The sequence below is a fragment of the Microbacterium sp. genome, assembly GCF_011620715.1.
GTDB lineage: Bacteria > Actinomycetota > Actinomycetes > Actinomycetales > Microbacteriaceae > Microbacterium.
On the sequence record NZ_WOYP01000071.1, the window covers coordinates 1 to 40,555 of the forward strand.

Sequence of the window (40,555 nt, forward strand, 5' to 3'; positions counted from 1 at the left end):
ACCGCGATCCGTCCCTAGGTGTGCGTCAGCGAGCCGGGGGTCTGGGGCGGAGCCCAGAGCAGATCGCCCCGGTCACGCAGACCCCGCCGGATAGACTGATCCGGATATGTCCCCTGTATTCGACTGCAGTGACGAGGCGCAGCTGCTTGCCGGAATGCGCCAGGCGCGTCAGGCGATCGGGCGCGGCGAACTCGTCGTGCTGCCGACCGACACCGTCTACGGCATCGCGGCCGATGCGTTCAGCGCACGCGCCGTCCAGGGGCTGCTCGACGCCAAGGGCCGCGGGCGCCAGTCGCCGCCGCCCGTGCTCGTGGCCGGCAACGCGACACTCCGCGCACTCGTGGCCGAGGTGCCCGAAGCCGTGGAGCGGCTCGTCGCGGCGTTCTGGCCGGGCGGTCTGACGATCGTGCTCCCTTCGCAGCCGTCCCTCTCCTGGGACCTCGGCGACACGCACGGCACCGTCGCGGTGCGGATGCCGGCCAACAACATGGCGCTGGAACTGCTGGAGGAGACCGGTCCGCTCGCGGTCTCGAGCGCGAACCTGACCGGCCAGTCCGCTGCCATCACCGCGTTCGATGCAAAGCACATGCTCGGCGACAAGGTGGCGGTCTACCTCGACGGCGGTCCCTCTGCGACCGGGATCGCCTCCACGATCATCGATGCGACCAGCCTGGTCACCGGCTCGGTGCCGCTGGTCCGCGTCCTGCGCGAGGGCGCGGTGGACCGGGCTGCGCTGCGCGAGGTGCTCGGCGACCTCCTCGAGCCCGATCCGATGCGCGACGGCGATTCGGGCGGCGCGTGAAGCAGTACGTCTTCACGATCCTGTTGACCGCCGCCATCACCCTGTCGCTGTCGTGGGCGGTCTGGAGGGTGAGCCTCAAGTACAAGCTCTACCCCGGCATCCGCGAGCGAGACGTCCACAAGACGCCCACCCCGCGACTGGGTGGCGTGGCGATGTTCCTGGGCGTCTTGGCCGCGTTCGCGGTGTCGTCGCAGCATCCGTACTTCGCGATCTTCTGGAAGGACCCGGCGCCGGTGTACGCGATCCTCGCCGCGACGCTCCTGATCGTCGTGGTGGGAGTGGCCGATGACCTGTGGGACCTCGACTGGATGATCAAGCTCGGCGCCCAGTTCCTGGCGGCGGGGATCATCGCGTGGTTCGGGCAGCTGCAGATCTTCTCGCTGCCGATCGGCGGCCTGATCATCGGATCGAGCTGGTTGAGCTTCACGCTCACGGTGTTCTCGATCGTGGTGGTGATGAACGCGGTCAACTTCATCGACGGACTGGATGGCCTGGTCGCGGGCGTGTGCCTCATCGCGAACGCAGTCTTCTTCGCGTACTCGTACATCCTGGTGCGCGACACCGGCTCCAGCACGTACTTCAACCTCGCCTCGTTCATCGCCGCCGTGCTGATCGGCGTGTGCATCGGGTTCCTGCCCCTCAACTGGAGTCCCGCGAAGCTGTTCATGGGCGACTCCGGCGCGCTCATGCTCGGGCTGCTGATGGCGACCTCGGCCATCGCGATCACCGGTCAGCTGGAACCGACGGTCCTCGACCCCGAGGGCTTCGGCCGCTCGCAGCTGCTCGGCGCATTCATCCCGATCCTGCTGCCGGTCGTGGTCGTGCTGCTGCCGCTGCTGGACTTCGGTCTCGCGGTGGTGCGGCGCATGAGCGCGGGCATGTCGCCATTCTCACCCGACCGAAAGCACCTTCATCACCGGATGCTGGACATGGGCCACACGGACCGCGACGCGGTTCTGATCTTCTACGCGTGGACGGCCGTGTTCAGCCTCGCCGTCCTGCTCATGTACATCGGCACGCGCGAGAACTGGCCCGGCCAGTACTGGATCGGCGTCGTCTTCGGCGTCTTCGGCGCCGGCGCGTGCCTCGTCGTCACCCTGCTGCCCTCGTGGCGGCGCAAGCCCGCCGTCGTCGCTGCCGCGCACGACGAGCCCCCCACCTTGGAGGCCACCCGATGAGTGCTCAGCCCGTTCCACGCAGTTTCAGCGTGCTGTCCAGCCTGAAATGGCCGGCGATCGCGATCGGGATCCTCGCCATCGGGGGAGCGGTGGTCGGATTCCTCGTCGCGGGCCTTTCCGGACTTGTGAGCGGACTGCTCGGAGCGGCGATGTGGCTCGTCTTCCTCGCGCTCACCTCGATCAGCATCCATCTCGCCATCCGCGCCACGAAGGACGACCCGGGTTCGCCCATCTTCTTCGGGATCGTGCTGGGCTCGTGGCTCCTGAAGCTCGTGCTGTTCGTGGTGCTCTCGATCTGGCTGCGGGCGCAGCCCTGGCTCGATCCCACGATCTTCTTCGTCACGGTGATCATCGCGGTCGTCGGCTCGCTCGTGTTCGACGTCATCGCCTTCCAGCGCGCGCGGGTGCCGTATGTCGGCGATGTGCCGCTGCCGCAGAGCTTCGACGATGACGCGCCGGACGGGGTCCGCTGAACACACCCGCAACGCCTCGCGGACCACGACGCTGAGGCCTCGAGCGTGTCCTGTGAGGCCCAAGAGTTTTGCTAGGCTGAACGCACACGCTCCCCCTGATCACCCACCGTCTCGGACGCCCGACGCCGGAGAATCTTCTGATTACCGCAATGCTCATCCCCGCACTGTCGCTCGTCATGGCCGACGAATCAGATGGTGGATTCGTCGGACCCTCGATCGGCGAATTCGTTCCGCCCGGGCTCCTGTTCGTCGGAACCCCCTTCGAGCTCAACCGGGTCATGCTGATCCGCCTGCTGGTGGTGTTCGCGCTCGTGCTGTGGCTCTGGCTCGGCACACGGCGGATGCAGCTCATCCCGTCCCGCGGTCAGGCCGCACTCGAGTACATGCTCGACTTCGTGCGCACCTCTATCGTGTTCGACACGCTCGGCGAGAAGGACGGCAAGCGGTTCCTGCCGGTGCTGATGACGTTCTTCTTCCTGATCATCGGCATGAACCTCACCGGCATCATCCCCGGCCTGCAGATCGCCGGTACCTCCGTCATCGGCCTGCCGCTGATCCTCGCCGTCATCGCCTACGTGATGTTCGTCTATGCCGGGTTCCGCAAGCACGGTCTCGGCTACCTCAAGAACTCGCTCATCATCCCCGGCGTGCCGTGGCCGCTGCACGTCCTGCTGATCCCGCTCGAGTTCCTCTCGACCTTCATCCTGCGGCCGATCACGCTGGCCCTCCGACTTCTGATGAACATGGTCGCCGGGCACATGCTGCTGGTGCTCTGCTTCACCGCGACGCACTTCTTCTTCTTCACCGTGCTCGCCTCGGGCAACCCGCTGGGCCTGCTCGGAGTCGGCACCTTCGCCTTCGGCATCGCATTCACCCTTCTGGAGCTGTTCGTCGCGGTGCTCCAGGCATACGTCTTCACCATCCTCACCGCCATCTACATCCAGATGGCGCTGGCCGACGGACACTGACCCGTCCCCGGCTGCTAGACCAACAACCCCTTCGAAAGGAAATCCCTGTGAACGTCGTCGGACAGCTCGCACCCCTCGCCTTCGGACTCGCCGCTATCGGCTCCGGTATCGGCGTCGGCGTCATCGTCGGCAAGACCATCGAATCGGTGGCGCGCCAGCCCGAGTTGCAGGGTCGCCTCAGCGGCCTCATGTTCCTCGGTATCGCCCTGACCGAGGCGCTCGCGTTCATCGCGATCGCGGTCGCCTTCATCCCGTTCCCCGCGCCGTAACCACTCGTTGCCGACCGAAGGAGTCCGAATGCTAGACGCATTCGCCGAAGGCCACGCGGGGGAGATCAATCCACTTCTCCCCACGCTCCCGGACCTCGTCTGGGGCACGCTGGCATTCGTCGTCATCCTCGCGCTGTTCATCTGGAAGATCCTGCCGAGCCTGAACGCCATGCTCGACGCCCGCAGCGCGGCGATCGAGGGCAGCATCAATTCCGCCGAGGTGGCACAGGCAGAGGCTCAGGCCGCGCTGGAGAAATACACGGCTCAGCTCGCCGAAGCCCGCGCCGAAGCGGGACGCATCCGCGAGCAGGCACGCGCCGACGGGTCGGCGATCATCGCCGAACTTCGCGACCAGGCCTCATCCGAGGCGGCGCGCATCACCTCGAACGCGCAGGCGCAGATCGAAATGGAACGCCTCGCGGCGCTCGCGTCGCTCAAGTCGGACGTGGGCAACCTCGCGCTCGATCTGGCCGGCGGCGTGATCGGCGAGACACTGTCCGAGGACGCCAAGGCTCAGGCCGTGGTGGATCGCTTCCTGGCCGAGCTCGAAGCGTCCGAGAAGGCGACGAGCTAGTGGGCAGCGCAACCACTCAGGCCCTTGCGGCGGCGACGGCGGCGTTGAACGCCGCGTCGTCGGTCGACCTCGACACCGCCAGCGAGCTCTTCGCCGCGGCGCGGATCGTGGGCGGCTCGCCGCAGCTGAGCGGTGCGCTGGCCGACCCCGCAGCCTCGCGCGCCGCCCGTTCGCGCGTCGTGACCGACGTGTTCGGTGCGGCCTTCGGCAAGACGACGCTCTCCCTCCTGACGATGGCCGTCGAGCAGCGCTGGTCGAGTGCGTCCCAGCTCGTCGACGGCATCGAAGAGCTGGCCGTGCGCGCCGCCGCCATCTCCGCGCCCAGCGTGGACGTGGACGGAGAACTGTTCAGCGCGTCGCGCCTGGTCGCGGACAACCCCGAGATCGAGCTCGCCCTCGGCAGCAGACTCGGCGACGACACCGCGAAGGGCGCGCTGATCGAGGCACTGCTTCGCGGACGCGCGAGCGATGCGACGATCCTCATCGTCTCGTCGCTGGTGCAGGAGCCGCGCGAGCGCCGTGTGCGTCAGCTGCTCGCGCACGCGATGGACCTCGTCGCCGACCAGCGCGGCAGCATCGTCGCCACGGTCGTCACGGCGACGCCGCTCGATACGGCGCAGTCGCAGCGGCTGAGTGCGGTGCTGACACAGCGCTACGGCAAGAAGGTCGGACTCAACGCGGTGATCGACCCTTCCATCCTGGGCGGTCTGCGCGTGCAGATCGCCGACGACGTCATCGACGCGAGCGTCGCAGCTCGGCTCACCGATCTGCGCCAGCGGCTTGCCGGCTAGACACGAGATTTCCCGCACGGGCGGAAGCTTTGGGGCCATGGCCCCTCGAAACGAAGGAACACAATGGCAGAACTAACGATCAGCCCCGATGTCATCCGTGACGCGCTGAAGGACTTCGCCGCCGCGTACGAGCCCGCGGGCGCCGCAGCGACCGAGGTCGGCACCGTCGTCGACGCGGGTGACGGCATCGCTCACCTCGAGGGCCTCCCGGGCGTCATGGCCAACGAGCTCGTGACCTTCGCCGACGGCACCTCAGGCCTCGCGCTGAACCTCGACGAGCACGAAGTCGGTGTCGTCGTCCTCGGCGAGTTCTCGGGCATCGAGGCGGGCCAGGAGGTCCGCCGCACGGGCGAGGTCCTCTCGGTCGCCGTCGGCGACGGCTACCTCGGGCGCGTCGTCGACCCGCTCGGCAATCCGATCGACGGCCTCGGGCCGGTCGCCACCGACGGTCGCCGCGCCCTCGAGCTCCAGGCACCCGGCGTCATGCAGCGAAAGAGCGTGCACGAGCCCATGCAGACGGGTATCAAGGCGATCGACGCCATGATCCCGGTCGGTCGCGGCCAGCGACAGCTGATCATCGGCGACCGCCAGACCGGCAAGACCGCGATCGCGATCGACACGATCATCAACCAGAAGAGCAACTGGGAGTCCGGCGACGTCGACAAGCAGGTGCGCTGCATCTACGTCGCCATCGGCCAGAAGGGCTCCACGATCGCCTCCGTCAGAGGTGCGCTCGAGGATGCCGGTGCGATGGAGTACACGACGATCGTCGCAGCTCCGGCCTCCGACCCGGCCGGCTTCAAATACCTGGCTCCGTACACAGGCTCGGCCATCGGCCAGCACTGGATGTATGACGGCAAGCACGTCCTGATCATCTTCGATGATCTCACCAAGCAGGCCGAGGCCTACCGTGCCGTCTCACTCCTCCTGCGCCGCCCACCGGGCCGGGAAGCCTACCCCGGCGACGTCTTCTACCTGCACTCCCGTCTGCTCGAGCGCTGCGCGAAGCTCTCGGACGAGCTGGGCGCGGGCTCGATGACCGGTCTGCCGATCATCGAGACGAAGGCGAACGACGTGTCGGCCTACATCCCGACCAACGTGATCTCGATCACCGACGGCCAGATCTTCCTGCAGTCCGACCTGTTCAACGCCAACCAGCGTCCCGCGGTCGACGTGGGCATCTCGGTGTCGCGCGTCGGTGGCGACGCGCAGGTCAAGTCGATCAAGAAGGTGTCCGGAACGCTCAAGCTCGAGCTGGCTCAGTACCGCTCGCTCGAGGCGTTCGCGATGTTCGCGAGCGACCTGGATGCCGCATCCCGTCGTCAGCTTTCGCGCGGTGCCCGCCTGACCGAGCTGCTGAAGCAGCCGCAGTACTCGCCGTACCCGGTCGAGGAGCAGGTCGTCTCGATCTGGACGGGCACCAACGGCAAGCTGGACACCATCGAGGTCGAGGACGTGCTGCGGTTCGAGCGGGACCTTCTCGACCACGTTCGACGCCACACGACGATCCTCGATCGCCTGCGCGAGACGAACGTGCTCGATGACGACACCGTCACTGAGCTCGACAAGGTCGTTGACGAGTTCATCCTCGAGTTCCAGGGCGGCGGCGGTCAGCACATCGACGAGCCGGGCCACGAGGAGTTCAAGGCGGCCGATGTCGAGGACGTCAACCAGGAGCAGATCGTCAAGGGCCGCCGCAAGTAGCGCGGCGGCGGACACGGACTATGGGCGCACAACTGAGGGTCTACAAGCAGAAGATCAGCACTGCTCAGACGACCAAGAAGATCACCAAGGCGATGGAGCTCATCGCGGCTTCGCGCATTCAGAAGGCGATGTCGCGCGTGCGCGCGTCCGCGCCGTTCGCGCGTGCGGTCACCCGCGCCGTGTCGGCTGTGGCGACGCATTCCAACATCGATCACCCGCTCACCTCCGCGCGGGACGTCAAGACCTCCGCGATCGTGATCTTCGCGTCCGACCGCGGTCTTGCCGGCGCGTTCAACTCGCAGATCATGCGCGAAGGGCTCGAGCTGGCGACCCTGCTGGAATCGCAGGGCAAGGAAGTCACGTACTACCTGGTCGGACGCAAGGCTGTGGCCTTCTTCCAGTTCCGTCGCATCAAGAGCGCCGCGGAGTGGACGGGTGACACTGAAACTCCGGAGTTCCGCTTCGCGGAGCAGATCTCCGACACGCTGCTCGAGGCTTTCGAGCGCGGCAGCGAGCAGGGCGGCGTCGACGAGATCCACCTCGTGTACAACCGCTTCGTCAGCATGATGACCCAGACCCCCGAGACGGTGCGGCTCCTTCCTCTCGAGGTCGTCGAGGCCACCGAGGCGCAGGCCGAGACGCACACGTTCCCGCTGTATGAGTTCGAACCGGATCCCGCCACCGTGCTGGACGCGCTCCTGCCGGTCTACATCCAGAGCCGCATCTTCAATGCCCTCCTGCAGTCCTCGGCGGCAAAGCACGCCGCGACGCAGAAGGCGATGAAGTCGGCCAGTGACAACGCCGACAAGCTCATCACCAATTACACGCGGCTGCGCAACAACGCGCGTCAGGCCGAGATCACCCAGCAGATCGCCGAGATCGTCGGCGGGGCCGACGCCCTGTCCTCGGCGAAGTAGACAACCACTCCGAAAGAGAAGAAGACAATGACCCCCACCGCCACCGCCGTACAGACCTCGGTCGTCGGACGCGTCGCGCGCGTCACCGGTCCGGTCGTCGACATCGAGTTCCCGCACGACTCGCTTCCCGACATCTACAACGCGCTCAAGACCACCATCGTGATCGGCGACGAGTCGAACGAGATCACCCTCGAGGTCGCGCAGCACCTCGGTGATGACCTCGTGCGTGCGATCGCCCTCAAGCCCACCGACGGCATCGTCCGCGGTCAGGAAGTGCGCGACACGGGCGGCCCGATCACGGTGCCGGTCGGCGACGTGACCAAGGGCAGGGTCTTCAACGTGATCGGCGAGGTGCTCAACGCCGCGCCGGGCGAGCAGATCGAGATCACCGAGCGCTGGGGCATCCACCGCAAGGCTCCGAGCTTCGACCAGCTCGAGTCCAAGACCCAGATGTTCGAGACCGGCATCAAGGTCATCGACCTTCTGACCCCGTATGTGCTCGGGGGCAAGATCGGCCTGTTCGGCGGCGCCGGTGTCGGCAAGACCGTGCTCATCCAGGAGATGATCCAGCGCGTCGCGCAGAACCACGGTGGCGTGTCGGTGTTCGCCGGTGTCGGCGAGCGCACCCGTGAGGGCAACGACCTGATCCACGAGATGGAGGAGGCCGGCGTCTTCGACAAGACGGCCCTGGTCTTCGGCCAGATGGACGAGCCGCCCGGAACGCGTCTGCGCGTCGCGCTGTCGGCACTGACCATGGCGGAGTACTTCCGCGATGTGCAGGGCCAGGACGTGCTCCTGTTCATCGACAACATCTTCCGCTTCACGCAGGCGGGCTCCGAGGTCTCCACGCTTCTTGGTCGCATGCCTTCTGCGGTGGGTTACCAGCCCAACCTCGCCGACGAGATGGGTGTGCTCCAGGAGCGCATCACCTCCACGCGTGGTCACTCGATCACCTCGCTGCAGGCCATCTACGTCCCGGCCGACGACTACACCGACCCGGCGCCGGCCACGACGTTCGCGCACCTCGACGCGACCACCGAGCTTTCGCGTGAGATCGCGTCCAAGGGCCTTTACCCGGCCGTGGATCCGCTGACCTCAACGAGCCGCATCCTCGACCCGCGCTACATCGGCGCCGACCACTACCGTGTCGCAACGGCCGTGAAGCAGATCCTCCAGAAGAACAAGGAACTGCAGGAGATCATCGCGATCCTCGGTGTCGACGAGCTCTCTGAAGAGGACAAGGTGGTCGTGTCGCGAGCACGCCGCATCCAGCAGTTCCTCTCGCAGAACACATACATGGCCAAGAAGTTCACCGGCGTCGATGGCTCCACGGTCCCGATCGCCGAGACGATCGAGTCCTTCGACGCGATCGTGAAGGGTGACTTCGACCACGTCGCCGAGCAGGCGTTCTTCAACGTCGGCGGCATCTCCGACGTCGAAGCGAACTGGGCGCGGATCCAGAAGGAGAACGGCTGATCATGGCGCTCACGGTGAACCTCGTCGCGGCCGACCACGAAGTCTGGTCGGGTGAGGCGAGCCTCGTCGTCGCGAAGACGGTCATCGGCGAGATCGGCATCATGTCCGGTCACGAGCCCGTCCTCGGAGTGCTCGCGGCGGGCGAAGTGCGCATCACGCTCGAGGACGGCACCAAGATCTTGGCGAACGCCCAGGACGGCTTCCTGTCGGTCGAGGGTGACGTCGTCACGATCGTCGCAGGCAATGCTGCCCTGATCAGCTAGCTTGCTGGTCCTGCTTCCCCCCTCCGAGACCAAGCGGTCCGGAGGGGGTCGGCCTGCGCTCGATCTGGACTCGCTCGCGCTCCCGCAGCTGCGTTCTCAGCGCGAGTACGTTCTCGGCTCGCTCGAGGCGCTGTCGACGGATGCCGCGACGGCGGTGCGGGTGCTCGGGCTCAGCGCCGCCCAGCTCGACGAGGTCGGGGTGAATGCGCGGGTGCGAGCGGCGCCGACGATGGCGGCGATCGATCGGTACACCGGCGTGCTGTACGACTCGCTGGACGCGGCATCCCTCGACGGGCCTGCCCGGCGCTGGCTCGGCGCCAACGTCCTGATCCACACCGCGCCGCTCGGGCCCGTCGGTGCGCTCGACAGGATTCCCGCCTACCGGCTGGCGGCGGGTGTAGCGCTTCCCGGCTCGGCGACATTGCGGCGGGTATGGGCCGCGGCGGTGACCGATGCCCTCGCGGATCTCGCGCCGCGGTTCGTGCTCGACCTCCGCTCGGAGGCCTATGCGGCGCTCGGTCCGGTGCCGGCATCGGTCGCATCGGTGTACGTCCGGGTGGTGAGCGAGGCACCCGACGGCGCGGTGCGGGCGCTGAACCATTTCAACAAGCACGCCAAGGGCGCGCTCATGCGCAAGCTGGCTCAGCAGCGGCCGCGTTTCGGCTCGCTGCGCGGACTGCACGCCTGGGCGGCCACGCAGGATGTGCGGCTGCGCGACGGTGCACCCGGCGAAGTCGAACTGTTCGCCTGAGCGGACTCTGCGGGTTCCGGGGCCTGCGCTGATGTTCTCTGCGGTGCGCTCGGCGTACTCGGTGCGTTCGGTGTACTCGGTGCGTTCGGTGTGTCCGGTGTGGATTCGATCCCTGTTCTGACGGGCGTTCCGAACGGTCAGCGACAGGCGACACGTATGGCGAGTATCGATGAATTGCCTGTCGAACGGCACGGCGCATCGCTAGCATGTGAATCGCAGGGCGGATGCCGTGCCGACGTGACCCTGCGTCGTGGTTCGTTCTCCGGGGAGGACTCCCATGTACGACTATCCTGACGGGACCGCAATCGCACTGTACGCGGGACTCGCCATCTTCTGGTTCATCTTCGCAATCGCCGCTTACGTTCTGACCTCCGTCTTCATGATGAAGATCTTCGAAAAGGCCGGCGTGCAGGGCAAGTGGCGCGCGTGGGTGCCGATCTACAATTTCATGGTCTTCAGCAAGCTCGGCGACCTGAGCCCCTGGCTGATCCTGATCGCGATCGGCGCATCGATCCTGCTCGGCTGGATCCCCGTCCTCGGCTCGATCATCGGCATCGCGGCCTTCGTCGTGACGCTGCTGGCGGCGTGGCGGGTCGGTCTCAAGCTGCAGAAGGAACCCGTCTGGCTGATCCTGTACTTCTTCCTCAGCATCGTGTGGCTCGGCATCCTGGGCTTCGACAAGTCGCGCTGGAACACCGCGATCCCCGCAGCTCCATGGGCGAACAACGGGTTCCTCTCCGACCGCACCGTCTGGGCGGGCATCCCCAGCCAGGCACCTGCGGGAGGATACCCGGCCAACCCGGTGACGCAGCCGGCTCCGGGCGCCTACCCGCCCCCGGCCGGCTACGAGCCGCCCGCGGGTTACACCCCGCCGCCGGCTCCGTCGGCAGCGCCGCCCGCTGCGGCACCGCAGCCCCCGGTGACACCGCCCGCCGCGCCCGAACCGCCGACCGCGCCGCCCGCACCTCCGGCCCCGTAGCGCACGAGTACCGTCGACGAGCCCCCGCCGCAGTGGTGGGGGCTCGTCGCTTTCGTTCGAGCTCTCGCGCCGCTGCACTCGGGCGCGCCGCGCGCCGCGCCCGAGGGCGTTAGCGTGGGGCAATGACTTCGCCCGAAAGAACCGTCCCGCTGCGCCGTGTCGGCACGTCTGGCCTCCTCGTCTCGGCTGTCGGCCTCGGCTGCAACAACTTCGGCCGACCGGGCACGAACACCGAGACGCTCGCCGGAACCGTCGAGGTGCTCGACGCCGCGATCGACGCGGGTGTGACGTTCCTCGACACCGCCGAGATGTATGGCGGCGAGCCCGGGCTCAGCGAGACCCTGATGGGCCAGGCCCTGCGCGGTCGGCGGGATCAGGTCGTCTTGGCGACGAAGTTCGGTCACCCGGGTCGTGACATGGGGTATGCGGTGGCCGCTGCGAAGACATCGCGGTCGTATGTGCGTGTTGCGATCGAGGCGTCGCTGCGGCGTCTGAGCACCGACTGGATCGACCTTTACCAGCTTCACGTTCCGGATGCCGCAACCCCGATCGACGAGACGATCTCGGTGCTGGACGACCTGGTGAGCGAGGGCAAGATCCGCTACTACGGGCACTCCAACCTCGCGGGCTGGCAGATCGCCGAAGCGGACTTCGTCGCTCCGCACCGCGGCAGTCGCTTCATCTCCGCGCAGAACCACTACAGCCTGCTCGCCCGAGCCGCGGAGCGCGAGGTCCTGCCCGCCGTCGAGCGCTTCGGCCTCGGCTTCTTCCCGTTCTTCCCCCTGCACAACGGACTCCTGACGGGCAAGTTCTCGCGCGCCGGCGGTCCCGAGCGCAGCCGCATCATGATGCAGCGCCGGCATGTGTGGCAGAACGCCCCGTGGGACGCGCTCGAGCACTTCCAGGAGTTCTGCGACGAGCGGGGCATCACGATGCTCGAGGCCACGTTCGGATGGCTGCTCTCGCGGCCCGCGCTCTCGAGTGTCATCGCCGGAGCCACCAGCGCCGATCAGGTTCGCGCCAATGCGGCCGCAGCGGGAGCGTGGGCGCCGTCAGATGCAGACCTCGCCCTCATCGACGTGCTGTTCCCGCTCGTCGAAGATCCTGCGGCACGCGTGTGAATCGCGGTGTCGATCTCGTTCGCTCGGAGCGAACCGGCCTGAGGTCGGTGGTGCGCTCGTCGGCCCTGCGACCCGGGCGGCCTTCGAGGAGTCCAGTAGTATGTCAGCACGTCGACAGGACCACACCGGTCGCGTCGCCGCTGTTGTCGGCTTACCGGGGAGGATAGGGCGTGCCCGAAGAATCCACCCACTCCCGATCGGTGACGGTGGCGGACGGGACGATCGAACTGTCCTGGGCCGGGGTCACGCATACGGGCCGCCGCCGCGAGATCAATCAGGACGCGCTTCTGACGAGCTACCCGCTCTTCATCGTCGCCGACGGCATGGGCGGCCATATCGGCGGCGAGATCGCCAGCGCCAGCACGGTCGACCGGCTCGGCGGTGTGGTCGAGGCAGGCCCGGTCACACCGAAGACCATCGAGAAGGCGCTCTCCCGCGCCGTCAAGGACATCGCGTCGCACTCCGAGACGACCGATGACGGCACCGGGACGACCGTCACCGGCGTCTATCTGGACCTCAGCGACGGCCCCCCGCAGTGGGTCACCCTCAACATCGGCGATTCCCGCGTCTACCTCATGCGCGATGGGCTGATCGAGCAGATCACCACCGATCATTCGGTCGTGCAGGAGCTCATCGCCGCCGGTCGGCTCAGCCCCGAAGAAGCCGAGAACCACCCGTACGGCAATGTCATCACGCGCGCGGTCGGGCCGAGCGAGAGCGTCGCGCCCGACTACGTGCGTCTGGACGTCGTCGACGGCGATCGCTTCGTGATCTGCTCGGATGGTCTGACGAAGGAGCTCACCGACTACGGCATCCAGCATTTTCTCATCGCGAACGCCGATCCTGCCGACGCGATCGCCGCGATGATGGATGCCGCACTCGAGAATGGCGGCCGCGACAACATCACGATCATCGTGCTCGACGTGTCGGTGCGCTCGTCCGCGGATCCCGCGCACGAGGCCGTCGTGGTCAGCGACTCCTCCCCAGCCTGAGCGCGCCGCACCGCCTTCCACCGGTGACATCCGCCGCCTCCGCGGCGCCGCGCGCGCTGCTTACCTGGGCGAGTGCACACCTTCGCCCCCACTCCGCGCCCGAGCGCCGGCCCGCTCCGCCCGGCGGCCGCTGCGCACACCGAGCCGCTCGAGCTCCCGCCACCCTGGAATCCGCCTTCGCGGCCGGCGGTCCCGCTGCTCGCGTCGGTCGTCCCGGTACTCGGCGCCGTGGCCCTATGGCTCGTCACGGGTTCGGTGCTCTCGCTCTGGCTCGCCGCGCTCGGTCCTCTGATCGCCGGTGCGACTCTCGCCGACGGTGCGCGCGGGGCGCGGCGCGATCGACGCCGTGCGCAGGAGAAGGCGCGCGCCGCGCGTGAGCACGTGGATCGGCAGATCGGGCAGCGCCACGCCGATGAGCGGGCGCGGCGGTGGGCGCGGCATCCGGATGTCGCCGTGTTCGCCGCGAACGACGGTGAGATCTGGCGTCCCGTCGCGGGAAGGGGGGAGATGCTCGTCCTCGGCTCCGGCGCGGATTCGAGTGATCTGCGCGTCACCGGAGGCGGCGCCGATGCCGCGTCGGTGGCGATCCGCGCGCGGGCAGCGACGCTCCACGACGCGCCGATCCTCGTGCCACCGGCATCCGGCATCGCCGTCATCGGCACCCCGGTCGTCGCCGGCGCCGTCGTGCGCGCGCTCGTCCTGCAGCTGGCGATGGCGCTGCCCCCGGGCGAGCTGCGAATCGTGGGCCCGCTGCGAGGCGAGAGCGCCTGGGCCGAGCGTCTGCCGCATCGGCGGTCCGGCTCCGGTCTGCAGCTGGCGCTGGGGGCGCCGGGTGAGCCGATCACAGGTGCGCCCGACTTCGCGATCGTGCGCGTCGACCCTTCCGCGCCTCGGCCACCCGGCTGCGGAGTGGTCCTCACGGTGCGCTCGCCAGGCCGGGCGCAGCTGGATGCCGGCGGCGAGGTGCGCGAGATCGCGGTGGAGGCGCTGGGGAGCGCCCAGGCGCTCGCCCTCACCGACGGGCTGATCGCCCGGGCCGCGCAGCTGCAGGGTTCCGCGGGTGCGTCCGGACCGGTCGCGCTGGGGTCGCTGCTGAGCGATGCGCCGCCCGCGACGCGCGGCACCCTGCCGGCCGTCATCGGCGTCGAGGGCGGCGAGCCGTGCGTGATCGATCTGGTCGCCGACGGCCCGCACGCCGTGGTGGCCGGGGTCACCGGCTCGGGCAAGTCCGAACTTCTCGTGACGTGGATCCTGGCACTGTGCGCGGCGCACTCCACACAGGAGGTGAGCTTCCTCCTCGCCGACTTCAAAGGCGGCACGGCATTCGACGCGCTCGCGGGCGTTCCTCATGTGACGGGCGTCATCACCGATCTCGACGGCACGGGAGCGCGACGGGCGATCGAGAGCCTGCGGGCTGAAGTGCGCTGGCGCGAGGGGGAGCTCGCTCGCGTCGGAGCGCGGGATGTGCAGGATCCGCGCGTGGAGGTGCCGCGGCTCGTGATCGTCGTGGACGAATTCGCCGCCCTCCTGGGCGAGCATCCCGAACTGCACGCGGTGTTCACCGATGTCGCCGCCCGCGGACGCGCGCTCGGCATGCACCTCGTGCTGGGCACTCAGCGGCCGGCCGGAGTCGTGCGGGAGAGTCTGCTCGCCAACTGCCCCCTCCGCATCAGCCTCCGGGTGACCGACCCGACCGACAGCCGGGCAGTGATCGGCACCGACGAGGCGGCGATGCTGCCCGGCGGACCGGACGCGCGCGGCCTCGCCCTGGTGCGGACGGCGGCCGACCATTCGCCCAGGCAGGTGCGCATCGCGCTCTCGTCACCGACCGACCGCGAGGCGATCACTGCGTCCGCGGCCGGCCCGCGCCCGCGGCGACCGTGGCTTCCCGAGCTCCCCACCCGCATCGACCTCGAGGATCTCGCCGCCCTCGCGGACGAAGCGGGTGACACGCTGCTGCTTGGTCTCGTCGATGAGCCGGACCTTCAGCGCCAGCGCCCGGTCGGCCTGCGCAGGCAGGAGCGCGGGATGCTGGTCATCGGGTCGGGCGGCAGCGGCAAGTCCACCGTGCTGCACACGCTCGCGGTTCAGGCGCACGGTCCGGTCGTGCGGGTCGCCGGCAGCGGAGAGGACGTCTGGGATGCCGTCGACCGCCTGTCGGAGCGCGCATCCGAACCGGGCTCGCTGCTCCTGATCGATGACCTCGATGCGCTCGCATCGACACTGCCACCCGACTATGCGAGAGAACTCCTGGAACGGCTGGAACGACTCGTACGCGGTGCGGGCGAGGCCGAGCTCCTCGTGGTCGCCGCGGCGCAGCGTCTGAACGGCGGCGCGGCCCGGATCGCCGACCTTCTGCCGCGGCGTCTGGTCCTGGCGGCATCCTCGCGCGCAGAGCACATCGCGGCAGGCGGCGATCCGTCGCACTACGCACCCGGCGGTCCGCCCGGGCGCGGACGCCTCGACGGCCGCTCGGTGCAGGTCGCGATGACACAGCCCCCGGCAGCGCTGCGAAGCGATCCGCCGCAGCTTTGGCATCCGAGCGGTGCGCTGACCGGCTTCGTCCTGCGGCGATCGCCGGCCGCCCGGGAGGCACTCGCGGAGTGGGAGCGCGCCGGGGTGCGTCTGCTCTCCCTCGACGAGTACTCCGGAGCGGGGGAGTGGGCGACGGACGCGCCCGTCATGGTCGCCGGTGACGCCGAGGAGTGGCAGAGGCACTGGCGGGCTTTGAGCGCGGTGCGTTCCGACCACGACCTCGTCGTGGATGCGACCTGCGGGCCCGAGTACCGCACGCTCACCGGACAGCGTGGCCTGCCGCCCTACTGCGAGCCCGGTCGCGCGCGAGCGTGGCTGCTGAGCGCCGGTGGTGCCGCCACCCGCATCGCCCTGCCCTCGCGCACGTGACCGAGGGCGTCAGGCGAGCGCGGCCTCGAGCGGGGCGAGTTCGACGCCGTGCGCGTTCGCGACGCCGGCGTTGACGATCGTGCCGCCGGCGGTGTTGAGGCCGGCCGCGAGGGCCGCATCCGCGCGCAGCGCGTCCTTCCAGCCGCGACGCGCGATCTGCCGGATATAGGGCAGGGTCGCGTTCGTGAGCGCTGAGGTGGACGTGTTCGGCACAGCGCCTGGCATGTTCGCGACGCAGTAGAACATGCTGCCGTGCACCGGGAACGTCGGGTCGGCGTGCGTGGTCGGATGCGTGTCCTCGAAGCAACCGCCCTGGTCGACCGCGATGTCCACCAGCACGGAGCCGGGGCGCATGCGCGAGACCATGTCGTTCGTGACGAGCCTGGGGGCCTTCGCGCCGGGGACGAGCACGGACCCGATCACGAGGTCGGAGTCCACGACGGCGCGATCGAGGTCGAGCGGGTTGGACGCCGCCGTCTTGACGCGTCCCTGGAAGTGATCGTCGAGGTAGCGCAGCCGCTGGACATTGGTGTCGAACACCGTGACGTCCGCACCGAGACCGACCGCGATGACCGCGGCGTTCGCCCCGGCGACTCCGCCGCCGATCACCGTGACGCGGGCGGGCCGGGTGCCCGGCACGCCGGACATGAGCAGGCCGAGGCCGCCCGCGGAGCGCAGGAGTGTGGCCGCACCGACGGTCGGGGCAAGTCGCCCTGCCACCTCGCTCATCGGGGCCAGCAGGGGCAGCCCGCCACTGCGTCCATCAACAGAGCCCAGCTGAACTGTCTCGTACGCGATGGCCGTGACGCCGTCGGCGACGAGACTCTCGGTGAGCGGCCGGTCGGCGGCGAGGTGCAGGTAGGTGAACAGCACGAAATCGTCACGGAAGTATCCGTATTCGCTCGCGATCGGCTCCTTGACCTTCAGCAGCAGTTCGGCGCGCGCCCAGACCTCGGCCGGGTCGTCGAGCAGGGTCGCACCGGCGGCCTCGTACTCGGCATCCGGCATCGATGAGCCCTCGCCCGCGCCGCGCTGCACGAACACGTCGTGGCCCGCTCGCGCGAGGTCGTCGACACCCGCGGGCGTCAGTGCCACGCGGTACTCGTTGTTCTTCACTTCGGTGGGGACGGAAATCCTCATCGCCTGGTCCTCTCCGCTCCGGGTGGGAGCGCTTCTAGAAAGCTGGGCGGATCGCCCCGACGACCTGGCCGCCGCCGGTGACCGACAGCGGAAGCTTCGTGATCGCCTCGGCGACGTCGGATGCCGCGAGCGCGCCTTCTCGCTCGAGCAGGCGCAGGGCCACGACCGTGGCCGCGCGCCCGCTGCCGTCCAGCATCTTGAGCGCAACGGTCGTGCCGCTCGGGGCGACCATCACCATGACCCCTTCTGCGCCGCCCTTGGCGAAAACGCCGAGCTGTTCGAGCACGATCGTGTCAGGCCGGCCCGGGCCGTCGATCGTCCATGGGTTCTCGCGGACGGCGCGGACGAGGGTGCCGGCGCTGCGATGCAGGGCGAACGGCGAATGCTCCGACGAGGTGCCGATCCGGTGAATCGCCTTGGCCAGGCCTGCCAGGCTCATCGCGTACACCGGTGCACCGCATCCGTCGATCGCCGTCGTTGCGGAGCGCTCGCCGACCATTCGCTCGGCGACCTCGCGGATGTGCACCTGCAGCGGATGCTCGGGAGAGAGGTAGCCGCCTGTCGGCCATCCGTTGGTGACACAGGTCAGCAGCATCGCGGCATGCTTTCCCGAGCAGTTCATCCGGATCCGCGCGGGGCCGCCGCCGCCGCGCACCATCTCGACGCGCGTGGCCTGATCGCCCGGCCATGCGGGCGGGCAGCCGAGTGCGTCCTCGCTCAGCGCCGCCGCATCCAGGATGTCGCGGACGACCGACACGTGCCGATCGGTCCCGGAGTGGCTGGCCGTGGCCAGCGCCAGGCGCTCGCCCTCCAGCGGCGCTCCGGCGGTGAGACAGGCCAATGCCTGCACCGGCTTGAGGCTCGAGCGCGGCAGGATCGCCGTGGCGGTGTCGCCGAGCGTGGCGATCGGCGTGCCGTCGGGATCGAGGACGATGGCTGAGCCGGTGTGCCGCGATTCGACGAACCCGCTGCGTTCGACGACGGCGAGTTCGACGGCGTCGGCTGCGGCGAAGGTCTGCGGCACGTCGCCAGCCTACCGCCGCCGTCCGCCGCATCCTCGCGTGTCAGACTGGGGCGATGTTCGGCGAACACCGGTATGCCCTGCGCGCCACCTGGACCGGGGATCGGGGCACCGGCACGAGCGGCTATCGCGACTACGACCGGGCCGTCACGATCGAGATCGACGGCAAGCCGGACCTTGCGGCATCGTCGGACAAGCCGTTCCGCGGCGATCCGTCGCGATGGAATCCCGAGGACCTGCTGCTCGCGGCGCTCAGCGAATGCCATCTGCTGTCGTACCTGCATGCGTGCGTCCAGGCCGGTGTGGTCGTCCTGGGGTATCGCGACGAGGCCGCTGGCGTGATGGTCGAGGACGGCCGGGGCGGGGGCGCCTTCCGGGAGGTGGTCCTTCGACCGCACGTGGTGGTTGCGGACGCGTCGATGGTGGATGCCGCGACCTCCGCGCACGCGCAGGCTCACGAATGGTGCTTCATCGCCAACTCGGTGAACTTTCCGGTACGGCACGAGCCCACGATCGAGGTCGCGACCGGTCGGTGAGGTCAGCGCCTCTCGTGCGGGAGGACCTGACGGATGCGCTCGATCGGGTTGTGGGCGGGAGCCTCGTTGTAGACGTTCGCGAGCTCCTGGCCGGAGAGCGCGTGAATGGCGGCCATGATGTCGTCTGTGGCCAGGCGCCGGGCTTTGCCCGACTCGGCGGATCCGTGATGGGACAGGTCCAGCGGCTCCCCGAACTTCACGGTGACGCGTTCTCTCAGCGACGGGAACCGTGCGCCGACGGGCATCACCTTGTCGGTGCCGATCAGTCCGACCGGAACCACCGGCGCTCCGGTCTGCAGGGCGAGGAACGCGACGCCGGTGCGGCCCTTGTACAGGCGACCGTCGAGCGACCGCGTGCCCTCCGGGTACAGGGCTACGGCGTTGCCGGCCACGAGCAGCTGTCGCTGCTGATCGAGCGCGTCGAGAGCGGCCTGGCCGGCGCCGCGTTGGACGGGGACGGCGCCGATCGCGGTGAAGAACTGCCGCGAGAGCCATCCAGACAGGCCGGTGCCGTCGAAGTAGCTCGACTTCGCGAGGAAATGCACGGGCCGCGGTGCGGCTATGGGGATGGCGATCGAGTCGATGAACGACAGGTGATTGCTCGCGAAGATGATCGGGCCCGATTTCGGGACGTTCGTCTTGCCCTCCACGTGCGGCCGGTAGACCAGGCGCGCCACAGGGGCGATCACGAAGCGACCGAAGCCGTACGTCGCACCCATCTGCCGAACGGCAGGTTCCTCGGGGGAGTCGGCTTCGCGGGGTTCGGGAGTCTCCTCGGAAGTCACCCGTTTGAGGGTACTCCCGAATCCATGTCTTCGTCGGCATGTCGATTTCCCAGCGGGGGCAGAGCAAACATGGGAGAAGATGGAGACTCTCCCTTTCCATTCGTCTTGAGGTTCACCGTGCGCATCAGACCGTTCGCCGCCCTTTCCGCCGTCGCGCTCTCTGCGGTCCTGCTCGCAGGCTGTGCGGCGAGCACGCCGGGGGCCGACACGAGCCCGTCCGCGGCGCCCGCAGTCGACCTGTGCACCGCCGCGGCGCCGTCGGGTGACGCATCCGACGCGGTCACCGTCGACGGTGAGGTCGGCGCAGAGTCGACCGCGACCTTCACCTTCCCGCTCGAGATCCCCACTCTGCAGACCACGGTCATCGAGGAGGGCTCGGGCGACGCGGTCGAATCGGGCCAACTGGTGACATATGCGCTCACGGCGTTCAACGCGGAGACGGGTGAGAAGCTCGGGTCGATCGGGTATGAGCAGAACCCGGTCCTTCCCGTTCAGATCTCGCCCGACAACCCGGTCGGCCAGATCCTCGGCTGTGCGACGCCCGGCACGAGGGTTGTCGTCGCCTACCCGCCGGCCGACCCGAACCCTGGTCAGGTGTATGTGTTCGACTTCGTCGCCACCGTTCCCAACGCGGCGTGGGGTGAGTCGCAGGCGCCCGTCGCGGGTCTGCCGACCGTGACCCTGGCCGACGACGGCGCGCCGACCATCGAGATCCCGGACGGTGACGCCCCGGCCGATCTCCAGCTGGAGACTCTCAAGAAGGGCGACGGGGCGATCGTCGTCTCGGGTGACACCGTTCTGGTGCAGTACACCGGCGTCAAGTGGTCGGACGGCTCGGTGTTCGATTCGAGCTGGGAGAACGGCGCCCCGGCGTCGTTCCAGACCACGGGTGTGGTGGACGGGTTCCGGCAGGCGCTCGAGGGCCAGACCGTCGGCTCACAGGTGCTCGTGGTGATCCCGCCCGCGCTGGGCTATGGCGAGGCCGGCTCGTCCGACAACGAACTCGCCGGCGAAACCCTGGTGTTCGTGGTCGACATCCTCGGCACCCAGCACGCCGCCGCAGCGCAGTAGCCGCATGCGCCGCGTCGTCATCCTCGGATCCACCGGCTCGATCGGAACCCAAGCCCTCGAGGTGATCCGGGCCAACTCCGAGCGCTTCGAGGTCGTCGGCCTCTCCGCCGGTTCCAACCGCGAGGCCATGCGGGCGCAGGCCGAGCAGTTCCGGGTCGAGTTCACTGCGCTCGGCGCCGACGAGGCCGAGCAGCTGGTGCGCGATGTGGACGCCGACGTCGTGCTCAACGGCATCACCGGATCGGTGGGACTGGGGCCGACACTGGCGGCCCTGGAAACCGGTCGCACGCTCGCCCTCGCGAACAAGGAATCCCTCATCGTCGGAGGCGATCTCGTCACGGCGATCGCGCGTCCCGGTCAGATCGTCCCCGTCGATTCCGAGCACTCGGCGATCGCCCAGGCGCTGCGCTCCGGGGAGCACTCGGAAGTGCGGCGGCTCGTGCTGACGGCATCTGGAGGCCCGTTCCGGGGGCGCTCCCGCGAGTCGCTGGCCTCGGTGACCCCGAACGAGGCGCTCGCCCACCCGACATGGGACATGGGCCGGGTCGTCACGACCAATTCCGCCACCCTTGTGAACAAGGGCCTCGAGGTCATCGAGGCACACCTGCTCTTCGACGTCGCATACCACGACATCGACGTCGTGGTGCATCCGCAGTCGGTCGTGCACTCGATGGTCGAGTTCATCGACGGATCCACGATGGCACAGGCATCACCGCCCGACATGCGACTGCCGATCTCGCTCGGACTCGGCTGGCCGAGCCGGGTGGGCGGCGTCGGGCGTCCGATCGACTGGACGGTCGCCGCATCCTGGACGTTCGAACCGCTCGACGAGGACGCGTTCCCGGCCGTGCGCCTCGCGAAGATGGCGGGCCGCGCTGGCGGCACTTACCCGGCCGTGTTCAACGCCGCGAACGAGCAGGCCGTCGACGCTTTCCATGAGGGACGCCTGCCGTTCCTCGGCATCGTCGAGCTGATCGAGCAGGTGGTCGACGCGCACGATCCCGGGGCGACATCGGGCGGCGCGCTGACACGCGAATCGCTCGCCGAGGCGGAGCGCTGGGCGAGGGATGCCGCCGACCGCGCGATCGCCGGGCGATAGCGCCGGTCAGTCCGGCCTGCCGCTGTTCGGGCCGGCAGTCAATCGGAATAGGGCACGGGCCAGCGCGGCTCGGGCACCGGCCATCCCGCGTCGCGGAGCGCCCGGCGGGCCAGTTCGCGCGCCGAATACGGCGTGCGGACGCCGCGGATGTCGCGGTAATCCTGGTGTCCGGGCCCGGCCCATAGGAGCGCATCGCCGTCGCCGACGAGCCCGACCGCCTCGACGATCGCGACCTCCGGCGGAGAGTATTCGTGGATCTCGGCATCCGGGCGCGCGCGGCGCGCGCCCTCGATGAGCGTCGCGCGGATCGTGTCGATGTTCTCGAACCGCGGGTGGTGGTCGGTCACGACGAGGATGTCGCTGCCTTCCACGGCGGTGCGACCCATGTCATGGCGCTTGGTCGGGTCGCGGTCGCCGTCGGCGCCGAAGAGCATGAGCACCTTGCCGGGTGTCACACGCCGGACGGCGGCGAGGGTCTTCTCGAACGCGTCAGGGGAGTGGCCGAAGTCGACGTAGACGGCGGGCCCGCGGTCGCCGGAGACGCGCTCGGTGCGACCGGGGAGGTACGCGTCGATCCCGCCGTCCCGCTCGAGGGCAGCGACGATGCGATCCCACGCGTAGCCGGCCTGGAGGATCATCACGATCGCAAGTCCCGCGTTCGCGGCCATGTGCCGGCCGATCACCGGCACGATCGTGGTCAGCGAGCGTCCGTCGGTCGACGAGAGCCGGAACTCGGTGCCGGTCTGACGCTCGTCGAGGATCTCCACGACCCAGTCCGCGTCGGCGGCCGCGCCGGGATCGGTCGCGATCGCGGGCGTGCCGATCGTCACGAAGGGCACCTCGCATCGCGCGACGACCTCGATGGCGGCTGCGGAATCCAGGGAGATGACGGCCCGGCGGGCGCGATCGGGCAGGAACAGCGGGAGCTTCGCCTCGAAGTACTCGCGCATGTCGGCGTAGTCGTCGAGGTGATCGTGGGTGAGGTTGGTGAACCCGGCGACGTCGAACAAGAGGCCGTCCACGCGGCGCCGGCTGAGCGCCTGCGCGCTCACCTCCACGGCGACGGCCTCGACGCCGCGCTCGCGCATCAGGGCGAGCAGGGCGTGCATCTCATACGCCTCGGGCGTGGTCAGACGCGACACGATCACGTGCCCCGCGATGTGCCGCTCCGCAGTGGAGGAGAGCCCGGTGACCAGCCCCAGCTGGCCGAGGATGCCCTCGAGCAGGTGCGAGACGCTGGTCTTGCCGTTGGTGCCGGTAGTGCCGAACAGGATCGGCAGGCGGTCATCGCGACCGGTCCCGTAGACCCAGGCCGACAGGTCGCCGAGCAGTCCGCGCGGGTCATCGACGATGACGACCGGCAGCCCGGTCGCCTCGGCGAGGTCGGCGCCTTCGGCATCCGTCACCACAGCCACGGCGCCCTTCTCGGCGGCTGCGGCGGCGAACTCCGCACCGTGACGGTTCACGCCGCGCACCGCGACGAACACGTCGCCCGGGCGAAGATCGGCGGTGGCGAGAGTGATCCCGGTCAGGGTCGTCCCGGTCAACTCGCCCCGGGTCTCGCGGGCGAAGTGCGTGGCCAGCTCCTCGAGCGTGTGCACCGGAGGATGCTCCGGGCGCAGCACGGGGGGCAGGTGAGGGGGAACGTCAGTCGCCATGGCGCATCCATCTTCTCATCCGGGCACACTCGGCATGCTCAAAGCCGCCGGCGGTAGCGTGTCCGTGTGGAAGCGATCGCATTCGTCGTCGGAGTCGTCCTCATGGTGGTGGGGCTGGCCGTGTCGATCGCGCTGCACGAGCTCGGCCACCTCGTTCCGGCGAAGAAGTTCGGCGTTCGCGTCGGGCAGTACATGATCGGGTTCGGCCCGACGCTCTGGTCGCGCCGCATCGGCGCGACGCAGTACGGATTCAAGGCGATCCCGCTCGGCGGCTACATCTCGATGGCCGGCATGTACCCGCCCTCGCCCAAGGAGCTCGAGGCGGCGGCCTCCGGCCACCGCACCGGACGCGCCGGCGGCGGCTTCTTCGCGACGATGGTGCAGGACGCCCGGGCGGCGAACGACGAGACGCTGGCGGGCGACGAGGACGACCGCGTCTTCTACAAGCTCCCGGTCTGGAAGCGTGTGGTCATCATGCTCGGCGGCCCGGTGATGAACCTGCTGTTCGCCGTCGTGCTGTTCGCGATCCTGCTCTCGGGCATCGGCGTGCAGACCGCGACCACCACCGTGAACAGCGTGAGCGAATGCATCATCCCTGCCGACGCCGGCCGCACCGAGTGCGCGCCATCCGATCCCGTGGCCCCCGCGGCCGCCGCCGGGCTGCAGCCGGGCGATGTGATCGTCGAGGTCGAGGGCCAGACGATCAGCACGTTCGCCGAGGCGTCCGCCGTGATCCGCGAATCGCCCGGCGAGCCGGTGAGCATCGTGATCGAGCGCGACGGCGCATCGCAGACGATCACCCTCACGCCGACCGCGATCGACCAGCCCGTGACGGATGTCGCCGGCCGGCCCGTGCTCGATGCGAACGGCGATCCGCAGACCCAGCTGGTCGGCTTCGCCGGGATCCGTCAGGAGGTCGAATACCTGCATCAGCCCATCTGGGCGGGGCCCGCGGCCGCGTTCGAGAACGTCGGCGCCGTCGCCGGCATCATCTGGCAGCTGCCGGTCAAGGTGTACCAGACCGGGGTGACCCTCGTCACCGGCGACGAGCGCGACCCCACGGGACCGCTCAGCATCGTCGGCGCCGGCATCCTGTCGGGCGAAGTCGCGGCGGCCGACGCTCCGGTGCTCAACCGCGTGGCAGGCTTTCTGGGCCTTCTGGCCTCACTCAATATCGCACTGTTCGTCTTCAACCTGATCCCGCTGCTGCCGCTGGACGGCGGGCACATCGTCGTGGCGCTGTGGGACGGGATCAAGCGCATGTGGGCGAAGCTGTTCCACCGTCCGCCGCCGAAGCCGGTGGACGCGACCAAGCTCGTGCCGGTGACCTTCGTCGTGGTGATCGCGCTGATCGGGATGGGCGCGATCCTGATCCTGGCCGACATATTCAACCCGGTATCGCTCCTCTGAAACAGGCGCGCTGACACGGGCTACGCGTCGACGGGCGAGAGCGCCGCCGAGACGAGGCGCTCGAGCGTCGTCATGCCGTCGCGGGACAGAATCGATTCGAGGTGGCCCTGCACCGAGGCGAATCCCGGCCCGCGGAGCGCATACACGTCACCGCTGACCGGGTCGGCGGCGACCTCCGCCTCACCGACCGATGTCGTGCCGGCCGGAACGCGGGCGGTGAATGTGTTGTAGAAGCCGATGGATGCCGGAACCCCGAAGATGTCGATCGTCTTCTGAAGGCCCTGATGGGGTGCCTCCAGCGGCGCAAGCTCGATGCCGAAGGTGCGGGCGAGGATCTGATGGCTCAGGCACACCGCCAGCAGCGGGCGTCCAGAGTCGCGGCGCCGCGCGACGACCTCGCGCATGCGCTGCATCCGCGCCGATCCGCGCTCTCGAGGGTCGCCGGGTCCGGGGCCCGAGACGATGAGCTCGGCATCGTCGATCTGCGCATCGGTGATGTCGCTCCACGAGACGATCCGCACGTCGAGTCCGAGATGGCGCAGCTGATGGGCGAGCATGGTCGTGAACCGGTCCTCGGCATCAACGACGATCGCCGAGCGTCCCTGGAACGGGCCGCCCGCCGTGAGCGGCTCCTGCGGGTTCAGCCAGAAGGCCGCGAGACGCGCATTGCGCGAGGCGAGCAGCGTCGCGATCTCGGCGTCGTCCGCGAGCGGCCGGCGATCGTCGGACGGCGCGTCCTCATCGATGGTGGCCGCATCGATCGCGGCACCCGCAAGCTCCGCCCGCCCGTCGCGGGGGACCGCACCGATCGCGCCGAGCACGCCTGCCGCTTTGCCGTGCGTCTCGCTGACCTCGCCATACGGGTCGGAGTGGCGCACGAGTGTCGCGCCGACCGGCACGCGGAGCCGGCCGTCTACGAGGTACGCGGTGCGGATCAGAATCGGTGCGTCGAGGTCGTGCGTCGACTCGCCGGCGAGAATCGCGTCGGTGCGCGGCGTGAACAGCGCGGCGACGCCGGAGTAATAGCCGCGGGGGGTCGTCTCGTGGCGGGTGATCACGGTGCAGGCGTTCTGCATCGGCGAGCCGGTGACCGTGGGGGCGAACATCGTCTCGCGGAGGATGTCGCGCGGGTCCAGCCGGCTGCGTCCGCGCAGCACGTACTCGGTGTGGGTGAGCCGCGACATCTCCTTGAGGCGCGGGCCGGTGATGCGCCCGCCGTCGGAGCAGACCGCGCTCATCATCTTGAGCTCCTCGTCCACGACCATGAAGAGCTCTTCGGTCTCTTTGGTCGACTCGAGGAACTCGGTCAGCGTCTCGACGGTCGCTCCGCCGGGAGGGTGACGGAACGTGCCGGAGATCGGGTTCATCGTCACGACGCCGTCGCGCGCGCTCACATGGGCCTCGGGGCTCGCGCCCACGGCGACGTGGCCGGGTGTGACCACCGCGAAGGTCCAATACGCGCCGCGTTCGTGCTCGAGCAGGGCCCGGAACCAGGTCAGCGCCGCGGTCGCGGCATCCGCATCGACGCCCGCGGTGAAATCGCGACGGATCACGAAGTTCGCGCCCTCGCCCAGCCCGATCTCATCGGCGATCACCCGCCGGACGATCGCCGCGTAGTCGTCATCGGCGATGTCGAACCCGGCATCGGTGAGGGGGATCGGGGCAGTGGGCAACTGGGCGATCGCCGCGTCGCGGTCGATGACCGTGCGATCGCGGACGATCAGGCAGCGCAGCGGAGCCCCGTCGTCGTGGCACACGAATCCGCGTTCGCGCACCTGGCGGAACGGCACCAGGGCCAGCACCTCCTGCGCCGCGCCGTCGGCATCGGTCAGGGGGATATCGGCGAGCAGGTCGACGTCCACGACGTCGCCGGTGAGCACCTCGATCGTGGCGGCGTCACGCGCGAGGAGCGCGAACGGGATGCCGCGCGCGGCGAGTTCGATCAGAGCGGCGGGACCGGCGTCGGTCATCGGGGCCTCCGGTGTGGGGCGGGCGGTCGCCATGAAACGAAAAAACCGCCCGGGGGCGGTTTGTGGTCGGGAAACGCGAACACACCGCCTAGAAGGCGGGCCACCAGGTGCGGTTCGCGAGCATGCGGTCACGATATCAGACGCGCCGCCGCCGGAAGCCCCGCCGCCTCCGCGTCCGCCCCGAGTTCGGCCGCCTCCGGCCCGCCGACGGCCGCGGGTCGTAGGCTGGGGGACGTGCCAGCCGTGAATCTCGGGATGCCCAAGGTCCCCGAAACCCTCGCCCCGCGCCGCAAGTCCCGGCAGATCAGAGTGGGCAAGGTGCTCGTCGGCGGTGATGCCCCGGTCAGCGTGCAGTCGATGTGCACCACGCCGACGACGAACATCAACGGGACGCTCCAGCAGATCGCCGAGCTGACGGCATCCGGCTGTGAGATCGTGCGTGTCGCGGTGCCGTCGCAGGACGACGCCGACGTGCTGCACATCATCGCCAAGAAGAGCCAGATCCCGGTGATCGCGGACATCCACTTCCAGCCGAAGTACGTCTTCCAGGCGATCGACGCCGGGTGCGCCGCCGTGCGCGTGAACCCGGGCAACATCCGCAAGTTCGACGACAAAGTCGGTGAGATCGCCAAGGCGGCGACGGATGCCGGCGTGTCGCTGCGCATCGGCGTGAACGCCGGATCGCTCGACCCGCGGCTGCTGCAGAAGTACGGCAAGGCGACTCCCGAGGCGCTCGCCGAGAGCGCGCGCTGGGAGGCGTCGCTGTTCGAGGAGCACGACTTCCACGACTTCAAGATCTCGGTCAAGCACAACGACCCCGTGATCATGGTGCAGGCCTACCGACTGCTCGCGCAGATGGGCGACTGGCCGCTGCACCTCGGCGTCACCGAGGCGGGGCCGGCGTTCCAGGGCACCATCAAGAGCGCCACGGCCTTCGGCATCCTGCTCGGTGAGGGGATCGGCGACACGATCCGCGTCTCGCTGTCTGCTCCGCCCGCCGAAGAGGTCAAGGTCGGTCACCAGATCCTGCAGTCGCTGAACCTGCGCGAGCGCAAGCTCGAGATCGTCTCGTGCCCCTCGTGCGGGCGCGCGCAGGTGGACGTGTACACGCTCGCCGACAACGTGACTGAGGGCCTCAAGGACATGACCGTGCCGCTGCGCGTCGCGGTGATGGGGTGCGTCGTCAATGGCCCGGGCGAGGCCCGCGAGGCCGACCTCGGTGTGGCCTCGGGCAACGGCAAGGGGCAGATCTTCGTCAAGGGCGAGGTCATCAAGACCGTACCGGAGGCCGAGATCGTCGCGACGCTGATCGAAGAGGCGAACCGGCTCGCCGCCGAGATGGGCCCCGCGGCCCCGGTCGGCACGGCGCAGGTCGTCACGGCCTGAGATGTGAGCTGTTCTTGCCGACGGCGGATCGGTCGAGGACTGCGACTCATGCCCGCCCGTGCGATGCCGGTCGGTCGCATCCTCTCCACCGGCATCCGCCGTCGCGAGCGCGATGCGCTGCTTCGGGGTGAACAGGCGCTGTTCGCGCCGGAGGTCGAGGGAGTGCCCGCTCGTCGAAGCGGCGCAAGGCACCCTTCGGTTCGAGCACGTTGCATCTCGGACGCCGTCGCCCAGCCGGTCGGTGACCCCGCCCTAGACTTGACGATCGTGGTCACCCGTCTCTCGCACTACTTCCTCCGCACCCTGCGCGAAGACCCGGCTGATGCCGAGGTCGCGTCGCATCGGTGGCTCGTCCGCGCCGGGTACATCCGCCGTCAGGCTCCCGGGATCTTCGCGTGGCTGCCGCTGGGCCTGCGCGTGAAGGCGAAGATCGAGGCGATCATCCGCGATGAGATGACGAACGCCGGTGCGTACGAGGTGCACTTCCCCGCGCTGCTGCCCCGCGAACCCTACGAGGTGACCGGACGCTGGGAGGAATACGGCGACGGCATCTTCCGCCTGCAGGACCGTAAGGGCGCCGACTACCTGCTCGCCCCCACGCACGAAGAGGTCTTCACGCTGCTCGTGAAGGACCTTTACTCCTCATACAAGGACCTGCCCCTGTCGATCTACCAGATCCAGGACAAGTACCGTGACGAGGCACGTCCCCGCGCGGGCCTGCTGCGCGGTCGCGAATTCACGATGAAGGACGCGTACTCGTTCGACTACACGGATGCCGGTCTCGACGCGAGCTACATGGCTCAGCGTGACGCCTACGAGCGCATCTTCGCGCGGCTGGGCCTCGAGTACGTGATCGTGCAGGCGGATGCCGGGGCGATGGGCGGTTCGCGGTCGGAGGAGTTCCTGCACCCCACCGCGGTCGGCGAGGACACGTTCGTCCGCTCGGACGGCGGATACGCGGCGAACGTGGAGGCGTTCACGACGGTCGCACCCGAGCCGATCCCATTCGACGGGCTGCCCGAGCCGGTCATCTTCGACTCGCCGAACACGCCCACGATCGCGACGCTCGTCGATCACGCGAACGCGCACCTCGACCCGCCCGCCGACGGCGAATGGACCGCCGCGCACACCCTCAAGAACGTCGTGCTGGCGCTGTCGCACCTCGACGGCACGCGCGAACTCGTCGTCATCGGCCTGCCGGGCGACCGCGATGTCGATGAGAAGCGCGTCGAAGTCGCGTTCGCCCCCGCAGATGTCGAGGCTGCGACCGAGGATGACTTCGAGCGCAACCCGATGCTCACGAAGGGCTACATCGGGCCCTGGTCACCCACCGGCGCCGTGCTCGGCGAGGAGTCTGCGACCGGCATCCGGTATCTGCTCGACCCCCGTGTCGTCGAGGGCACGAGCTGGATCACCGGTGCGAACATCGACCAGAAGCACGTGCACTCGCTCGTCGCCGGCCGCGATTTCGACTCCGACGGGTTCGTCGAGGTCTCGACCGTGCGCGCCGGGGACCCGGCGCCGGACGGCTCCGGGCCCGTCACGCTCGCGCGCGGCATGGAGATCGGCCACGTGTTCCAGCTCGGCCGCAAGTACGCCGAGGCGCTCGGCCTCAAGGTGCTCGACGAGAACGGCAAGCTCGTCACGGTCACCATGGGCTCCTACGGCATCGGCGTCACGCGCATCCTCGCGATCATCGCCGAGCTCAACAACGATGCGAAGGGGCTGATCTGGCCCGTATCGGTCGCGCCCTTCGATGTGCACGTCGTCGCCGCGGGCCGCGATGCGGTCGTGTTCGACGTCGCCGCGCAGCTCTCCCAGGATCTCGAGACCGCGGGGCTGGACGTGCTCTACGACGACCGACCCAAGGTGTCCCCGGGGGTGAAGTTCGGCGATGCTGAGATCGTCGGGGTCCCGCAGATCGTGATCGTGGGACGCGGCGCGGCCGACGGCGAGGTCGAGCTGTGGGACCGCCGATCGGGTGACCGTGAGGCGGTCTCGATCGCGGAAGCGCTGGCGCGCCTCAGCCGCTGAGTCGCCGCGGTCGGCGCACCCCGGGGTTTGACCGGCCGGATGCCGCCGCCTACGCCGCGGCGAGGCGCGCGTGCCGCGCCCGGAAGAGGCAGAAGAGCCCGTAGGCGAGGAAGCCGATCCCCACCGCAGCGACGAGCCACGGCCCGTAGGACAGGGCCAGGAGCGCCTGAAGGGCGCCGTCCAGTCCTCCGGCGGTTTCGGCATCCGAGGTGAGAGAAGCCGCCACGAGAAGGACGCCGACGATCACGAGGGCGATTCCCTTGGCGATGAAGCCGACGACTCCGAGGCCGGCGATGCCCCGCCCGATGCCGTGCTCCGGGAGGTCGATCTTGCTGCGGAACGACCGGCGCGAACCCATGATGATGAAGACGATCCCGCCGATTCCGATGCCGAGACCGACCAGCGCGAGCACGACCGGTCCGCCCGGGATCGACAGCAGCCCGGCGCTGGCGGCCTCGGTCGCCCGTTCCGTATCGACTCGAGCGCCGAGGGCCACCGAGGCGGCGATCAGACCCAGCGCGAGGAAGATGGCCGACTGACCCCACGCACCGACCCGCCTGCCCCACAACGCCGTGAACTCCTGTACGTTCCGTGTCGCCGCGCCGCTGAGGATCCCCTCGAAGAGCTGCCACGCCCCGAGCGCGCACAAGGTGATCGCGATGGACCACAGCACGACGAAGCCCAGCGGCGCCGCGGCGATCGTCATGAGCGCGCCGGACTGGTCTATCGACCCGTCGCCACCGAAGGCGACGACGAGTGCGATCGCCCCGATCAGGATGTGCACGAGGCCGTTCGCGGCGTACCCGGCGCGTGCGAGCGCCCGGAACGGAGTGCTCTGCTCCGCCTCCCGGGCGAGGCGCTTGGGTGCTGCGGTGTCCATCGCCGTCAGCCTACGTGCCCGCGGGCAGTATTCCCCAGGATCCCCGGGGCGGCATCCGGTACCGTTGAGGGATGCCGCGCTCCTGACGCGCGACGGCGAAAGCTGAATAGGGAGGTCACTTGTGGACATCGATCTGTCACTCTTGCGGACGATTGAGCGAGAGAAGGAGATCCCCTTCGATGAGCTCGTCCGCATCATCGAGCAGGCGATCCTGACCGCTTACGCGAAGCACACCACGGCGACCGGCGAGCTGCCCGAAGGCGCCCGCGCGGTCCTGGACCGCAAGACCGGCCACGTGGCGATCTTCCTGCCGCTGATCGACGACGAAGGCGCCGTGATCGGCGAGGAGGAGACGACTCCCGACGACTTCGGGCGCATCGCCGCCTTCGCAGCGAAACAGGTCATCAGCCAGCGGCTGCGCGACATCGCCGACGACGCCGTCCTCGGTGAGTTCCGCGGCAAGGAGGGCGACATCGTCGCCGGCATCGTGCAGCAGGGTCCCAACCCCCGGATGGTGCACGTCGACCTCGGTTCGGTTGAGGCGATCCTGCCGCCCGAAGAGCAGGTCGCCGGCGAGGAGTACACGCACGGCTCACGCCTGCGCGTGTATGTCACCTCCGTCGCCAAGGGCACGAAGGGCCCGCAGATCACGGTCTCGCGCACCCACCCGGGACTGGTCCGCAAGCTCTTCGCCCTCGAAGTGCCCGAGATCCACGCGGGTCTGGTCGAGATCGTGTCGCTCGCTCGCGAGGCCGGCCACCGCACCAAGATCGCCGTCCGCGCGACCGATCCCACCATCAACGCCAAGGGAGCCTGCATCGGCGAGCTCGGCCGCCGTGTTCGCGCGGTGACCGAGGAGCTGGGCGGCGAGAAGATCGACATCGTCGACTACGACCCGGAGCTGGCCAAGTTCGTCGCGAACGCCCTCTCGCCCGCGAAGGTGACCTCGAGCTTCATCCTCGATACCGCCACGAAGGCCGTGCGCGCTCTGGTACCCGACTACCAGCTCTCGCTCGCGATCGGCAAGGAGGGCCAGAACGCCCGCCTCGCCGCCAAGCTCACCGGGGCCAAGATCGACATCCAGCCCGACAGCGTCCTGGAGGGCTGAGTCCCTCCCGCAGGAGGCGAACATGTGGGGAGGTGTAGGATGGAACCTGTACGAACGTGCGTCGGATGCCGCGCGCGTGCCCCCCGGTCCACACTCCTGAGAGTCGTGGCCGTCGATTCCACCCTCGTCCCGGACGAGAAGGCATCGATGCCGGGACGGGGCGCGTGGGTGCATGAGACATACGAATGCGTGGATGCCGCAGTCCGGCGCCGCGCTTTCGTGCGGGCATTGCGTGTGCCAGGTCCTCTGAATACGCAGACCTTCGAGAAACGGCTGAACGGCTATGGAAACAAAGTGAACGGCTCGAAATGAGAACCGTCCGCGACTGAGGTCTGCCCTGCCTGGGCGGACCAACCCAGACAGGAGAATTGTGGCTGCCAAACCACGCGTACACGAGATCGCTTCCGAACTCGGTGTCGACAGCAAGATCGCTCTTGCAAAGCTCAAGGAGCTCGGCGAATTCGTCAAGAGCCCCTCTTCAACGATCGAGCCCCCCGTGGCTCGCAAGCTGCGCGCTGCCCTCGAGGCAGACGGCGTGGGCAAGGCCGGGGCCGCTCCGGCTGCCGCACGGGCCTCCGGCGCAGCATCCAGCACCACTGCACGTCCGGGTGGCGCACGTCCCGGTGCACCGCGCCCTGGTGCGGGAGCTCCGACGCCCGCACCCGCGCCCGCTCCCGCCCCGGCGGCTCCGGCCGCCCCGGCGCCCGCTGAAGCGGCTGCTCCGGCAGCCCCGGCACCGGCGCCGGCGGCATCCGCCCCCGGTGCCGTCGCTCCGGCGGTTCCGGCCGCCCCGGCGCAGCCGGCCGAGGACGTAGCCGCTCCGAGCGCCCCGCGTCCGGGTGGCGCACCCGGTGCCCCGCGTCCGGGTGGTGCAGCCGGTGCCCCACGTCCCGGCAACAACCCGTTCTCGAGCGCGCAGGGCATGGGCCAGCGCCCGGCCGGACCCCGGCCGGGCAACAACCCCTTCGCCAGCGCACAGGGCATGGGCCAGCGCCCGAGCCCGAGCCCGGGCAACATCCCGCGTCCGCAGGCTCCGCGTCCCGGCGCTCCGCGTCCAGGTGCTCCCGGCGCGCGTCCCGGCGGTCCTGGCCGTCCCGGCGGAGCCGGTCGCCCGGGCGGCGCGCCGTTCCAGCAGCGTCCCGGCGGTGCCGGCGGCGGGGGCTTCCAGCGTCCCGGCGGCGCTCCCGGCGCAGCACCTGCGGGTGGCTTCGCGGGTCGTCCCGGCGGTGGCGGCGGTCGTGGCCGCGGTCCCGGCGGCGGCACGGCAGGTGCGTTCGGAAAGGGTGGCGGCAAGTCCAAGCAGCGCAAGTCGCGCAGGGCGAAGCGCCAGGAGTTCGAGATGAGGGACGCCCCGGTCGTCGGTGGCGTCAACGTCTCGCGCGGGAACGGCGAGATCATCCGCATGCGCCGTGGCGCGTCGATCTCGGACTTCGCCGACAAGATCGAGACGCTGACCGGCTACACGGTCCAGCCGGGCACGCTCGTGACCATCCTGTTCAACCTGGGTGAGATGGCGACCGCGACCGAGTCGCTCGACGAGGCGACCTTCGAGGTCCTCGGCGCCGAGCTCGGCTACAAGATCCAGATGGTCTCTCCCGAGGACGAGGACAAGGAGCTTCTGGAGACCTTCGGTCTCGACCTCGATGCCGAGCTGGAGAACGAGAACGAGGAAGACCTCGAGATCCGTCCGCCGGTCGTGACCGTCATGGGTCACGTCGATCACGGTAAGACCCGACTGCTCGACGCCATCCGCCAGACCAACGTGGTTGCGGGCGAGGCCGGTGGCATCACGCAGCACATCGGTGCGTACCAGGTCTGGACCGAGCACGAGGGCATCGAGCGCGCGATCACCTTCATCGACACCCCCGGTCACGAGGCGTTCACCGCCATGCGTGCACGTGGTGCGCAGGTGACCGATATCGCGATCCTCGTGGTCGCGGCCGACGACGGCATCATGCCGCAGACGGTGGAGGCGCTCAACCACGCCCAGGCCGCCGGTGTGCCGATCGTCGTCGCGGTCAACAAGATCGACAAGCCCGACGCCAACCCGGCCAAGGTCCGTCAGCAGCTGACCGAATACGGTCTGGTCGCCGAGGAGTACGGCGGAGACGTGCAGTTCGTGGATGTCTCGGCTCGCGCAGGAACGAACATCCAGAAGCTGCTGGATGCTGTGCTGCTGACCGCCGATGCGGGTCTGGACCTCACGGCCAACCCGAACAAGGCCGCCCGCGGTGTCGCGATCGAGGCGAAGCTCGATAAGGGCCGCGGCTCGGTGGCCACCGTGCTCATCCAGTCCGGAACCCTCCGCGTCGGAGACGCCATCGTCGCCGGAACGGCATACGGTCGCGTGCGCGCCATGGCGGACGAGAACGGCGATCCGGTCCTGGAGGCCCACCCGTCGCGTCCGGTGCAGGTGCAGGGGCTCAACTCGGTTCCTCGCGCCGGCGACACCTTCATCGTCACCGATGAGGATCGCCTCGCCCGTCAGATCGCCGAGAAGCGTGAAGCGGCCGAGCGCAACGCGCAGCTGGCCAAGGCCCGCAAGCGCATCTCGCTCGAGGACTTCACCCGCGCGCTCGAAGAGGGCAAGGTCGAGTCGCTCAACCTCATCATCAAGGGCGACGTGTCGGGTGCCGTCGAGGCACTCGAAGAGTCGCTCCTGAAGATCGAGGTCGACGATTCGGTGCAGCTGCGGATCATCCATCGCGGCGTCGGTGCCATCACCGAGTCGGATGTGAACCTGGCGACGATCGACAACGCGATCATCATCGGCTTCAACGTCCGGCCCGACGCGAAGGCACGCGAACGCGCGTCGCGTGAAGGCGTCGACATCCGCTTCTACTCGGTCATCTACAACGCGATCGACGACGTCGAGCAGTCCCTCAAGGGCATGCTGAAGCCGGAGTTCGAAGAGATCCAGTCGGGTGTTGCCGAGATCCGCGAGGTGTTCCGCTCTTCGAAGTTCGGCAACATCGCCGGTGTCATCGTCCGCTCCGGCACGATCACGCGCAACGCCAAGGCGCGCGTCATCCGAGACGGCGTCGTGCTGGCCGATGGCCTGGCCATCGAGTCGCTGCGCCGCTTCAAGGACGACGTCACCGAGGTGCGCACGGACTTCGAAGCCGGTATCGGCCTCGGAAAGTTCAACGACATCCAGATCGGCGATGAGATCGAAACCATCGAGCTCGTCGAGAAGCCGCGCGGCTGAGACCCGATCGGCGAAGGCTCAGGGTTCTCCCTGGGCCTTCGCCGGCTCAGCCCGCATCACTTTGTGTCTATTCGGGCGAAAGGTAGGAGATATGGCCGGAGAACGGCAGGCGAGAGTCGCGGACCGCATCCGCGTCGTGCTCGCGGAGCGTCTCGAGAAGGGTCTGCGCGACCCGCGTCTGGGCTTCGTCACGATCACCGATGTGAAGGTGACCGGAGATCTTCAGCACGCGTCCGTTTTCTACACCGTCATGGGTGATGAGGCATTGCGTGCCGATACGGCTGCCGCACTGAAGTCGGCCACCGGGCTGCTGCGCACCGAGGTGGGCAAGCACCTGAACACGCGGCTGACCCCGTCGCTGGAGTTCTTCCTCGATGCGATACCCGAGAACGCGGACCACATCGCCGCGCTGCTGCGCGAAGCGCGGGAGCGCGACGCGGCGGTCGCCGGTCTTGCGGCATCCGCCCAATACGCAGGCGACGCGGATCCGTATGTCAAGCCGCGTGAGTTCGCCGAAGCGGAAGGCGCCGACGAGCCCGACGCCGAGGGTCTGGCACGCGCCGAGGACTGAGTCCGCACTCAGTGCGGCAGTCGCGCTCGTCCCTCGACCAGCTCGATGAGCCCATCGTCGGCGAGCGACGTGATCGCGCGATCGCGCTGCAGGGCGTCGGGCCAATGCGCGAGGAGCTCATCCGAACCGATGCCCGGGGATGCGGCATCCCGCAGCGCTTTCAGCACCGCTCCGCGGGCCTGGCGATCACTGCCCAGGTAGCGGGCCTGCTTGCGACGGCCATCACCCGTGTCGCGGTACCCGGCTGCCCGCCACGCACACATATGCGCGATAGGGCATGCGTCGCAGCGGGGAGCGCGAGCAGTGCACACGGTGGCGCCGAGTTCCATGGTCGCCGCATTCACCGTCGCCGCGGGGGCGTGCTCGCGCGGCAGCAGCGCGTCCATCGTGGCGAGGTCGGTGCGCGAGGGGGGACCGGGCTGCGACTGCCCTCCGACGGCCCGCGCGATCACGCGCCGGCTATTGGTGTCGACCACCGGATGCCGATCGCCGTAGGCGAATACCGCGACGGCTCGCGCCGTGTAGTCGCCGACCCCGGTCAGCGACAGCAGGGTGTCGACGTCGCGCGGCACGACCCCGCCGTGCTGGTCGCGGATCCGGACCGCCGCCCGGTGCAGCCACAGTGCCCGCCGCGGGTAGCCCAGGTTCGCCCATTGGCGCACCGCCTCGGCCGGAGCAGCCGCGGCGAGGTCGGTCGGAGTCGGCCAGCGCGCGAGCCAGGCTTCGAGGTGCGGGATGACGCGGTTCACGGGGGTCTGCTGCAGCATGAACTCGCTCACGAGCACTCCCCACGCCCCGAATCCGGGTTCGCGCCAGGGCAGATCCCGCGCGTTGCGCCGGTACCATGCGGTCAGCGGCGCGGCGATCTCGGGCATGCCGATCAGCCTATGCGCGCGGCGAAGAGGTTCGGCTCCGCCCGTAGGCTGGAAGCCATGCGCCTGCCCATCACCCCCGCCACGACGCTCCTGCGGGAACTGCGCGACGAGGCGCGCCGGCACAATCGCAGCGGACGCGTCATCATCGCGGTCGACGGCATCGAGGGCGCAGGCAAGACGGTCTTCTCCGACGCCCTGGCCGAGGTCTTCGCCGAGGACGGCTCAGCCGTGTTCCGCGCCTCCATGGACGACTTCCACCGCCCGCGTGCCGATCGCAACGCGCGGGGCCGGAGCTCGGCCGAGGGCTACTACCGCGATTCGTTCGACTACTCGACCTTCCGCCGTGCGCTCATCGATCCCTTCCGCGAAGGGGGCCAGACGGGTGCGAGCACCGGGTTCCAGCTCGCCGCGTTCGACCTCGAACGCGACACCGCGGTCGAGGCCGCGTGGACGACCGCGCCGCGGGATGCCGTCCTCATCGTGGACGGGATCTTCCTGCACCGCCCCGAACTGCGTGGGCTGTGGAACTGGTCGGTCTGGCTCGATGTGCCGCTCGAGGCCGCGTTCGGCCGCATGGCGTTGCGGGACGGGTCCGACCGGAGTCCGTCCGCGTCAGCGAATGCCCGCAGCCGCGACGGCCTGGAGCTGTACCTCACGGAGGCTCAGCCCCGCACCGAGGCCTCAGCGATCGTCGACAATACCGATCCCGCGCATCCGCGGCGGGTCTTCGCGGACTCCTGCTGATGGTCGCATCGGGTGTGCTGCTGGTCGACAAGCCCGGCGGCATGACCAGCCACGATGTGGTGGCGCGGGCGCGCAAGGCGCTCGGCACCCGCAGGATCGGGCATGCCGGCACGCTGGATCCGATGGCGACCGGCCTGCTGATCCTCGGCGTCGAAGCCTCGACCCGTCTGCTGACATACATCGTCGGGCTCGACAAGACCTATGAGGCCACGATCCGCCTCGGAGCCACCACCGACACCGACGACGCCGACGGCGTGATCGGCGCCGTGACGGATGCCGCAGCCGTCGACCCGGCGGCGATCACCGCCGCGATCGCCGACCTGACCGGTGAGATCTCGCAGGTGCCCAGCCGCGTCTCGGCGATCAAGGTGGGCGGGCGTCGCGCGTACGACCGCGTCCGCGCGGGGGAGGAGGTCGAACTCGCCGCGCGCACGGTCACCGTCTCGAGGTTCGACGTGCTGCGCGATCGCCGCGACGGAGGCTTCCTCGACCTCGACGTCGTCGTGGACAGCTCGAGCGGCACCTACATCCGCGCGCTCGCCCGCGACCTCGGCGAGGCGCTGGGGGTGGGTGGACACCTGACCGCGCTGCGCCGCACGCGCATCGGCCCTTTCGGCGTGGTGGGTGCGGCATCGGTCGACGATCTCGACGCCACTGCGCTGCGCGCCCCGGCTGAGGTCGCCACCGCGGTCCTGGGATCTTTCCCGGTATCGGCCGACGAGGCGCGCGACCTGCGCCACGGCAAGCGTCTTCGGGGGGCGGCATCCCGCCTCGCCCGGATCCCCTCCGCGGCGATCGATCCCGCGGGCGGACTCGTCGGTATCGTGGACCGTCGCGGCGACGACGTGAAGAGCGTCATGAACCTACCCGAGGAGGCCTCCGTATGATGCTGTGGTTCACGATCGCCCAGGTCGTCGTCGCCGTCGCGGCCGGACTGCTGTGCATCGTGCTGGGGCTCGCCGGGCGCCGCCCGAGCGATCTGAGCGTCGGCGGGCTGGCGCTTGTGGAGCTGCTGCTGATCGTGCAGATCGTGATTGCGATCATCGCTCCGCTGGCGGGCAATCCGCCGACCGGCAGCCTTCTGGAGTTCTGGGTCTATCTCGTCTCGGCAGCCTTGATCCCGCCGGCGGCGGTCGCCTGGGCTCTGCTCGAGCGCAGCCGGTGGAGCACGGTCATCATGGGCATCGGCGCCCTTGCCGTCGCCGTCATGGTGTGGCGGATGCAGGCGATCTGGACTATCCAGGCGGCCTGAGGCACCGCGTAAGCTTGACCAGTCATGTCGCCGTCAACCCGCCCCCGCATGTCCGGCATCGGACGCGTGCTCGTGATCGTGTATGCGATCATGGCGCTCGCCGCCACCGGCCGGTCGTTCGTCCAGATCGCGCAGCGTTTCGATGAGGCACCGCTCGCCTACACGCTGTCGGCGGCATCGGCCGTCGTGTACATCGTCGCCACTCTCGCGCTGGTGTTCGCCGGCTCGCGAGGCTGGTACCTCACCGCCTGGGTGGCGATCTGCTTCGAGCTCGCCGGGGTCCTGGTCATCGGAACGCTGAGCCTGGTGCTTCCCGACCTGTTCGCCCACCCGACCGTGTGGTCGTGGTTCGGCATGGGGTACCTGTTCGTGCCGCTCGTGCTTCCGTTCTTCGGCATCTGGTGGCTGGCCACCCATCGTCCGCGGCCGGCGACGACGACGATGGATGCTGCGACCGCAGCGGTGGCGACATGATCGTCTTCCACGATCCATCCGAGGTGCCGGCGGGGTTCGGACCGTCGGTCGTCGCGATCGGCAAGTTCGACGGTGTGCACTCGGGGCATCGCGCCCTGCTCGACCGGGCGCGGGTGGATGCCGCAACCGGGGACGCGCGCGTGGTCGCAGTGACCTTCGACCGCAACCCGCTCGCAATCCTGCGCCCCGAACTGTGCCCCGAAGACCTCATCGGCCTGCACCAGAAGGTGCAGCTGCTGGCAGAGACCGGCATCGATGCCGCCCTCGTGCTGCGCTTCGATGCGGAGCTCGCGAACCTGACCGCGCCCGAGTTCGTCCAGCGCGTGCTGGTGGGTGCCCTGGGCGTGCGCACCGTCATGGTGGGCGCCGACTTCCGGTTCGGGCGCGGGGCGGCGGGAAACCCCGAAGTGCTGCGCGAACTGGGTCGCGAGTGGGGCTTCGACGTGGACGTCGTCGACGACGTCCGGGCGATCGGCGCGGGCCGCCGCGTCTCGTCGACCTGGATTCGCGAACTGCTCGCCGAGGGCGATGTGGAGACGGCCGCCAAGCTGCTCGGCCGGCCCGCGTCGATGTGGGGCGAGGTCGAGCACGGGCTCAAGCGCGGGCGCGAGCTGGGCTTCCCGACGGCGAACCTCGCTTCCGATCACGAAGGCTTCGTGCCGGCCGACGGCGTCTACGCCGGCTGGCTGATCGATGAGGGCTCGGCAGACGGATTGCGGTCGGGCGTGCGCTATCCGGCGGCCATCTCGATCGGCGTGAACCCGCAGTTCGGCGATGTGCCGGTCCGTCAGGTCGAGGCCTACGTCCTCGACGAGACCGATCTCGACCTCTACGGCCACCGGGTCGAGGTGCAGTTCGTCCGTCGCATCCGCGGGATGGCGGCGTTCGAGGGCATCGATGCGCTCGTGGCGCAGATCACCGACGATGTGCGGCGGGTGCGCGCCGCCCTCTCCTAGACTCGCCGGCTGTTCGGCCCACCCTCGCGGTAGGGTTGAAGTTCGGATCGAAACTGGCCGCGATCGCGGTGATCTCCGCGGGCATCGTCCTGGCGCTGGATGCGAATTGGTTCGCGTTCACCGCGTTGACGACCGCCTTCCCGGTCGTCGTCGGGATCGGCGTCGTCGGGATCGGCGTCGTCGGGATCGGCGTCGTCGGGATCGGCGTCGTCGGG

At 69.2% G+C, this 40,555-nt stretch carries 39 protein-coding genes; 32 read left to right on the forward strand and 7 right to left on the reverse strand.

Features of this window, described 5'->3' with window-relative positions:
- The first annotated feature begins 106 nt into the window (after positions 1-106).
- The 16 genes from QZV84_RS06795 (at position 107) to QZV84_RS06870 (ending at position 16,162) form a co-directional block, all read left to right on the forward strand.
- A complete protein-coding gene (locus QZV84_RS06795; RefSeq protein ID WP_292827269.1) occupies positions 107-802 on the forward strand; it encodes an L-threonylcarbamoyladenylate synthase in 696 nt (231 codons plus the stop codon).
- On the forward strand, positions 799-1,980 hold the full coding sequence (locus QZV84_RS06800; protein ID WP_292827272.1) for an MraY family glycosyltransferase: 1,182 nt from the start codon (positions 799-801) through the stop codon (positions 1,978-1,980). The genes QZV84_RS06795 and QZV84_RS06800 overlap by 4 nt, the downstream gene beginning before the upstream one ends.
- A complete protein-coding gene (locus QZV84_RS06805; RefSeq protein ID WP_292827275.1) occupies positions 1,977-2,453 on the forward strand; it encodes a hypothetical protein in 477 nt (158 codons plus the stop codon). Before QZV84_RS06800 ends, QZV84_RS06805 begins: the two co-directional genes overlap by 4 nt.
- A gap of 149 nt (positions 2,454-2,602) precedes the next feature.
- Positions 2,603-3,421 carry a F0F1 ATP synthase subunit A gene (gene atpB / locus QZV84_RS06810; RefSeq protein ID WP_292827278.1) on the forward strand — a complete coding sequence of 273 codons (819 nt, stop codon included), beginning with the start codon at positions 2,603-2,605 and terminating at the stop codon, positions 3,419-3,421.
- Between the two features lie 47 nt (positions 3,422-3,468).
- Entirely contained in the window at positions 3,469-3,690 is a 222-nt protein-coding gene (gene atpE, locus QZV84_RS06815; protein ID WP_292827281.1) for a F0F1 ATP synthase subunit C, read from the forward strand.
- A gap of 28 nt (positions 3,691-3,718) precedes the next feature.
- Positions 3,719-4,264: a F0F1 ATP synthase subunit B gene (locus QZV84_RS06820; RefSeq protein WP_292827284.1), complete on the forward strand. Its 546-nt coding sequence runs from the start codon at positions 3,719-3,721 to the stop codon at positions 4,262-4,264.
- Positions 4,264-5,055 (forward strand): F0F1 ATP synthase subunit delta, encoded by a 792-nt coding sequence (locus QZV84_RS06825; RefSeq protein ID WP_292827287.1) that lies wholly within the window; start codon positions 4,264-4,266, stop codon positions 5,053-5,055. The genes QZV84_RS06820 and QZV84_RS06825 overlap by 1 nt, the downstream gene beginning before the upstream one ends.
- A 63-nt stretch (positions 5,056-5,118) precedes the next feature.
- Positions 5,119-6,759: a F0F1 ATP synthase subunit alpha gene (gene atpA, locus QZV84_RS06830; protein ID WP_292827290.1), complete on the forward strand. Its 1,641-nt coding sequence runs from the start codon at positions 5,119-5,121 to the stop codon at positions 6,757-6,759.
- Positions 6,760-6,779: 20 nt separating this feature from the next.
- The gene (locus QZV84_RS06835; protein WP_292827293.1) at positions 6,780-7,676 is read left to right on the forward strand and encodes a F0F1 ATP synthase subunit gamma; all 897 of its coding nucleotides are present in this window, start codon (positions 6,780-6,782) and stop codon (positions 7,674-7,676) included.
- 27 nt (positions 7,677-7,703) lie between these two features.
- Entirely contained in the window at positions 7,704-9,152 is a 1,449-nt protein-coding gene (atpD, locus tag QZV84_RS06840) for a F0F1 ATP synthase subunit beta (protein WP_292827296.1), read from the forward strand.
- Positions 9,153-9,154: 2 nt separating this feature from the next.
- Entirely contained in the window at positions 9,155-9,415 is a 261-nt protein-coding gene (locus QZV84_RS06845) for a F0F1 ATP synthase subunit epsilon (protein ID WP_292827299.1), read from the forward strand.
- Between the two features lies 1 nt (position 9,416).
- Complete coding sequence (gene yaaA / locus QZV84_RS06850) at positions 9,417-10,166, forward strand: peroxide stress protein YaaA (RefSeq protein WP_292827302.1); 750 nt, start codon at positions 9,417-9,419, stop codon at positions 10,164-10,166.
- Positions 10,167-10,443: 277 nt separating this feature from the next.
- Positions 10,444-11,145 carry a DUF5684 domain-containing protein gene (locus tag QZV84_RS06855; protein WP_292827305.1) on the forward strand — a complete coding sequence of 234 codons (702 nt, stop codon included), beginning with the start codon at positions 10,444-10,446 and terminating at the stop codon, positions 11,143-11,145.
- A gap of 122 nt (positions 11,146-11,267) precedes the next feature.
- Positions 11,268-12,266: an aldo/keto reductase gene (locus QZV84_RS06860; RefSeq protein ID WP_292827308.1), complete on the forward strand. Its 999-nt coding sequence runs from the start codon at positions 11,268-11,270 to the stop codon at positions 12,264-12,266.
- Between the two features lie 170 nt (positions 12,267-12,436).
- Complete coding sequence (locus tag QZV84_RS06865) at positions 12,437-13,258, forward strand: protein phosphatase 2C domain-containing protein (protein ID WP_292827311.1); 822 nt, start codon at positions 12,437-12,439, stop codon at positions 13,256-13,258.
- Between the two features lie 228 nt (positions 13,259-13,486).
- Positions 13,487-16,162: an FtsK/SpoIIIE domain-containing protein gene (locus QZV84_RS06870; protein WP_292827314.1), complete on the forward strand. Its 2,676-nt coding sequence runs from the start codon at positions 13,487-13,489 to the stop codon at positions 16,160-16,162.
- Positions 16,163-16,171: 9 nt separating this feature from the next.
- Here the strand turns inward: QZV84_RS06870 and ald are convergent, their stop codons facing one another.
- Both ald and QZV84_RS06880 read right to left on the reverse strand, forming a co-directional pair.
- Positions 16,172-17,302 carry an alanine dehydrogenase gene (ald, locus tag QZV84_RS06875; protein ID WP_292827317.1) on the reverse strand — a complete coding sequence of 377 codons (1,131 nt, stop codon included), beginning with the start codon at positions 17,300-17,302 and terminating at the stop codon, positions 16,172-16,174.
- A 34-nt stretch (positions 17,303-17,336) separates the two neighbouring features.
- Complete coding sequence (locus QZV84_RS06880; RefSeq protein ID WP_292827320.1) at positions 17,337-18,326, reverse strand: asparaginase; 990 nt, start codon at positions 18,324-18,326, stop codon at positions 17,337-17,339.
- A gap of 53 nt (positions 18,327-18,379) precedes the next feature.
- On the opposite strand from QZV84_RS06880, the gene QZV84_RS06885 reads away from it, so the two are divergent.
- Positions 18,380-18,859 carry an OsmC family protein gene (locus tag QZV84_RS06885; protein WP_292827323.1) on the forward strand — a complete coding sequence of 160 codons (480 nt, stop codon included), beginning with the start codon at positions 18,380-18,382 and terminating at the stop codon, positions 18,857-18,859.
- Between the two features lie 2 nt (positions 18,860-18,861).
- On the opposite strand, the gene QZV84_RS06890 is transcribed toward QZV84_RS06885, so the two are convergent.
- Positions 18,862-19,644 carry a lysophospholipid acyltransferase family protein gene (locus tag QZV84_RS06890; RefSeq protein WP_292827326.1) on the reverse strand — a complete coding sequence of 261 codons (783 nt, stop codon included), beginning with the start codon at positions 19,642-19,644 and terminating at the stop codon, positions 18,862-18,864.
- A gap of 117 nt (positions 19,645-19,761) precedes the next feature.
- On the opposite strand from QZV84_RS06890, the gene QZV84_RS06895 reads away from it, so the two are divergent.
- Positions 19,762-20,715, forward strand: coding sequence for an FKBP-type peptidyl-prolyl cis-trans isomerase (locus QZV84_RS06895; protein WP_292827329.1), 954 nt, complete (start codon positions 19,762-19,764; stop codon positions 20,713-20,715).
- A gap of 4 nt (positions 20,716-20,719) precedes the next feature.
- Positions 20,720-21,814, forward strand: a complete 1,095-nt coding sequence (gene dxr, locus QZV84_RS06900) for a 1-deoxy-D-xylulose-5-phosphate reductoisomerase (protein WP_292827332.1) — start codon at positions 20,720-20,722, stop codon at positions 21,812-21,814.
- A 38-nt stretch (positions 21,815-21,852) separates the two neighbouring features.
- Here the strand turns inward: dxr and QZV84_RS06905 are convergent, their stop codons facing one another.
- Positions 21,853-23,472, reverse strand: coding sequence for a UDP-N-acetylmuramoyl-L-alanyl-D-glutamate--2,6-diaminopimelate ligase (locus tag QZV84_RS06905; RefSeq protein WP_292827335.1), 1,620 nt, complete (start codon positions 23,470-23,472; stop codon positions 21,853-21,855).
- A gap of 66 nt (positions 23,473-23,538) precedes the next feature.
- Between QZV84_RS06905 and QZV84_RS06910 the strand changes: the two genes are divergently transcribed.
- Positions 23,539-24,882, forward strand: coding sequence for a M50 family metallopeptidase (locus QZV84_RS06910; RefSeq protein ID WP_292827338.1), 1,344 nt, complete (start codon positions 23,539-23,541; stop codon positions 24,880-24,882).
- 20 nt (positions 24,883-24,902) lie between these two features.
- Here QZV84_RS06910 and QZV84_RS06915 read toward each other — a convergent pair whose 3' ends face one another.
- A complete protein-coding gene (locus QZV84_RS06915; RefSeq protein WP_292827378.1) occupies positions 24,903-26,852 on the reverse strand; it encodes a chorismate-binding protein in 1,950 nt (649 codons plus the stop codon).
- 255 nt (positions 26,853-27,107) lie between these two features.
- On the opposite strand from QZV84_RS06915, the gene ispG reads away from it, so the two are divergent.
- Together ispG and QZV84_RS06925 are read left to right on the forward strand one after the other, a co-directional pair.
- Positions 27,108-28,238, forward strand: a complete 1,131-nt coding sequence (ispG, locus tag QZV84_RS06920; RefSeq protein WP_292827381.1) for a flavodoxin-dependent (E)-4-hydroxy-3-methylbut-2-enyl-diphosphate synthase — start codon at positions 27,108-27,110, stop codon at positions 28,236-28,238.
- 267 nt (positions 28,239-28,505) lie between these two features.
- The gene (locus QZV84_RS06925) at positions 28,506-30,272 is read left to right on the forward strand and encodes a proline--tRNA ligase (protein WP_292827341.1); all 1,767 of its coding nucleotides are present in this window, start codon (positions 28,506-28,508) and stop codon (positions 30,270-30,272) included.
- A 49-nt stretch (positions 30,273-30,321) separates the two neighbouring features.
- Here QZV84_RS06925 and QZV84_RS06930 read toward each other — a convergent pair whose 3' ends face one another.
- Positions 30,322-31,152 (reverse strand): DUF1206 domain-containing protein, encoded by an 831-nt coding sequence (locus tag QZV84_RS06930; protein WP_292827344.1) that lies wholly within the window; start codon positions 31,150-31,152, stop codon positions 30,322-30,324.
- Between the two features lie 121 nt (positions 31,153-31,273).
- On the opposite strand from QZV84_RS06930, the gene nusA reads away from it, so the two are divergent.
- From nusA to rbfA, 4 genes are all read left to right on the forward strand, one after another.
- Positions 31,274-32,260 (forward strand): transcription termination factor NusA, encoded by a 987-nt coding sequence (gene nusA / locus QZV84_RS06935; RefSeq protein ID WP_292827347.1) that lies wholly within the window; start codon positions 31,274-31,276, stop codon positions 32,258-32,260.
- A gap of 39 nt (positions 32,261-32,299) precedes the next feature.
- Complete coding sequence (locus tag QZV84_RS06940; RefSeq protein WP_292827350.1) at positions 32,300-32,572, forward strand: YlxR family protein; 273 nt, start codon at positions 32,300-32,302, stop codon at positions 32,570-32,572.
- Positions 32,573-32,630: 58 nt separating this feature from the next.
- The gene (gene infB / locus QZV84_RS06945) at positions 32,631-35,468 is read left to right on the forward strand and encodes a translation initiation factor IF-2 (RefSeq protein ID WP_292827353.1); all 2,838 of its coding nucleotides are present in this window, start codon (positions 32,631-32,633) and stop codon (positions 35,466-35,468) included.
- Positions 35,469-35,559: 91 nt separating this feature from the next.
- Complete coding sequence (rbfA, locus tag QZV84_RS06950; protein WP_292827356.1) at positions 35,560-36,039, forward strand: 30S ribosome-binding factor RbfA; 480 nt, start codon at positions 35,560-35,562, stop codon at positions 36,037-36,039.
- An 8-nt stretch (positions 36,040-36,047) separates the two neighbouring features.
- Here the strand turns inward: rbfA and QZV84_RS06955 are convergent, their stop codons facing one another.
- The gene (locus QZV84_RS06955) at positions 36,048-36,914 is read right to left on the reverse strand and encodes an A/G-specific adenine glycosylase (RefSeq protein WP_292827359.1); all 867 of its coding nucleotides are present in this window, start codon (positions 36,912-36,914) and stop codon (positions 36,048-36,050) included.
- A gap of 57 nt (positions 36,915-36,971) precedes the next feature.
- Here QZV84_RS06955 and QZV84_RS06960 point away from each other — a divergent pair, with 57 nt between their 5' ends.
- From QZV84_RS06960 to QZV84_RS06985, 6 genes are all read left to right on the forward strand, one after another.
- On the forward strand, positions 36,972-37,658 hold the full coding sequence (locus QZV84_RS06960) for a uridine kinase (RefSeq protein ID WP_292827362.1): 687 nt from the start codon (positions 36,972-36,974) through the stop codon (positions 37,656-37,658).
- Positions 37,658-38,545 carry a tRNA pseudouridine(55) synthase TruB gene (truB, locus tag QZV84_RS06965; RefSeq protein WP_292827365.1) on the forward strand — a complete coding sequence of 296 codons (888 nt, stop codon included), beginning with the start codon at positions 37,658-37,660 and terminating at the stop codon, positions 38,543-38,545. Before QZV84_RS06960 ends, truB begins: the two co-directional genes overlap by 1 nt.
- Positions 38,542-38,910 carry a hypothetical protein gene (locus QZV84_RS06970; protein ID WP_292827367.1) on the forward strand — a complete coding sequence of 123 codons (369 nt, stop codon included), beginning with the start codon at positions 38,542-38,544 and terminating at the stop codon, positions 38,908-38,910. The genes truB and QZV84_RS06970 overlap by 4 nt, the downstream gene beginning before the upstream one ends.
- Before the next feature lie 24 nt (positions 38,911-38,934).
- Positions 38,935-39,384 (forward strand): hypothetical protein, encoded by a 450-nt coding sequence (locus QZV84_RS06975; protein WP_292827369.1) that lies wholly within the window; start codon positions 38,935-38,937, stop codon positions 39,382-39,384.
- Complete coding sequence (locus tag QZV84_RS06980; RefSeq protein ID WP_292827372.1) at positions 39,381-40,340, forward strand: bifunctional riboflavin kinase/FAD synthetase; 960 nt, start codon at positions 39,381-39,383, stop codon at positions 40,338-40,340. Before QZV84_RS06975 ends, QZV84_RS06980 begins: the two co-directional genes overlap by 4 nt.
- A 35-nt stretch (positions 40,341-40,375) precedes the next feature.
- Positions 40,376-40,555: hypothetical protein (locus tag QZV84_RS06985; protein WP_292827375.1), on the forward strand; the 180-nt coding region annotated here is incomplete at its 3' end.

Excerpts from the sequence above, each read along its gene's own strand:
- QZV84_RS06980 (WP_292827372.1), top strand. The coding sequence starts at position 39,381 with ATGATCGTCTTCCACGATCCATCCGAGGTGCCGGCGGGGTTCGGACCG.
- atpA (WP_292827290.1), top strand. The coding sequence starts at position 5,119 with ATGGCAGAACTAACGATCAGCCCCGATGTCATCCGTGACGCGCTGAAG.
- QZV84_RS06905 (WP_292827335.1), bottom strand. The coding sequence starts at position 23,472 with ATGGCGACTGACGTTCCCCCTCACCTGCCCCCCGTGCTGCGCCCGGAG.
- atpB (WP_292827278.1), top strand. The coding sequence starts at position 2,603 with ATGCTCATCCCCGCACTGTCGCTCGTCATGGCCGACGAATCAGATGGT.
- QZV84_RS06805 (WP_292827275.1), top strand. The coding sequence starts at position 1,977 with ATGAGTGCTCAGCCCGTTCCACGCAGTTTCAGCGTGCTGTCCAGCCTG.
- QZV84_RS06940 (WP_292827350.1), top strand. The coding sequence starts at position 32,300 with ATGGAACCTGTACGAACGTGCGTCGGATGCCGCGCGCGTGCCCCCCGG.
- ald (WP_292827317.1), bottom strand. The coding sequence starts at position 17,302 with ATGAGGATTTCCGTCCCCACCGAAGTGAAGAACAACGAGTACCGCGTG.
- QZV84_RS06820 (WP_292827284.1), top strand. The coding sequence starts at position 3,719 with ATGCTAGACGCATTCGCCGAAGGCCACGCGGGGGAGATCAATCCACTT.
- QZV84_RS06960 (WP_292827362.1), top strand. The coding sequence starts at position 36,972 with ATGCGCCTGCCCATCACCCCCGCCACGACGCTCCTGCGGGAACTGCGC.
- atpD (WP_292827296.1), top strand. The coding sequence starts at position 7,704 with ATGACCCCCACCGCCACCGCCGTACAGACCTCGGTCGTCGGACGCGTC.
- ispG (WP_292827381.1), top strand. The coding sequence starts at position 27,108 with ATGCCCAAGGTCCCCGAAACCCTCGCCCCGCGCCGCAAGTCCCGGCAG.
- dxr (WP_292827332.1), top strand. The coding sequence starts at position 20,720 with ATGCGCCGCGTCGTCATCCTCGGATCCACCGGCTCGATCGGAACCCAA.
- QZV84_RS06915 (WP_292827378.1), bottom strand. The coding sequence starts at position 26,852 with ATGACCGACGCCGGTCCCGCCGCTCTGATCGAACTCGCCGCGCGCGGC.
- QZV84_RS06835 (WP_292827293.1), top strand. The coding sequence starts at position 6,780 with ATGGGCGCACAACTGAGGGTCTACAAGCAGAAGATCAGCACTGCTCAG.
- QZV84_RS06955 (WP_292827359.1), bottom strand. The coding sequence starts at position 36,914 with ATGCCCGAGATCGCCGCGCCGCTGACCGCATGGTACCGGCGCAACGCG.
- QZV84_RS06860 (WP_292827308.1), top strand. The coding sequence starts at position 11,268 with ATGACTTCGCCCGAAAGAACCGTCCCGCTGCGCCGTGTCGGCACGTCT.
- truB (WP_292827365.1), top strand. The coding sequence starts at position 37,658 with ATGGTCGCATCGGGTGTGCTGCTGGTCGACAAGCCCGGCGGCATGACC.
- QZV84_RS06845 (WP_292827299.1), top strand. The coding sequence starts at position 9,155 with ATGGCGCTCACGGTGAACCTCGTCGCGGCCGACCACGAAGTCTGGTCG.
- QZV84_RS06970 (WP_292827367.1), top strand. The coding sequence starts at position 38,542 with ATGATGCTGTGGTTCACGATCGCCCAGGTCGTCGTCGCCGTCGCGGCC.
- QZV84_RS06930 (WP_292827344.1), bottom strand. The coding sequence starts at position 31,152 with ATGGACACCGCAGCACCCAAGCGCCTCGCCCGGGAGGCGGAGCAGAGC.
- rbfA (WP_292827356.1), top strand. The coding sequence starts at position 35,560 with ATGGCCGGAGAACGGCAGGCGAGAGTCGCGGACCGCATCCGCGTCGTG.
- QZV84_RS06855 (WP_292827305.1), top strand. The coding sequence starts at position 10,444 with ATGTACGACTATCCTGACGGGACCGCAATCGCACTGTACGCGGGACTC.
- QZV84_RS06795 (WP_292827269.1), top strand. The coding sequence starts at position 107 with ATGTCCCCTGTATTCGACTGCAGTGACGAGGCGCAGCTGCTTGCCGGA.
- QZV84_RS06975 (WP_292827369.1), top strand. The coding sequence starts at position 38,935 with ATGTCGCCGTCAACCCGCCCCCGCATGTCCGGCATCGGACGCGTGCTC.
- QZV84_RS06885 (WP_292827323.1), top strand. The coding sequence starts at position 18,380 with ATGTTCGGCGAACACCGGTATGCCCTGCGCGCCACCTGGACCGGGGAT.